Genomic DNA, 57,671 nt, shown 5'->3' on the forward strand with positions numbered 1-57,671 from the left:
TTTTATGAGCAGCGCAGGGAGGAAGAAGAGCGCTTATCAAAACAGGCGATGGCAGACTTTGCAGCGCGTGAAAAAGAAAAAGCAGCCAACCCGGGAGCAGTTGCACAAACAGATGCCGTATTCCAACTCGGATCACTCATCAAAAATCCAGAGATTACAGAGATTCGTACCATTTTAGAAGAAGAGCGCTCGATTGTTATTGAAGGCTTTATTTTCGCAGCGGAAGTGAAGGAGCTTCGAAGTGGGCGTTCTATTTTAGAATTTAAAATGTCGGATTACACGGATTCGTTAGCAGTCAAAATGTTCTCCAATAGCGATGAAGATGTTGTGAAGATGAATCAAATTAGTAAAGGTATGTGGGTGCGGGCGCGCGGCTCGATTCAAATGGATACTTTTGCGCGTGATTTAGTGATGATGGTGCGTGATATTAATGAAGTCAAGCATGAGCCACGTAAAGACTTAGCACCTGAAGGCGAAAAACGGGTGGAACTCCATTTACACTCCCCAATGAGTCAGATGGATGCGATGACTCCCGTAGATAAATTGGTGGCACAAGCTGCGAAGTGGGGACATCCTGCAATCGCAATTACGGATCATGCCGTTGTACAAGCATTCCCGGAAGCCTATTCAGCAGGGAAGAAAAATGGCATTAAAGTGATTTACGGCGTAGAGGCAAACTTAGTAGATGATGGCAAGCCGATTGTCTATGACCCACAGGACCGCATGCTTGAAGATGAAACGTACATCGTATTTGACGTGGAGACAACTGGTTTCTCGAATGTGTATGACACGATTATTGAGCTTGCCGCTGTGAAAATTAAAAACGGTCAAGTTCTGGACACGTTTGAGCGCTTTTCAAATCCGCATCGGAAGCTTACAGCCAAAATTATTGAATTAACCCATATTACGGATGATATGCTCGTCAATGCACCAGAGCTAAGTGATGTCATTACGGAATTCCGAGACTTTATTGGCGATGGCGTAGTAGTTGCCCACAACGCAGCGTTCGACTTAGGCTTCTTATATGTTGCTTATAAAACGGCTGGCATTGATGTGCGTCATCCAGGGATTGATACAGTGGAATTATCACGATTAGTGAATCCTGGTCAAAAAACGCATAATTTAAAAACATTAACGAAAAAATACAATATCGAATTAACGCAACATCACCGTGCCATTTATGACACCGAGGCAACAGCCGAGCTATTCCTCCATTTAATGAAGCAGGCGGATGATTTAGGTATTAAAAACTTGAATGAAATGAATGATCATGTCGGCGGTGAGGATGGCTATAAACAATCGCGTCCAAGTCACTGTACGATTTTAGCGGTCGACAATGATGGATTGAAAAATTTATTTAAGCTCATTACGATTTCGCATACACAGACATTTTATCGTGTGCCGCGTATTCGTCGTTCGGATTTACAAAAGCTACGTCAGGGGTTAATTGTCGGTTCGGGCTGTTCAAATGGTGAGCTCTTTGAAACGATGATGAACAAAACACCAGAGGAAGCCGAACGTATGGCGCGCTTCTATGATTATTTAGAAGTGATGCCAAAGCCGGTGTACTCGCCGTTAGTTGATGGCGGAACGGTGCATGATGAATGGGCGCTAGAAGATATTATTCGCCGAATTGTTAAGCTCGGAAAGAAATTAAATTTACCAGTTGTTGCGACAGGTAATGTGCATTATTTACATGAAACCGATGCGAAGTTCCGTCAAATCTTAGTTGGTTCAATGGGTGGAGCCAATCCGTTGAATCGTCATAAATTACCGCAAGTACATTTCCGAACAACGGATGAAATGTTAAAAGAATTTGACTTTTTAGGACCTGACTTGGCGAAGGAAATTGTTGTAACAAACACCCAATTAATCGCTGACATGATTGGTGATGTAAAGCCAATTAAGGATGATTTATATACACCAAAAATCGAAGGCTCTGATGATGAGGTAACCAATTTAACCTATGAGATGGCCCATCGCATATATGGCGAAAACTTACCTGAAATTGTGCAAGCCCGTATCGATAAGGAATTAAAATCAATTTTAGGTCATGGGTTCGGAGTAATTTACTTAATTTCCGCGAAACTCGTAAAAAAATCATTAGCGGACGGTTACCTAGTAGGTTCGCGTGGTTCGGTTGGTTCTTCACTTGTTGCAACATTTATGGAGATTACAGAGGTCAATCCATTGCCACCGCATTATGTCTGTCCAGAATGTAAACACTCAGAGTTTATTGCAGATGGTTCGGTCGCTTCTGGTTATGACTTACCGAATAAAGAATGCCCACAATGTGGAGCGCAGTATAAAAAGGACGGGCATGATATTCCGTTCGAAACCTTCCTTGGATTTAAAGGAGATAAGGTACCCGATATTGATCTCAATTTCTCAGGTGAATATCAGCCACAAGCGCATAACTATACAAAAGTGCTGTTTGGTGAGGACTATGTTTTCCGCGCTGGAACGATTGGTACAGTTGCAGAAAAAACAGCCTATGGTTATGTGAAAGGCTATGCAAATGATAATAATATTACGTATCGGAACGCAGAAGTGGACCGACTTGTACAAGGTTGTACCGGTGTGAAACGGACAACGGGGCAGCACCCGGGTGGGATTATTGTCGTACCGGATTATATGGATATTTACGATTTCTCTCCAGTACAATTTCCAGCCGATGCGCAAGATGCCGAGTGGAAAACGACACATTTTGACTTCCACTCGATTCACGATAATATTTTAAAGCTTGATATTCTCGGGCACGATGATCCGACTGTGATCCGTATGCTGCAAGATTTATCGGGTATTGATCCGAAAACAATTCCAACGGATGACCCGACCGTAATGAAAATTTTTAGCTCCACGGAGTCTTTAGGGGTCACTGAAAAGCAAATTGGTGCAAAAACAGGGACACTCGGCATTCCGGAGTTTGGGACAAAATTTGTTCGTCAAATGCTAGAAGAAACGAAACCAACGACATTTAGTGAGCTTGTACAAATTTCAGGGCTTTCTCACGGTACGGATGTTTGGCTTGGAAACGCAGCGGACCTCATTAAAGATGGTACATGTGTCTTAAAAGAGGTAATTGGTTGTCGTGATGATATTATGGTTTATTTAATCTATCAGGATTTGGAGCCGAGTTTTGCGTTTAAAATTATGGAATCTGTGCGTAAAGGGAAAGGCCTAACCGATGACATGGAAGCGGAGATGCGGGCAAAAAAAGTGCCGGAATGGTATATCGATTCCTGCAAAAAGATTAAGTATATGTTCCCAAAGGCCCACGCCGCAGCCTATGTATTAATGGCGGTGCGTATTGCCTGGTTTAAAGTTCATCATCCAATCCTTTATTATGCTGCATACTTTACGGTGCGTGCGTCAGACTTTGATTTAATTTCGATGACGCAAGGTTCTGTCATGATTCGTAAAAAAATCGATGAAATTAATATGAAGGGCTTAGATGCAGCTCCGAAAGAGAAAAGCTTATTAACCGTTATGGAAATTGCGCTCGAAATGTGTGAGCGCGGCATGAGCTTTAAAAAGATTGATTTGTATAAATCACAAGCGAGTGAATTTATTATTGAAGGCAATTCGTTAATTCCGCCATTTGATTCGATTCCAGGGCTTGGAACGAACGTAGCGAAGCAAATTGTCGAGGCACGAAAAAATGGAGAGTTTTTATCGAAAGAAGATTTACAACAGCGTGGTCGTGTTTCGAAAACATTAATCGAGTATATGGATGAGCTTGGTTGCTTAGAAGGGATGCCCGATGCCAACCAATTATCATTGTTCTAAAACTTGTCAATGATGAAATGGACACTTTTATAGCCAATATTTGCATTCACAATATGTTTGTGCTATGCTAATCGTAACAATTTGTTGATAGTTCGCCAGCAAAAGAGTGGGGTTTCCCGCTCTTTTCTGTTGTTTACATGGCTATTAATGCAAATTTTTCAATGAAAACTCGCCTTTTAGCTGTAAGGCGAAAGCGTAAGGAGGATACGATGAACAAAGTTACGTCGATCATTGAAGAGCTAGTAACGCCGATCGTTGAGGAACTTGAATTAGAATTAGTTGATATCGAGTTCGTGAAAGAAGGACGCGACTGGTTCCTTCGTATTTATGTTGACACACCTGAAGGCGGCATTGATATTTTACAATGTGCGCAAGTAAGTGAACGTTTAAGCGAGAAATTGGATGAAAATGATCCGATTGAGCAAAATTATTATTTAGAGGTTTCTTCACCAGGAGCTGAACGTCCGTTAAAAAAACAGCAGGACTTCGAAAAGGCTATTGGGCAATATATTTATGTAAAAACGTATGAGCCTGTGAAAGATTTAAAAGAATTCTATGGGTATTTACGCGCATATACAGATGAATTATTAGAAATTGAAATCCGCATTAAAACACGTAAATTAACAGTACAAATCGAAAAAGAAAAAATTGCGCAAGCCCGTCTTGCTATCGATTTTTCAGACAAGCAAATTTAGGAGTGAAAACAAAATGAGTAGTGAATTACTAGATGCCCTAACTGCCCTTGAAGAGCAGAAAGGTATTTCAAGAGAGGTATTAATTGAGGCAATCGAGGCGGCTTTAGTAACGGCATACAAACGTAACTTTAATCAAGCGCAAAACGTACGTGTAGACCTTAATCTTGATACAGGTACTATGGTTGTTTATTCTCGCAAGGACGTCGTAGAAGATGTGGAAGATGAGCGCTTAGAAATCGCGTTAGAGGATGCACAATTCATCAACCCTGCTTACCAAATCGGCGATGTCGTAGAAGAAGAAGTAACACCTCGTAACTTCGGCCGAATTGCTGCACAAACAGCGAAGCAAGTCGTAACGCAACGTGTGCGCGAAGCAGAGCGAGGCTTAATCTATGAAGAATATGTTGACCGTGAAGACGATATCGTTACAGGTGTAATCGAACGTCAAGATGCGCGTAATATTTACGTATCCATTGGTAAAGTTGAAGCTGCATTACCAGTAAATGAGCAAATTCAAGGTGAAGTTTACAAGCCAACATCACGCATTCGTGTCTATATCACGAAAGTTGAGCGCACAACTCGTGGCCCACAAGTAATTGTATCTCGTACACATCCTGGTTTACTGCGTCGTCTATTCGAAATGGAAGTACCAGAAATTTATGATGGCACAGTAGAAATTAAATCGATTGCACGTGAAGCTGGCGACCGTTCTAAAATCTCTGTGTATGCACATAATGAAGAAGTAGATCCTGTAGGGTCATGCGTAGGTGCTAAAGGTGCTCGCGTTCAAACAATTGTAAACGAATTAAACGGCGAGAAAATCGACATCGTAGAATGGTCAGAAGATCCGGTTGTATTTGTAGCGAATGCCCTTAGCCCATCAAAAGTGTTAGACGTTCAAGTCAATGAAGAAGAAAAGTCAACAACTGTAGTAGTACCAGATTATCAACTATCTTTAGCAATCGGTAAACGCGGTCAAAACGCACGTCTTGCTGCGAAGCTAACTGGCTGGAAAATCGACATCAAGTCTGAAACAGATGCGCGTGAACTAGGAATCTATCCTTCTGAAACAAGCACATTCGTTCCACGCGAAGACAATGAAGATGTTGTATTTGATTTATATGGTGACGACGAAGAGTAAGCATCACACTTGAAATAGTTTTGCTAAGGAGGGTGAGCAAATGGTAGTCAATAAAAAAGTCCCTTTACGAAAATGTGTAGCAACAGGTGAAATGTTACCTAAAAAATCAATGATTCGTGTCGTTCGTTCTAAGGAAGGCGAAGTAAGCGTTGATGTAACAGGTAAAAAATCTGGTCGAGGTGCCTATGTATCTAAATCAGAGCAGGCTGTTGACTTAGCACGTAAAAAAAGTAGTTTGGATCGCCAACTAGAAGCGAAAGTGCCAGATGAAGTGTATGAGGAGCTATTAACGCTGATTCGTAGGGAGTCGATTTTATGACAAATCCTGCAGTGCTACAGCTCTTAGGTTTAGCGGCACGTGCACGTAAAGTAATCTCTGGAGAAGAGCTAGTCATTAAAGAAGTTCGAAATGGTAAGGCAAAGCTTGTGTTACTTGCTTCAGATGCTTCAGCAAATACTAGTAAAAAGATTCAAGATAAATGTACGTATTATCACGTTGAGTATTATGTTTTTGGGGATCGATATGATCTTGGACATGCTACAGGAAAAGAACACCGTGTAGCGATTGCTATTACAGATAGCGGATTTGCTAAAAAAATGTCTAGTCTACTCAACGAAAAATAATCGGGGGTGAGCAGATGAGCAAAGTAAGAGTTCATGAATATGCGAAAAAGGTAAATAAAACAAGTAAGGAAGTTATTGAGCAGTTAGCAAAATTTGATCAGCCTGTGAAAAATCATATGGCAGTGATTAATGAAGCGACACTATCAAAACTTGATTCTGTCTTTCAGCAAGCAGCAGAACCAGCAAAAGATTCTCCTGCCAAACAGTCATCTGCAAAGAATGTAAAGCCAGCACAAAAGCAAGGGCAGCACAACGCGCAGCATGAAAAAAAGCAGGAGCGTCAACAATCTGCTTCGATCAATCAGCAACCGAAGAAAACAAACAATGCCTCTGGGCAACCAAAATCGCAACAGGGCGAAAAACTAAGAAATGAAAAAGGTAACCAAAATCGAAATATGACTCAAAATAACAACAATAACCGCAAAGGCGGCAATAACCAAAATAACAATAATAACAAGGGCGGCTATCAACAACGTCGTAGACCAGGAATTAACGGTGGTAAACGTCGTACACATCGCCCAGCACCTCAGCCAATGGTCCAAAAAGAATTACCAGAAAAAATTACATTCTATGAAAGCTTAACAGTAGCTGAGCTTGCTAAAAAGCTATACCGTGAGCCTTCAGAAATTATTAAAAAATTGTTCATGCTTGGTGTAATGGCAACAATTAACCAAGAGCTTGATAAGGATGCAATCGAGCTAATTTGTGCAGACTATGGGGTAGATGTAGAAGAAGAAATCCGTATCGACAAAACAGACTTAGATACGTACTTCGATGACACAATCGTAGAGGTCGACGAAAATGCGTTAGAAGAGCGTCCGCCAGTTGTAACAATAATGGGGCACGTTGACCACGGTAAAACATCTTTACTTGACTCAATCCGTAAAACGAAAGTAACTGCGGGTGAAGCAGGTGGGATTACGCAGCATATTGGTGCATACCAAGTAGAAGCAAACGGCAAGAAAATTTCATTCTTAGATACACCTGGTCACGCAGCGTTCACAACAATGCGTGCGCGTGGTGCATCTGTAACGGATATTGCGATTATCGTTGTAGCTGCTGATGACGGTGTGATGCCACAAACAGTAGAAGCAATTAACCACGCGAAAGCCGCTGAAGTGCCAATTATCGTAGCAATCAACAAAATGGATAAACCATCAGCGAACCCAGACCGTGTCCAACAAGAATTAACGGAGCATGGTTTAGTGCCAGAAGCTTGGGGTGGCGATACAATCTTCGTACCAATTTCTGCATTAAAGAGTGAAGGAATCGACGAATTATTAGAAATGGTTCTTTTAACTGCTGAAGTTGGCGAATTAAAAGCAAACCCAACTCGTTCTGCAATCGGTTCTGTAATCGAAGCACAGCTTGATAAGGGCCGTGGTGCTGTAGCGACATTATTAGTTCAAGATGGTACATTACGTGTTGGAGATCCAATCGTAGTAGGTCATGCATTCGGTCGTGTACGTGCAATGGTAAACGACATGGGCCGTCGTATTAAAGCAGCTGGTCCATCTACACCAGTTGAAATTACAGGCTTAAACGAAGTACCACAAGCGGGTGACCGTTTCGTAGTCTTCGCGGATGAGAAAACAGCTCGTCAAGTGGGTGAATCTCGTTCAATGACTGCTATCCAAGCACAACGCTCAGAAAAACAACGTGTCACATTAGATAACTTATTTGAACAAATGAGCCAAGGTGACATGAAAGAATTAAACTTAATCGTTAAAGCAGACGTACAAGGTACTGTAGAAGCGATGGCATCTTCATTAATGAAAATTGATGTAGAAGGCGTAAACGTAAAAATCATCCACACGGGTGCAGGTGCGATTACAGAGTCTGATATTTCATTAGCAGCTGCTTCAAACGCAATTGTAATCGGCTTCAACGTACGTCCAGATACAAACGCAAAACGTGCGGCAGAAGAAGAAGGCGTAGACATTCGCTTACACCGTATCATTTACAAAGTAATCGAAGAAATCGAATCTGCGATGAAAGGTATGCTAGACCCTGAATACGAAGAAAAAATCGTTGGTCAAGCAGAAGTTCGTCAAACAATTAAAGTATCAAAAGTGGGTACAATTGCAGGTTCATATGTCATCGAAGGTAAAATTGTACGTGATGCAGGCGTACGTATTATCCGCGAAAACGTTGTTATTTTTGAAGGCGAGTTAGATTCATTAAAACGCTTCAAAGATGACGCCAAAGAAGTTGCTAAAGGGTATGAGTGTGGTATTACAATCAAAAACTACAACGACATTAAGGAAGGCGACATTATCGAAGCCTTCGTAATGGAAGAAATCGTTCGTAAATAATGATTGTATACGCAGAAATTGAATTCATCATTCAGACTGCCCACTCATTAAAGGAAAAACGTGCCGTGCTTCAGCGTATGCTGACACGCACAAAACAAAAATTCAATGTTTCCATTGCGGAAATTGACCATCAAAATGTATGGCAGCGCACGCGTTTAGCACTTGTAGCCGTCGCTTCTTCCAAAGAGGCGGCTGAACGTGAGCTCATGCATGCGGTTCACTTTTTACAGTCAAACCCACAATGGGAGCAGTTAGATTTTTACCGAGAATATTTATAAAGTCCATAAATATGGCAAGTTAGTAGTAAAATGAGGTGACTTATATGTCTCTACGTTCAAATCGTGTTGCTGAGCAAATGAAAAAAGAAATTACTGAAATCATTGCGCGCAAAATTAAAGATCCACGTGTAGGTTTTGTTACAGTAACAGAAGTTGCGGTAACCGGAGATCTACAGCAAGCAACCGTATATATTACATCACTAGGTAATGAACGTGAACGTGCGGAATCGTTACAAGCTTTAGAAAAAGCATCAGGCTTCATTCGTTCTGAAGTAGGTTCTCGCATTCGCTTACGTCGCACGCCAGAACTAGCTTTCGAATTCGATACAGCAATCGAATACGGCAACAAAATCGACGCATTACTACGTGGTCTACACGAAGACAAATAATGTACAAAAAAGTCTGCGCGGCATTTTATGCTTTGCAGGCTTTTTTTGCAAAAAAAAGAGCATTGAAGTGCTTGTTAAGTGGGAAGAGCTAACGCAAAAGTATAGGCTTGAGCACTTTCGCATAAAGGGGCTAGGCACTTTAATCGAGATACTACGTCAAAGGAGCAAATGAATGAACGGTATTCTTCCATTATGGAAAGAGCGTGGCATGACAAGCCATGACTGCGTATTTAAATTACGAAAAATTTTACGAACAAAAAAGGTAGGTCACACAGGTACACTAGACCCTGGTGTAGAAGGGGTTTTACCGATTTGCATTGGCCAAGCAACACGTATCGCCGAATATTTAACCGATGCAGGTAAAACGTATGAAGCGGTTATCTCGATTGGTCGTACCACAACAACAGAAGATGCGGAGGGCGAAACTGTAGCCCAAAACGCGGATTTTAAGTCATTTACACGCGCTGAAATTTTAGCGGCATTAGCATCGTTAACGGGGGAAATCGAGCAAACGCCACCGATGTTTTCAGCAGTCAAAGTAAATGGTAAAAAGCTCTATGAATATGCGCGCGCGGGTCAAACCGTTGAACGTCCTACACGCAAAATTACGATATATGAGCTCGAGCTCTTAGAGGATGCTGAAAAATTCGAGGGGGAAGAAGTAACATTTTCGATTCGGATTAAATGTTCAAAGGGCACATATATTCGTACATTAGCCGTACAAATTGGAGAGGCGCTCGGCTTTCCTGCGCATATGCATGAATTGGTACGTACGGCCTCAGGGACATTTACCAAGGAGAATTGCTTTACATTAGCCGAAATTGGCGAAATGATGGAAGCTGGTAAGCAGGGTCAATTTTTAATACCAGTAGAGTATGCGCTTTCGAATTATCCATATGTTGAAATTACTACGGATATTGAAAAGCAAATTTTCAATGGACAAGTACTCCCTATGCATACATTATTAAAAGAGCATGATAAAATGGTCTATGGAGTAGAGGGACGAGCATTTGCGGTCTATATCGCACATCCGACAAAAGAAGGGCAAATGAAGCCGGATAAAATGTTTCCCGAACTAGATTAGGAGGCCTATTAGTTATGGACGTAATTCATTTAAAATATCCACATCAATTAGCACAAGAATCGAATAAACAAGCCTATTCACTAGCAGTTGGCTTTTTTGATGGTGTACATAAAGGGCATCAAGCGGTCATTAACGCAGCAAAAGCAACAGCGGAGGAGCTTGGGATTAAAAGTGCAGTGATGACATTCGATCCGCATCCATCCATTGTGTTAGGTGGACGTAACGAAAAGGTATTTTATATTACACCACTTGCGCAAAAGCTCAATACGTTTGAAAAATTGAATGTGGATACAGTATTTGTCGTGAACTTTACATCTGATTTTGCCAAGTTAACACCAGAGCAATTTGTGCAGTATTTTATAGTTGATTTAAATGTGCAGCACGTGACAGCAGGCTTTGATTATTCATTTGGTGCATTCGGTAAAGGGAATATGGACATGATGCAGCAATTAGGAAAAGGTCAATTTGGTGTGACCATTGTCGAAAAACAGCAAGATATCGAAGAAAAAATTAGTTCAACACGCATTCGTAGAGCATTGCAAGATGGCGATATGGAGCTAGTGCGTACATTGCTAGGGCGCGCGTTTGAAGTTCCTGGCATTGTGGTGCATGGGGATAAGCGCGGACGTACGATGGGCTTCCCAACGGCAAATGTGCAAGCGATGGCAGGCTGCTTTATTCCGGCAACGGGCGTGTATGCTGTGAAAATATTAGTGCAAAACGAATGGTATAATGGCGTTTGTAATGTTGGCTACAAACCAACATTTAAAAATCCAGAAGAGAAACAACTATCAATTGAAGTGCATATTTTAAATTTTGACAAAAATATTTATGGTGAGGAAGTCGTTGTTGGCTGGTACAAGCGTATCCGTAGCGAGCGTAAATTTAGTGGTATCGATGCATTAATCGATCAAATCGAGCTCGACAAACAGCAAGCCATTCACTATTTTGAAGAACTTTAATCGATTCGGTTTCAGGGCAATGATGTGTTGATTGTTTTGAGTTTACTAAAAATAACAGCGCCATTTGTCAAAAGTTAAATAGTTGATTTGTAGTAACTTTATATGGTACTATTCTAAAGTACGAAATGTACGAACCATAGCTCGGCTTTCCGCAACTCCAGCGATTGCTGTGCTAACGGGGATATTTTATTTGAGGAGGTCATTTCAAATGGCAATTACACAACAACGTAAAAACGAAATCATCGCTGAGTACCGCACTCACGAAAGCGACACTGGTTCTCCAGAAGTACAAATCGCTGTATTAACTGCAGAAATCAACGCTTTAAACACACACTTAGCTACTCACAAAAAAGATTTCCACTCTCAACGTGGTCTTTTAAAAATGGTAGGTAAACGTCGTCACTTATTAAAATACTTACGTGAAAATGACGTTGCACGTTACCGTGATTTAATCAACAAACTTGGATTACGTCGCTAATCTAACAATAAAAAGCGGGATTTTTCCCGCTTTTTATTATGCTTAGATATTGTTTTAAGGGTTATATTAATACATATAATTTAGTTTTAAATTATATTGTTGTGTGAAGTGAAAATATCTGTTATAACGGGGGACAAAGACTTCGTTATCTTTGATCATGCTTTTTATCGAAGGCACCGAACATAAAATAGAAAATTAATCGAGAATTTTATAGAAAAAATTTAGCATAGATATAGCTTTTTTGATACACTAACTATGGTACATAAAAAGATGCGTAGAGTGTTTCAATAAGAAAGGGGTTCATTGAATGAACGAAAAAAAAGTCTTTTCGTATGAATGGGCTGGTCGACCTTTAGTAGTAGAGGTAGGACAGTTAGCAAAACAAGCAAATGGTGCTGCAATGGTTCGCTATGGTGAGACAGCAGTATTAGCAACGGCAACAATGTCAAAACAAGCTAAGGCAACAGATTTCTTCCCGTTAACAGTTAACTATGAAGAACGTTTATATGCAGCAGGGAAAATTCCAGGAGGTTTCATTAAACGCGAAGGTCGTCCATCAGAGACAGCAGTATTAACATCTCGTTTAATTGACCGCCCAATTCGTCCAATGTTCCCAGATGGCTTCCGTAACGAAGTTCAATCGATTTTAATGGTGATGTCAAATGATCAAGATTGCCCAGCAGATGTGACAGCAATGTTTGGTTCGTCATTATCATTAGCGATTTCAGATATTCCATTTGACGGCCCAATCGCGGGTGTGCATATTGGCTATATCGATGGCGAATTCGTAGTAAACCCAACATTAGAGCAATCAGCCAAATCAACAATTCACCTAACAGTAGCGGGGAACAAGGATGCAATCAACATGGTAGAGGCAGGGGCTCTAGAAGTTCCTGAAGAAATTATGTTAGAAGCCATCATGTTTGGTCATGAAGAAATTAAAAAATTAATCGCATTCCAAGAAGAAATCGTAGCAGCAGTTGGTAAAGAGAAAATTGAAGTCGTTCTTTACGAATTAGATGCAAAATTAACAGCAGCTATTAAAGCAGCTTGTGAAGCAGATATGAACGCGGCTATTCAAACAGTGGATAAGCAAGAGCGTCAAGATAATATTACCGCTGTAAAAACACGTATCATTGAATCTTATGAAGCTGAGGAAGCGGATGAAGATACAATGAAGCAAGTACATGCCATCTTAGACAAAATGGTTAAAGATGAAGTACGTCGTTTAATTACAGAAGACAAAATCCGTCCAGATGGTCGTAAACAAGACGAAATCCGTCCGTTATCATCTGAAACAGACCTTTTACCACGTGCACATGGTTCAGCAATGTTCACACGTGGACAAACACAAGCACTTTCAATTACAACATTAGGTGCATTAGGTGATGTTCAAATTATTGATGGACTTGGTGTAGAGGAATCGAAGCGCTTCATGCACCACTATAACTTCCCTGCATTCTCTGTAGGTGAAACAGGTCGTTATGGTAGCCCTGGTCGTCGTGAAATTGGTCACGGTGCGTTAGGTGAACGTGCGATTTTAGCTGTATTACCATCAGAAGAAGAATTCCCATACGCGATTCGTTGTGTAGCGGAAGTATTAGAATCAAATGGTTCTACTTCTCAAGCGTCTATCTGTGCATCAGTCATGTCTCTAATGGCTGCGGGTGTTCCGATTAAAGCCCCAGTTGCAGGGATCGCAATGGGTCTTGTAAAAAAAGGCGACAACTATACTGTATTAACAGATATTCAAGGGATGGAAGATCACCTTGGCGACATGGACTTTAAAGTAGCTGGTACGGCAAAAGGTGTAACAGCGCTTCAAATGGACATTAAAATCGATGGTCTTTCTCGCGATATTTTAGAAGAAGCATTAACACAAGCAAAAATCGGTCGTATGCAAATTTTAGAGCATATGATGACGACTATTTCTGAACCACGTACGTCATTATCAACATACGCACCAAAAATTGTTTCAATCAAAATCAATCCAGATAAAATCCGAGACGTGATCGGGCCTGGTGGTAAGCAAATTAACAAAATCATCGATGAAACAGGCGTTAAGATTGATACAGAGCAAGACGGTACGATCTTCATTGCATCAGCAGATGAAGCAATGATTAATCGCGCGAAAGAAATTATCGAATCGATCGTACGTGAAGCAAAAGTAGGCGAGTACTATATGTCTACAGTAAAACGTATCGAAAAGTTCGGCGCATTCTGTGAAATCTTCCCTGGAAAAGACGGCTTACTACACATTTCAGAAATTCAAGAAGAACGTACGAAAGCGGTAGAAGACGTATTAAAACTTGGTGATCAATTACTTGTAAAATGTATTGAAATCGATAACCAAGGTCGTGTCAACTTATCACGCAAAATCGTAATCAAAGAAGAAAAAGAGCGCGCAGAACAAAACTAATAATCGACAAAGATCATTATTAGCTTTCTGTACCGAATGCAAAGCGATAGGTATAAGCGTAATTGATTTAATATAAAAAGGGAGGTTGTACACTTATGTACAGCCTCTTTTTTAAATAAAGGAGAAGAGTCCATGGTACAAATTATTACAGCTAAAAATGGTGTGCGCATCGTGGCAGAACAGATGTCACATGTGCGCTCATTATCAGTCGGCATATGGGTCAATGCTGGCTCACGCTATGAAACGATTGAAGAAAATGGCATCACGCATTTCATCGAGCATATGCTATTTAAAGGCACAAAAAATCGTACAGCACGTCAAATTGCGGAGGAGTTTGACCGTATAGGTGGCGAAATTAATGCCTTTACATCAAAGGAAAACACCTGCTATTATGCGAAGGTTTTAGACCATCATGGCGAAATGGCGGTCACGATTTTAGCAGATATGTTTTTCAATTCCCTGTTTACCAAAGAAGATATTGAACGTGAACGCCAAGTTGTGCTGGAAGAAATCTATATGAGTGAGGATGATCCCGCGGATGATGTGCATGAAAAGCTGTGGGCAGTCATGTATCCAAACGATGCGCTCGGTCGCCCAATTTTAGGAACACCGGAAACGTTAGCAACTTTTGATGAAGCAATGATTCGCAGCTATATGGCCAAGCATTATAATCCGCAAAATGTGGTCATCTCCATTGCCGGAAATATCGGTGAGGGCTTACTTGAGCAGATTGAGCAGCTGTTTGGTCAATATGAAGCAAGCGAGCAGGCAATTGTTTCAAAGCCATCATTCCCACCATTTACAGCAGGGGAAATAGAAAAAACGCGTGATACAGAGCAAGCGCATATCGCAATTTCGTTCCCGGCAATTAGTGTGAAGGATCCGAAAATGTATAGTTTTATTGCGCTTAATAATATTATTGGCGGCAATATGAGTTCTCGTTTATTCCAAGATGTGCGAGAAGAGCGCGGCCTAGCGTATTCTGTATTCAGCTATCAATCAAGCTATGAAGATGTTGGGGCGTTTACAATTTATGCATCGGCCTCTAAGCAAAATCTAGATGCATTGAAGCAGCAAATTGACCAAACTTTATTTGATGTCGTGATTGGTGGCGTAACAGAAGAAGAGCTTGAAAATGCAAAGGAACAGCTAAAGGGGAGCTTTGTATTAGGCTTAGAAGGTACGGAAGATCATATGAATCGTAATGGGGTGAATGAATTAATACACCAAAATCATCGCACGGTGGATGAAGTATTAACGAAAATTGAGGCCATTTCGATGGAAACGATTGATGAACTAATTACACAAGTGCTTTTAACAGAACCGGCAATTGCGATTATTGGACCGGAAAATGAATGAATAAAAAAACGGTGCTGTCTAAAAAGTCGAAACTTTTTAGACAGTTGCCTCCTCATCTATTAATTATCCGCTTGAGGCGGTGCTTCTGCGGTGGTCAGAATAAATTCTCACCATCCTCGACGCAAAGGGAATGTCCCAGAAATACTTCTCGGACACTCCCTTTTTTATAAATATTCAGCTTGCCCGTAAAGTTCAATCGATGCTTTATACTGTTTATAATAAAGGACCAAACAACTAATTGGCGTAATGAGTGCACCTACATAAACCAAACCCCAATAGGAAAAGATAAAGCATAGAAATGTATGGACAATAAAAATGAACAGTATATAAAAGAATAGATCCGAACCGGAAATGCTGTTGTGATTCGTAGGCTGTTTAAAATGTGCCTTTAATGCACCACCTGTTGTCGCGATGGTAAAAGCAAATATACCAAGCGCGTAGCATAATGCGAATACGGTCATATCTTTATAAAAATAATGATAGCTGATGACAAGGATAACAGGAATCAGCATGCTACTATATAAAAGAATGGTATATAAATAAGCACTTTTCACATACTGTGTGAATGAAATTGGAAATGTGCGAATCAACTTGCTAAATCGCGCATCTATAATATGGGCAATGCACATTGTGGGAATGTAAACCGACAGAATCATCACTAATGAAACGATGTTAATATTGATTACTTCACTTAAATTTAAAAGACTTAATAAAATGGCGAATACGATTAAAAATAAAATGGATTTACTCGAGTAACGAAAGTGAAAGCGTAATAAGGTCGTCATTTATATAAAAGCCCCCTTTTTTCTAGTGTAATCATTGTAAAATAGCTTAAGCTAGCAATGACAAGCATCAAAGCTAAAAAATGAAGACCATAAGCATTAGCAAAAGGAGTTACAGTGTAAAAAGGTAAAATTAAGTGCATGTTTAAAATAACAAAGTAAAAGGCAAGTATTGGTATCCAATTTTGTCTTGCTAACCAAGTATAAAGTGTAATGACAAATAGACAACAGCCGAAAAGAAAGCTCATTTCATGGATTGTAGGAAATAATAGCTCTCTATGAATAAGCGCTGCTAGTAAAGCAGATGCAATTAAGGCATAGCTTACATAGCAAAGGCTAATCCAGCTTAAAAAGGCTAAGTCAGCATGAATGATTGTTTTTCGTGGTAGCGGTGCAATCGTTAATAGTGTTAAATATTTTTTTTGGGACATAAAATATTGAGAGAACAATAAGGGACATGTATACATTACCATCATCAACGTAAAATAAAATGGTTCATCAGTAAAGGCGCCAATGAATAATATGAAAATAGAGCCAAGTGGTACAAACAACACCCAAGCCGATAGTTCCCTCAAAAAATAGCGCGTCAAAAACAACGTCATCCCTTACGCCCCCTCACAAAGAACAGCATCAATTCATCAATGCTCGGTTTTGATAGCTCAATCACTGGACTGACAAATTCACGCTTCACCAAATACTCCACGCCAAATACATAATCGCGCTTGCCGATGATCGCGTGATTTGGAATAACCTTTGCTTCCTCAGATGTGCCTTTCCAAATACCGTAGCCAAATTGTAATTCATCTTTATTTTCATGAAATAAAATTTCTCCTTCATGAATAAAGACAATCGTATCCGCAATTTTTTCTAAATCACTCGTAATATGCGAAGAAATTAAAATCGCGCGCTCCTCCTGCTCCATAAATGTTTGCAAAAGCTCCAGCACCTCATCACGCACAATCGGATCAAGCCCACTTGTCGGTTCATCTAAGAGTAACACTTTTGGCTCATAGGAAAGGGCAACAATGATGCCGAGCTTGGCCTTCATTCCTTTTGACATCTTTTTGATGGCATCATATTTCGGAACATCAAATCGCTCTAATAATTGATAAAAACGATCCGTATTCCAATTGGGATATAATTCGCCATAAAGTGCGTTAATGTCTTTTGCTGTCAAATGCTGTGGAATATGTAGCTCATCAAATACGACACCAATCTGAGCTTTCGTATCAGGGTCGTTTTCTGTCACATTTTTGCCTAAAATAAAAATCTCCCCATCATCTGGTTTTATTAAATTCAACAATAATTTCATTGTTGTCGATTTTCCTGCGCCATTTTGCCCGATAAAACCAGCAATTGTGCCTGCTTCAACATGAAACGATAAATTTTTCAGTTGGAATTTCTTCAGGCGTTTCCACACATTATTCACTTCAATTACATTCATGGCGATTCCTCCAATAGTAAGTCTAGTAGCTCATGCAGCTCATTTTTGTCCATGCTTGCTAATCTTGCAATAGACACTGCTTTTGTTAAATGGACTTCGATTTGACGAATAAGCTCTTCTCGTAAAAAATCTTGATTGCGCTCCGAGACATAGCTGCCTTTGCCGGCAATTGTTTCAATAAAGCCATCACGCTCTAAATCGGCATAGGCACGTTTCGTCGTCATGACGCTTATTTTTAATTCCTTAGCAAGCGCACGGATGGAGGGCAGTGCGTCGCCCGTGACAAGCACACCTGCTAAAATCGCTTGTTTTAATTGGTCGGTAATTTGCTCATAAATGGGCTGGTCGCTATTATTACTTAATTTTATTATCATCAAATCACCCCCCCTGTGTTCAAACTGTATATATACAGTGTATACAGATAGGGAGGGATTGTCTAGGTGAAATTCTGAAAATTCAACCTTCACGCTTATAGGCGAAGGCGCATATAGTATTGGTAGCTCATATAAAGGAGGAGAAGGATGCTGTTATCAGAGCTTGCAGAAAAAGAATTAATTGAAATGGAAAATGGTGTGCGTTATGGCTTTTTGGCGGAAACAGAATGTATATTTGATGCGAAAACAGGAAAAATCATCGGCTTTGAAATGCCCGCACAAATGGTGAAAATACCATTTCAAAAAAAGAAAGGCGGAATGGTGAAATATATTCCGTGGGAGGAAATCCGACTTATAGGGGAAGATCGTATCTTATTTCATAAAACAACATCAACATTAAAGCAGATTGAACGATGAACGAGCGCTGGCTTGTAATAGGAACCGATGAACGTATGAAGTATTTAGCAAAGCAGCTAACAAATGATTCGCGTACGGTATATTACAAAAATCGAGATGCATGGGACGCAGAGCTCAATAAAACCGCTTTAGAATTTCATCCGACACATATTGTGCTACCCATTCAATCGCTTCAGTTAAAGGTCGAGCAGCTTGCAGGCATTAGTCAGGCGCAGATTTTTGTGGGGAGATTGACAGATGAATGGCATGACATATTAAAAAATAAAGAGCTCTATTATTACTTGCAAGATGAAACATTTATTTGGAAAAATGCAGCACTCACTGCGGAAGGTTTATTAGCCTATCTTTATACAAAAAATATCAGTGTGCAGCATAAAAGGATACTCATCACTGGCTTTGGTCGAGTAGGTAAGATGCTCGCATTATTTTTAAATCGTTTGCATGCGCAGGTTATGATAGCTGTTCGTTCGAAGACACAGCAAGCAGAGGCTATTGCCTATGGTTATGAAGGCATTGAACTGAACGAAAAGATGCCTAAAACCGATTTGATGATTAATACAATTCCGACAAAGTGGTTGAATGATACCTATCAACCTTTATTGAGCTGTCCGATTTATGATGTCGCATCTGCACCAGGTTGTTTAGATGAGCTGAAGTTATCTCAATATGAGCTGCTACCAGCATTGCCCGGGAAATTTTTTCCGCAGGCTGCAGCAAGTGTCATGTGTGAGACGGTTTTACGGTTAAGAAAGGAGCACATCAATGCTTGAAGGAAAACGAATCGGATTAGGTATCACAGCATCACATTGTACGTATGAGGATGTTGTACCGAAAATTACAGATTTACGCAATGCGGGAGCAACGGTTGTACCGATTATTACACCGTCCGTGCTACATGCCGCAACACGTTTTGGAACAGGAGAAGAGTGGATTGAAAAAATCGAGGCGCTCGCCGGTGAAAAGGTGGTCAGCTCGATTGCCGAAGCAGAGCCATTCGGGCCGAAAAATCCACTTGATTGTATGGTTATTGCGCCATTAACAGGGAATTCCCTTAGTAAATTTGCCAATGCTTCAACAGATAGTGCGGTATTAATGGCGGCCAAGGCAACACTTCGCAATGGCTCACCCGTTGTCCTCGGTATTTCTACAAATGATGCACTTGGGTTAAACGGTATGAATTTAATGAAATTAATGAATGCCAAAAACATTTTCTTCATTCCATTCGGTCAAGATGATCCAATAAAAAAACCTACGTCCTGTATAGCAGATTTCACAAAAATGCTCGATACTGTCGCATATGCGCTCGCTCATAAAAAACAAATCCAACCTATATTTATACAATATTTTAAATAATCAAATAACCTTACACAATTCAAATAATTTATGTTACAATATCCAACATTATATACATACCGATTAATTATAGGAGAGATGAGATATGAAAAAAAAATTAAATGTGGCAGTAGTTGGTGCAACAGGAGCAGTAGGAACAAAAATAATGGAAAAGTTAGTAGAGCGCAACTTCCCAATCGAATCAATCAAATTTTTAGCTTCGGCTCGTTCTGCTGGAAATCCAATCGAATTTAATGGTGAGCAATATAAAATTGAAGAAGCAACACCAGAAAGCTTTGAAGGTGTAGATGTTGCATTATTCTCTGCTGGGGGCTCTGTATCAGAGGCATTAGCGCCAGAAGCAGCAAAACGTGGGGCAATTGTTATCGATAACACAAGTCACTTCCGTATGGACCCAGAAGTGCCGCTTGTAGTACCAGAAGTAAACCGCCATGCTCTCAAAACAATTCCTAAAGGGATTATTGCAAATCCGAACTGTTCAACAATCCAAATGGTTGCAGCCCTTCAACCAATTCGTGAAAAATTTGGTTTAACAAAAGTCATCGTATCGACATACCAGGCTGTTTCAGGTTCAGGAATTGCAGCAATTGAAGAATTACGTGAGCAAAGCGGACAATGGGAAGCTGGTAAAAATGTAAAGGCCAGCGTATTACCAGTAAAATCAGATGAAAAACATTATCCAATCGCACGTAATGTGATTCCACAAATTGATAAATTCACAGATAACGGCTTTACGTATGAAGAAATGAAAATGATCAATGAAACGAAAAAGATTATGGAAGCACCTGACATGAATGTAGCTGCTACATGTGTACGTGTGCCAGTAGTTTCAGGTCACTCAGAATCTGTATACATCGAGCTAGAGCAAGAAGCAACGGTACAAGAGATCTTTGCTGTGTTAAAAGATGCACCAGGCATTACATTGCAAGATGATATTACACAACAGCTCTACCCAATGCCGATTTTTGCAGAAAACGAAGAAGCAACATTTGTTGGACGTATTCGTCAAGATTTAGATAATAAAAAAGGCTTCCACTTATGGATTGTGTCAGATAACTTGCTAAAAGGTGCTGCACTAAATTCTATTCAAATTGCAGAAGCGATGTTAGAGGATAACTTACTATAAGAGGGGGATTTACTCATGGATTTTGGACGAATTGGTACAGCGATGATTACGCCATTTAAAAAAGATGGCACGATCAATTATCCTGAACTTGAGCGTATTATTAATCATTTAATTGATAATGGGACAGATTGCATTATTGCATGTGGTACAACGTCAGAAAACCCGACCATGTCAACCGAAGAAAAAATTGAAATTGTCCGCTTCACTGTTGAAAAAGTAGCAGGTCGTGTGCCGGTGATTGCCGGTACAGGAGATAATGAAACAGCTTATTCAATTATGATGACCCACAAAGCAGAAGAAAACGGTGCAGATGGGATTATGCTTGTAACACCGTATTATAATAAACCAAATCAGCGCGGTATGTATGCCCACTTTGAAACGATTGCGAAAGTTACGCAACTGCCTGTTATGTTATACAATGTACCTGGTCGAACAGGTGCCAATATTTTGGCTGAAACAACGATTGCATTAAGTCGAGATGTGGATAATATTACATGCATTAAAGAAGCGAGCGGTAATTTAGACCAAATGGGAGATATTATCGAAAACGTCGAGCCAGATTTTCACGTCTACTCAGGCGATGATGGCTTAACATTACCGTTACTTGCGATTGGTGGTCGTGGTATTATTTCGGTAGCATCTCATATCGTCGGAAAAGATATGCAGCAAATGATTCGTGCCTTTGAAGAAGGTCGTCATCAAGAGGCCGCGCAAATTCACAGAGCGTTATTACCACTTGTACGTGCGCTATTTGCACAGCCAAATCCATCGCCAATTAAATACGCGATGACAAAACTAGGCTTTGATACATTAGATGTACGTATGCCAATGATGGAAATGCTACCAGAGGAAAAGGCGGCATTCGATCAAATTTGGAATACTTATCAAGCAAAAGCCGAGAAGTTCCGCGCATTACAAAATAACTAATAGAAACAACCACCACTCTAAAATTGAGCTGGTGGTTGTTTTGCATTTTGATTGGATTATCTATTCCCATTAGAAATATCATTTTTTTATTTGTACTAACGCCATTTCCACCGTATAATGAAATCTAAGTGGTTGCTGTTCGGAACATTTTTAGGAGGAAACAAAGTGACAAAGACAAAAAACGAGTTAATCCGTGTCATCCCGCTTGGCGGCGTTGGTGAGATCGGAAAATCAATGTATGTAATTGAAATCGACGAAGAGCTTTTCGTAGTAGACAGTGGGTTAATGTTCCCAGAGGACGAAATGCTAGGAATCGATATCGTTATTCCAGATATTACGTATTTAGAAGAAAATAAAGAACGTGTAAAGGGGATTTTCTTAACGCACGGACATGAGGATGCAATTGGTTCGATCGCCTATGTATTAAAGAAAGTAAAGGCACCTGTATACGGTTCGAAATTATCAATCGCACTCGCAAAAGAACATTTAAAGGAATTACCAGCACCTTACCAAGTGAAGTTCTTCGAGGTAACGAGCAATAGTCGTATGAACTTCAACTCAACGTATGTGACATTTTTCCACACAACACATAGTATTCCAGATTCACTAGGGATTGTGTTCCATACATCTGAAGGGGCAATTGTTCATACGGGTGAATTTAAATTTGACCAAGCGGCGAAAGGCAAGTTCAAGCCGGATTTAGCAAAAATGGCGATGCTAGGTGAAGAAGGCGTATTTATGCTACTTTCGGAGTCAATTGAAGCAGATCGCCCAGGCTATACGACGAGTGAAGCAGTTATCGCAGAAGAATTACAAAAAACATTCCATACAGCACCGGGCCGTATTATTGTAGCACTTTATGCATCAAACTTTATTCGTATTCAACAAGTATTCACACAAGCAGCCGATTCATACCGTAAAGTAGCGGTAGTTGGAAAGTCATTAGAAAAAATAGTTGATATTGGTGTAAATTTAGGTTACCTAGAGATTGATGAAGATACGATTATTCCAGTGAACGAAATTAGTAAATATGAAGATGATGAAATTATAATTATGGCAACAGGTAATAAAGGTGAACCACTTGATGCGCTTGACAAAATCGTGCGCAAACACCACCGTGATGTCAAAATTAAAAATACAGATACTGTATTAATTACATTCACACCATCTCCATCGATGGAAGTACAAATGTATAATACGATGAACCAATTAGCAAAAGCAGGAGCGCATGTCTTAACATCAAACAAAAAAGTACATGTGTCGGGTCATGGTAGTGCAGAAGATTTAAAATTAATGTTAAACTTCATGAAGCCAAAGTATTTTGTGCCGATTCAAGGCGAATACCGCATGTTAATTGCGCACTCCAAATTAGCACAAGAAGTAGGGCTACAAAAGTCGCAAATCTTCATCGCAGATAAGGGCGATATTATCGAATACAAAAATGGCAAAATGCGCATGACGGGTCGTGTACAAGCCGGTAATGTCTTAATCGATGGAATCGGTATTGGGGATGTTGGCAACATCGTATTACGTGATCGTAAATTATTATCACAGGATGGTATTTTCATTGTTGTCGTAACGTTAAACCGTGCACAAAAGAAAATTGCGTCAGGTCCAGAAATTTTATCGCGCGGCTTCGTCTATGTACGTGAGTCAGAGCAGCTAATGGAAGAGGCATCAGATATTGCGCGCCAGGTAATTGAAAAATACGTGGGCAAAGAAACGTTCGAATGGACAAACATTAAGCAAGAAATTCGCGACACATTAAATCAATATTTATTCCAAAAAACAAAGCGTCGTCCAATGATTATTCCGATTATTATGGAATACTAGGAATCGCAAAAATTGAAAAGGGTTTTCTTACAGCCGTGTGAGAAAGCCCTTTTTGTAACTATGAAAGCAGTAAAGAAGTAGGTGAACAAACCAATGGCACGACAAGCAAAAGCGGGGAAAGCGAAAGCAAAATCAAAAAATAAGCCAACATTAAAGGCAAAGGGTAAAAAAGAGCTACATCCGCTCGCATATGAAATTATCGGGCTCGTGTTAATCGCGCTCGCTATCATTGAGTTTTTAGAATTCGGACTAGTCGGGAGATGGCTGCATTCGATTGCGATGTTTTTCTTTGGCAATCTGCATTTTATTATTCCGCTATTAGCTTTTATTATTTCGGGTATGCTAATGGTCAAACGTCGTGGCGTTGCCTTTACAACACGAATCATTTATGGTGTGTTATTTGTCGGGATGAGTTTAACCATTTTTAGTCATAGCATGTTATTTGAGCAATTGCATAATACGAATGCTTTATTATCGAATTCCGTATTAAAAGAAACATGGCGTATTTTAATTAGTACAGATGGCATCATCAATCGCAGCAATGCACTAGGTGGCGGTATGATTGGTGGACTATTATTTAGTATTTTACATGTGTTGTTTGATGCAGGTGGTGCCAAAATTGCCGCCTTTGTTCTACTGGCAATTGGTGTGATTTTAATTACAGGGAAAGCATTTGTCCCGATTTTAGTAGAAAAAGCCCCTGCTGTAAAAGGGAAGGTGAAATTACCAAAGCGCCGAGCTAAAGAGCCACCACAGGAATCGAAAAAAAGAGCGCGTCGCCCGCAACAAGAGGTAGAAGAAGAAACGTTCGAGCCAGATTATGAAGAACTTGTGATTACAGCAGCAAATCACGAACCAGCCTATGTTTCGCCTGCTACTGAGGAAAATCAGTCACCACCCGTCATGGAGCAAGAGGAGGTTGAGATACCAGCACTTGTACAGGATCCTGCCCCAACTCAGCAAGCCTATAAATTACCGTCGATTCAATTATTGAATGCCCCACCACAGCATGACCAAAGTGGGGAGTATTCTATTATTCAAACGAATGCCAAAAAGCTGGAGCAAACGTTCGCAAGCTTTGGTGTAAAAGCCAAAGTGACACAGGCGCATTTAGGACCGGCTGTTACGAAATACGAGGTCATGCCAGATACGGGCGTGAAGGTAAGTAAAATTGTTGGCCTGCAAGATGATTTAGCATTGGCGCTTGCTGCAAAGGATATTCGAATTGAAGCACCCATCCCAGGGAAGTCGGCAGTGGGGATTGAAGTGCCAAATGGAGAAATTGCGATGGTCACATTACGTGAAGTCATCGAAGCGAATGAACAGGTTAAGCCTAATTCGAAACTTTTTGTTAGTCTCGGACGTGATGTAACAGGGCAAGCCATTTCAGCGGAATTAAACCGAATGCCACACTTACTCGTTGCAGGTTCGACCGGAAGTGGGAAAAGTGTCTGTATTAATGGCATCATTGTGTCATTGTTAATGCGTAGTACACCGAGTGAAGTGCGCCTCATGATGATTGACCCTAAAATGGTAGAGCTGAGTGTCTATAACGGAATTCCTCATTTATTAGCGCCTGTTGTGACGGATGCGAGAAAAGCAGCACAGGCTTTACAAAAGGTAGTAGCCGAAATGGAGCGCCGCTATGATTTGTTTTCAACTTCTGGCACGCGTAATATTGAAGGCTATAATGAATATATTTTGCGCCATAATATAGAAACAGGTGAGGAACAACCGAAGCTACCGTTTATCGTTGTGATTGTGGATGAGTTAGCGGATTTAATGATGGTTGCTTCACATGAGGTGGAAGATGCGATTACACGTTTAGCGCAAATGGCACGTGCTGCAGGGATTCATTTGATTATTGCGACACAGCGTCCATCGGTAGACGTCATTACCGGCATTATTAAAGCAAATATTCCGTCCCGTATTGCCTTTGCTGTATCATCTGCTGTTGATTCGCGTACCATTTTAGATATGGGTGGTGCCGAGCGCTTGTTAGGGCGTGGCGATATGCTTTATTTACCAGCTGGTGCATCCAAACCCGTTCGCGTACAAGGTGCGTTTGTAAGTGATCAAGAAGTGGAAAAGGTCATTGACAGTGTAGTAGAACAACAAAAGGCACAATACGAGGAGGCCATGATTCCAACTGATGAACCAGTAGCAAATGAATTAGATGATACAGATGAGCTTTATGAGGAAGCAGTGCAGCTTGTATTAGAGATGCAAACCGCATCTGTGTCATTATTACAGCGTCGATTCCGTATAGGCTATTCTCGGGCTGCGCGAATCGTGGATCAAATGGAAGCACGTGGCGTAGTCGGACCTTCTGAAGGAAGTAAACCAAGACAAGTGTTAGGAAATCGTTATAATTGAGTAATAAATTAAATAAAAATAGTTTTCTGAAATTGATTATTTCTATGTGTTTTCCAATAATTTAGCTCAATATTTCCTTTAACATGACACAATTCTAGAAATATGTTTTCTTTTTGGGTGTAAAGTGTTATATTATTTACGAATTAGTAGGAATGTTGTACATCAGATGTCTGATCTCTATGTTATGGTGGTGATATTAAGTGTCCATTAAAGCTGATCATCGTCATTTATACTTACAAGTGATTGATCGTTTGAAATCGGATATTGATAAAGGGGTTTATCGTGAGAACGAAAAATTACCGTCAGAGTTCGAGCTTTCAAAAACGCTTGGTGTAAGTCGTGCAACGCTTCGTGAAGCACTTCGACTATTGGAAGAAGAAAACATCATCGTAAGACGCCATGGTGTCGGCACATTTGTAAATCCAAAACCATTATTTACTTCTGGTATTGAGCATTTATCAAGTATATCTTCTATGATTGAAAATGCGGGCATGCAACCTGGTGCGATTTTCATTAGCTCCAAGGAAGAAAAGGCAACAGAAGATGATGTGGAACGCTTCCAAACTGACATTGATGACAATGTTATCACGATTGAACGTGTAAGAACGGCAGATAATGAGCCGGTCGTTTACTGTGTAGACAGAGTACCAGCGAATCTTTTGCCCAAAGAATTTTTAAACAATCAAAATGTTTCAATTTTTTCGGCTTTAGAGCAAACAGGCAATATTCGTGTTGCGTATGCAGTCACTTATATTGATCCAGTGGGCTTCCATGACGAAGTTTCTCCAATTTTGAAATGTGGTCCAGAAACGGCTCTACTTGTTTTGAAACAGCTACACTACGATGAAAATGATCGTGTAGTGCTTTACTCGAAAAATTATTTCAGAGCTGATAAATTCAGCTTCCATGTAGTACGTAAACGGGTGTAGAACAATTTTTTTAGATATTCCTGCTAATATCATCAATTAATTACCTTTGAGGGGGACTCATTTATGAAAAAGCGTAAATTTGGTTTATTAATTTCTTCAGTAGTTGCAACTGGTGCAATCTTAGCTGCTTGTGGTAGCGACGAAGGCAAAGATAAAGAAACAGAAACAAGCACTGGTGCTGGTAACGAAGGCGATACTTTCTCAATTGCCATGGTAACAGATGTTGGTGGCGTTGACGACAAATCATTCAACCAATCAGCTTGGGAAGGCGTTCAAAAATTCGGTACTGACAACGGCTTATCTAAAGGTGATGGCGGCTTCGATTACTTACAATCTCAATCAGACGCTGACTACAACACAAACTTAAACAACTTAATCCGTCGTGACTTCGACTTAGTATTCGGTGTTGGTTTCATGATGGCAGATGCAATGGGTGAAGTTGCTGGCGAAAATCCAGATGCACAATTAGCATTAATTGACTCAGCAGATGTAACAGCTCCAAACTTAGTAAACATCCTTTTCAAAGAGCAAGAGGGTGCATTCTTAGCGGGTGTTGTTGCTGCTGAAATGTCTCAAACAGGTAAAATTGGTTTCGTAGGTGGCGTGGATATCCCAGTTATTAACCGCTTCCATGCTGGTTTCGTTGAAGGTGCAAAAGCAGTAAATCCTGATATTGAAATCCAAGTAAACTACACAGGCGCATTCGATGACGCTTCTAAAGGTAAAATCGCTGCGAACTCTATGTACTCTTCAGGCGTAGATATTATTTTCCACGCTGCTGGTGGTACGGGTAACGGTGTATTCTCAGAAGCAAAAGAGCGTAAAGCAAAAGATCCTAATGCAAACGTATGGGTAATTGGTGTAGATGCTGACCAATATGCGGAAGGTCAAGTGGATGATGCAACAAACATCACATTAACTTCTATGTTAAAAGGCGTAAACAACGCAGTAGTTGACGTAGCGACAAAAGCAAAAGAAGGTAACTTCCCAGGTGGCGAAACAATCGTTTACGGCTTAGCTGAAGATGGTGTTGGTTTAGCAGATTCTCGTGGTGCGATTCCACAAGAAGTATTAGATAAAGTAGAAGAATACAAAGAAAAAATTGCTTCAGGCGAAATTACAGTTTCAGAAGAAAAACCTAAAAAATAATTCTTTTGATTATTGAAGGGAATCATCATAGGTGGCAAGCGTCGCCTATGATGATTTTGTGATTTAATGGGTGATTCTTAAAATTCTGAAAAAAGTGCTATTTGGATAGGGCATGCTGTTTATAAGATTGATAGACGAAAATGTAAGCGTTCTATTTTAAAGGGAATGTTCAATTTTACTCGAATAATACTAAATTAATAGATAAAAGGTTTTTCAGATGTGGACTTTCTTAGGAGATTCTATTTTTCCCCACTACAAAGACCTTTCATGTGTTAATTTTAAACTAATACTAATTTATAATTTTAAATAGCCTAAAGGAGTGAATTGAGTGGAACATGTGATTGAGATGCTTGGAATCCGTAAAGAATTCGGGAACTTCGTAGCAAATAACAATATCACCCTCCAATTAAAAAAAGGCGAAATTCATGCACTACTTGGTGAAAACGGTGCAGGTAAGTCGACTTTAATGAACGTACTTTTCGGTCTCTATCAACCAGAGGGTGGAGAAATAAAGGTGCGCGGGAAAGTAGAAAAAATTACAGACCCAAATAAAGCAAATGATTTAGGAATCGGGATGGTTCACCAACATTTTATGTTAGTGGAAAACTTCACGGTGACAGAAAACATCATTTTAGGTAGTGAACCAACAAAATTTGGTTCAATCAACATTAAGGATGCCGCAAAGAAAATTGCAGATTTATCGAAAAAGTACAATTTAGACGTCGATCCATACGCAAAAATTGAAGATATTTCGGTTGGGATGCAGCAGCGTGTAGAAATTTTAAAAACGTTATACCGCGGTGCAGAAATTTTAATTTTCGATGAGCCTACAGCATCATTAACACCACAAGAAATTACAGAATTAATGTCGATTTTAAGACTTCTAATTAAAGAAGGAAAATCGATTATCATTATTACACACAAATTAAAAGAAATTATGGAAGTTTCTGACCGTGTAACCATTATTCGTAAAGGGGAAGGGATTGGTACAGTCGTGACGGCTGAAACAAGCCCAGAACAGCTTGCGGAATTAATGGTCGGACGCCAAGTGGAGTTTAAAACTGAAAAAACAGAGGCGCACCCAACAGAAGAAATTTTATCGATTGAAAACCTAGTCGTGACGGATTACCGTAATATTGAAAAGGTAAAAGGTTTAAATTTATCGGTACGTCGTGGTGAAATCGTAGGGATTGCAGGGATCGATGGCAATGGTCAATCCGAGTTAATCGAAGCGATTACCGGTCTTCGCAAAATTAAGAGCGGTAAAGTCGTATTAAGCGGAAAAGATATTACAGGCTTAAAGCCACGTGAAATTACGGAAACGGGCTTAGGACATATCCCACAAGACCGTCATAAGCATGGGCTAGTACTTGATTTCCCGATTGGCCATAATATTGCACTCCAAACGTATTATAAGGAGCCGATTTCAAAAGGCTTTATAATGGATTATAAAAAGGTCAATGAAAAAGCGCGTCAAGTGATGGAAGAGTTTGATGTTCGAACAGGTCAAGGTGAAATGACTCCTGCACGCGCATTATCCGGTGGTAACCAACAAAAAGCGATTATTGGTCGTGAAGTGGACCGTGACCCAGACCTATTAATTGCAGCACTTCCAACACGCGGACTTGATGTAGGGGCGATTGAGTTCATTCATTCACGCTTAATCGAGCAACGCGATAAAGGAAAAGCAGTTTTATTAATTTCATTCGAATTGGATGAGGTTATGAACGTTTCAGACCGTATTGCTGTTATTTATGATGGCTCAATTATTGATACAGTTGATCCAAAAGAAACAACTGAACAAGAGCTAGGTTTATTAATGGCCGGCGAAGAGCGTAAGAAGAAGGAGGGGAACGAATAATGTCTAATCGCGCAATCAATATACTCGTTCCTGTTATTTCCGTTATTTTAGGTTTACTAGTTGGTGGCATCGTTATGATTGTCAGTGGCTATAATGCTGTAGACGGATACATTGCGCTATGGAACGGGATTTTTGGGGATGCGTATTCAATCGGGAATACGATTCGTCAAATTACACCCTATATTTTATCCGGTCTTGCAGTAGCGTTTGCATTCCGTACAGGCTTATTTAATATCGGGGTTGAAGGACAATTATTAATGGGGTGGGTTGCCGCAGCATACGTTGGTTATGCAATTGAGGGCTTACCACGTATCATTCACTTACCGTTAGCTTTACTTGCAGCGGCAGCAGCGGGTGCTTTCTGGGCATTTATTGTTGGTTATTTAAAGGCCAAGCTTCATGTCCATGAAGTAATTGCTTCCATCATGTTAAACTATACAGCACTCTATTTAACAAATGCAGTCATTAAGTCATTATCCGACGGTGGCTTCAAAACACCAACAGTTTTAGAGTCAGCAACATTACGTAATCAATGGCTACGTGAGTTAACAGACAACTCAAGCTTGCACTTAGGGATTATTGTGGCGATTTTAATGGTATTTATTATGTGGTTCATACTTGAAAAAACGACACGCGGTTATGAGCTAAAGGCAGTAGGTTTCAATAAAAATGCTGCTGAATATGCAGGGATGAATGTTAAGAGAAACATCATTTTAGCGATGACGATTTCGGGTGTTTTCGCCGGTCTTGCTGGTGCCATGGAAGCGCTTGGTACTTACCAAAACGCCTCTATTAAAGCCGTTCAATCAGGTATCGGTTTTGATGGGATTGCAGTAGCCTTACTTGGTGCTAATAACCCGATTGGTGTATTCTTTGGGGCATCGTTATTTGGTTCTTTAAAATACGGCGCTTTAAATATGCCAAACGCAGCTGGCATTCCAGAAGAAATCGTCTCTATTATTATTGCGGTAATTATTATATTCGTAGCTTCTGGCTATATTTTACGCGTTGGTTTAGAGAAATTTGGAAAGAAAAAGGAGGGCAAGTAACATGAGCTTTTTAGAAGTGTTATACTTTATCGTCCCTTCTGCTCTACTTTATGCAACACCACTTATTTTAACAGGTACTGGCGCATTATTTTCTGAGCGTGCTGGGATCATCGGTCTTGGTGTTGAAGGTTTAATGATTGTTGGTGCGTTTACAGGGATTTATGTAAACTTAGAGTATTATGATCAATTCGGTCGTGGGGTCATTTGGGTAGCCTTATTAGCAGCGCTTGTTGCAGGTGCGATTTTCTCATTAATCATCGCAGTTGCAGCGGTTACATTCCGCGCAGACCAAACGGTTACAGGGGTAGCAGTCAACCTGTTAGCAGCAGCCATTACAGTATTCCTAGTAAAATTAATTTATGATAAAGGTCAAACGGACATGATTCAAGCGCCAATTCGTCGTTTTGAAGTGCCGTATTTATCAGATATTCCGTTCTTCGGTAAACTATTATTTCATGATGTGTATGCAACAACGATTATTGCGTTCATCGTAGCAATTGGTGCTTGGTACATTTTATTCAAAACGCCATTTGGTTTACGTATTCGCGCAGTTGGGGAACATCCAATGGCAGCAGATACAATGGGTGTAAACGTAGCGAAAATGCGTTATATCGCGGTTATGATTTCGGGTGCATTAGCAGCAGTTGGGGGTGCGTCATTAGCAATGACTGTATCTAATGACTTCTCTGCTTCAACAATTGCCGGTCAAGGGTTCATTGCAATCGCGGCGATGATTTTCGGTAAATGGCATCCACTTGGTACATTAGGTGCCGCGCTATTCTTCGGTTTAGCACAAACACTAAGTATCGCAGGCGGGAATATTCCATATATTCAGGACATCCCACCGGTCATTCTACAAGTGTTACCATATGTATTAACGATTTTTGCATTAGCAGGCTTCATTGGTAAGGCGGTAGCACCAAAAGCATCCGGTCTACCATATATTAAAGGGAAGCGCTAAAAATGAATTTCAAGCCTCTGTACACATTCGATGTGCGGAGGCTTTTAGTTTTCTATAGTTATGAGAAAAGGACTAAGAATGCGTGTAATTTTAAAAATATTTTGAATTAAAATCAATACATATCCCACCTTTTTTTTAGTATGAATTTTTAAAAAACCTAATTTCCTTTAGTGTTGAGCCAAACTAGCAGGTCGCTTCTCAAGATGGAGAATATTTATTACGCAAAGCGCCATACTAAAACAAAAAACAGATGGATTTCATGGTTTTCTTGCCGATTTCGACCACTTTTGGATAATAATTTTGCAAAAAACGATTGAACACATGTATAGTAGAAGAAGAATGATTTCATTAGGTAGTCAGGAGGAGTTTTTTTGTTTTTAACGACAGAAATTGCGAAAGGTGTTTCGCTTCATATACGACAAACGGCTCAATTTAAAACGGTCAATTTTTCAATTAAATGGAGAGCCCCACTTTCTGAAAAAGCCGCATCGGAGCGTACGGTGCTTTCAAATGTTTTACAGCATAGTAATGAAAAGTTTCCGACATCAGCAAGTTATCGAAGCTATTTAGATGAGCTATTTGGCACAGTATTATACTTTGACACAACAAAGCGTGGCGCGGAGCATACGCTTTTATTCAATGTGGAAACCGTAAATGATCAATATCTATCGCACGGAAATGTATTGCAAGAGGTCATTGAATTAATGCATGAAGCTATTTTTAAACCAAATTTTGAACAGGGTCAATTTAAAGAAGCTATTGTAGAGCGCGAAAAAAATATGGTTGTGCAGCGTATTCAATCAGTATTTGATGACAAATCACGCTATGCGCAAAAGCGTTTAACGGAAATTTTACGACCTCATTCACCGGCTTCTATTTCAGCGAACGGTACGATTGGTGATGTCAAAGCCATTACACCTGCCTCATTAACAAAAACATATGAAGACATGCTTAAAAACGACATTATCGACATTTATGTAGTAGGGGATATCGATGTAGAAGAAATGACAGCCAAGATTAAAGAAGCCCTACCATTTACAGATCGTGGAAACATTGATTTACCAAAAGTACCTGCATTTAACGATCAAGTACAACAATATACAAAAGAAACGCAAGAAATGAAGCAAGGAAAGCTGCATATCGGTTATTCCACACCTGTGTACTTTGGCGATGAAGATTTTGCGAAGATGCAAATTTTCAACGGAATTTTCGGTGGCTATGCCCATTCGAAAATATTTATGAATGTGCGTGAAAAAGAAAGTTTAGCGTATTATGCCTCAAGCTCGTATTCTTCACATTATGGTTTGGTATTTGTTATATCAGGTATTGAACCGACAAATGAAGAAAAAGCACGCTTAGTCATTGCAGAACAATTAACATCGATTCAAAATGGAGAAATTACCGATTTAGAGCTAGCGCAAACAAAAGCAATGCTCATCAATCAATTAAAGGAAGCCTTGGATTCTTCACGCGGACAAATTGAAATTTTCGATCAATACAAAGCACTACCCGAGCCATTTGCATTAGACACATGGGTGACGCGCTGGTCGAATGTCACAAAGCAAGATGTACAACAAATGGCACAGCAAATTGAATTACAAGCAACGTATTTCTTATGCGGTAAGGAGGACTAAGCACGTGCAAACGATTGAATTTAAACAACTAGATGAAACACTTTATTATAAAAAATTACCGAATGGCTTAGATGTGTACATTTTGCCGAAAAAAGGCTTTTCTAAAACATTTGTGACGTTTACAACAAAGTATGGCTCAATTGACCGTACATTTGTGCCAATTGGTGAAACGGAAGCGATTACCGTTCCAGACGGGATTGCGCATTTTTTAGAGCATAAAATGTTCGAAAAAGAAGATGGTGACGTGTTCCAAAAGTTTAGTGAGGTTGGTGCACAGGCCAATGCCTTTACATCTTTTACACGTACAGCCTATTTGTTCTCTTCGACGGATCATATTTATAAAAGCACGGAAACCTTATTAAATTTCGTGCAGGAACCGTATTTCACAGAAGAAACGGTTAACAAGGAAAAGGGGATTATCGGTCAGGAAATTACAATGTACGACGATTCTCCTGATTGGCGCTTATACTTTGGTGCAATTGAAAATATGTACCACAATCATCCGGTAAAAATCGACATCGCTGGAACGATTGACACGATTGATGGCATTACAGCGGAGCATTTATATACGTGCTACAATACGTTTTACCACCCATCTAATATGCTGCTATTTGTCATTGGCGCAGTAGATCCAGCAGAAATGATGACATTTATCCAAAACAATCAAAACGAAAAAACATTCCCAGAAGCGACACCATTAACGCGCCTATTTGATGAAGAACCATCAAATGTAGCGATAAAAGAACGTGTACTTCATATGGATGTCCAAAAACCAAAAGTTTATGTAGGATTAAAGGCAAAAGAAGTGAATTTAAGTGGCGAGGCGATGCTTAAACATGAGCTCTCAGTACAAATTGCATTAGAATGCTTATTTGGTCGTGCTTCACAGTTTTATACCCATATGTATGATAACGGCTTAATCGATGAATCTTACGGCTATGATTTCTCACTCGAAAACGGTTATGGTTTTGCATTAATTGGTTCAGATTCTGAGCAACCTGAACAGCTTGTGGAAGGAATTAAAGCAAAATTAGCGCAAGCCGAAAATGCAAGTGTATTTACAGCGGAAGACGTAGAACGTATTAAACGTAAAAAAATTGGCTTCTTCCTACGTGCATTAAACTCAATAGAATTTATCGCTAATCAATTTACACGTTATAAATTTAATGAGATGAACCTATTCGACGTGGTACCTGTATTAGAAACGATTACAGTTGAAGATATTGCACAAGCATTCCAATCTATACAAGGTGAAGAGCAACAAACGGTATTCCAAATTTTACCGATAAGTGAGCGCAAAGCATAATGAAAAAATTTGCATTAGTTTGTGGCGCGTCCGGAGCAATAGGTGAGGAAATTTGCCGCCAACTTGCTCAGGATGGCTGGTCACTCTATTTGCATTACAATGCCAATAAAGAAAAGGTACATCAACTTTATGTGCAATTAGCAGAAAGTTATCCTCAGCAGGAGTTTATGCCCGTGCAAGCTGATTTTAGCACTGACACAGGGGCCGAGCAGTTAGCAGCGCAAATTTTTTCAGTGAAGGCTATTATTTTCGCGAACGGTCATGCCTATTATGGACTTCTTGAAGATACATCAAGTGCGGATATGAACAAACTATGGTGTGTGCATGTACAAAACCCTATGCGCACAACGGCTCTCTTAGCAAGCAAATTGCGGGTACATGAAGTAAGCTATGTGCTTGTTGTAGGGTCCATTTGGGGCGATGCTGGCGCGGCGGGTGAAGTGGTCTATTCGGCAGTCAAAGGGGCGCAACATAGTTTTGTCAAAGCCTATGCACAAGAGGTTGCTTATAATGGCATTCGCGTTAATGCCATTGCACCTGGCTTTATTGATACGGTGATGAATGCCAAGCTCGATACCGCCGAGCGTGAAGAATTGGTAAGTCAAATACCGCTCCAAACGTTTGGTGAAACGAGTGATATTGCCAATATGGTAGCATTTTATGTGAGCGGCAAGGCTGATTATGTAACAGGGCAAATTATTCGAGTTAATGGTGGTTGGTACATATAATACTTACTTCTCGTCCATACTAAGTGAACGAGAGGAGGGGAAGTGTATGAGCATATTGCAAAATTGGGAGCAATGGACGAGCTTTTTAGGGCAGCAGGTAACAGATGCAAAGGAAAGTGGCATGCCGAACAAAATTATTGAGAAGACAGCTGTTCAAATTGGGGAATATTTAGCGAAAAATGTCGATCCGCAAAATGAACAAGAGCGTGTCTTATCCGATTTATGGTCTGTCGCTGAAAAAGACGAAAAGCAAGCGTTAGCGAGCTGCGTCATGAAACTTGTTCAACAAAAAACGACACATTAATTGAATAATCAAAAGAGATGTCACTCACATATTAACAGTGAGCGGCATCTTTTTTAGTAAATAAACGAACGCATTTTCGTATTCATTTTTGTGAAAAATCATTTTGCCATTATAATTTTTAGAAATAGCTCATTTTTCATTAGAAATTTCAAGAAAACGAACAAAAACAAGGTTTTCTAACTTTTCAATAGGTAGAAAATCCGCTATGATGGAACTTATAAGAAATAATTACGTTTCTATTATGAGGGGACAGATTAAAATGGGCGAATGGTATTTCGAGTATGAAATTCAAGTGAATCGACCAGGCTTGTTAGGAGATATTGCATCGTTATTAGGAATGCTACGCGTCAATATCGTATCTATTAATGGTGTAGATGAAGAACATCGTGGGATGCTATTATCGACGGACAATGAAGAGTCGATCCAGCGTTTCATATCCATCGTTTCGACAATGGAAAACATCAATGTCACTCGATTTCGTCAACCAAAGCTACGCGATCGTTTAGCAATTCGCCATGGCCATTATATTCCACGTGATGCCGATGAAAAAAATACATTCCGCTTTGTTCGAGATGAGCTCGGCATACTAGTTGATTTTATGGCTGAATTATTTAAGAAAGAAGGTCATAAGTTAATAGGGATTCGTGGGATGCCTCGTGTAGGAAAGACGGAATCCATCGTAGCAGCAAGTGTCTGTGCCAATAAACGCTGGCTGTTTATTTCTTCCACAATGATCAAACAAACCGTTCGTAGCTCACTAATGGGAGACGAATTTAATGGTAATAATATTTTTATCTTAGATGGTGCGGTTACGCGTCGCTCGAATGATGAACGTCACCAACAATTAGTACGTGAAATTATGGGAATGCCAACCATTAAAGTAATTGAACATCCGGATCTTTTTGTCCAGCATTCATCTTATAAATTAGAGGATTTCGATTATATTATTGAGTTGCGCAATCATCCAGACGAAGAAATTACGTACGAAAGTATTCAAAAAAATGATTTATTTTCCAATACGAGTGATTTTGGTGGCTTCGGGGGATTTAATGTTTAGTTCATCGCTAATTTTAACGGCGCTGGTTGTTAAAATAATTTGTTGAATATATTAAAAGTAGGTGTTTTTTTTGACGGAACTAGGAGCTCGCTTAAAAGAGGCGAGATTAGCGAAGGGATATAGCTTAGATGATTTGCAGGAAATTACGAAAATTCAAAAGCGCTATTTAATCGGAATTGAAGAAGGTAACTATTCGATTATGCCGGGTTCTTTTTACGTTCGTGCATTTATTAAGCAATATGCAGAGGCAGTAGGATTAGATGCAGAGCAAATTCTTACTGAGTACCGCAGTGATATTCCAGCAGTACAAAAGGAAGAAGTAGCACAATCCTTTACACAAAGTCCAAGTAGACATAAGATGAAGGCTTCCACGAATAATAAGATGATGGAGGCTATGCCAAAACTGATTGTTGCCTTATTTGCGATTGTTATTTTAGTGGTCATCACAACGCTGTATATGCAAAAGGCAAACAATGTTCCGGATATCGGAGGAGAAGATGACAATAAGCCAATCGAGTATGTAAAAAACCCGAATTCTCCACAAACCAAACCAGAAGTAACAGAAGAGGATGACACAGAAGAAGATGCGCAGCCACAAGAGCCTGTGCAAACAGAGCCAGAAGTTGTGCAAGTCATCAGCCCAGGTGTTGCAGAAGGTGAAAATACAATCTATGAGGTAACGGGTACAGACACATTAAAGGTTCGAATTGAAGTATCAGGCTTAACATGGGTAGGTATTCGTAACGAGCAGCGTCAAGAGCAGGTGGAAGCGAAATCCTATAATGCAGGTGATGTGATTGAACATGATTCAACTGCGAATAATTATGCGCGAATCCGTTTAGGAAACTCAAAAGTGGCTAAAGTATATGTAAATGACGAAGAAGTGCCGTATGTACAAGATCGTACGACACAAAACATTATTTTAAAGTTAGTGAAAGAACAACAAGGACAGTAGTCATCTATTAGGATGGCTCTTTTCTTTCAGATGAAAGGTGTTAATAAATGAACATTCCAAATAAGATTACAGTGTCACGAATTTTACTGATCCCGGTATTTGTCATTGTAATGATGTTTGACTTTGGTTGGGGAAATATGACGCTATTTGGCGCAGAAATGCAAGTGAACTATTTTGTAGGGGCACTGATCTTTATTATTGCGTCAGCTACAGACTGGGTAGACGGCTATTATGCGCGTAAATACAATTTAGTCACAAATCTAGGAAAGTTCTTAGACCCACTGGCCGATAAATTATTAGTATCCGCTGCGTTTATTTTACTAGTAGAAATTGGTTTAGCGCCAGCGTGGCTTGTGATTATTATTATTTCTCGTGAGTTTGCAGTAACGGGCCTACGCTTAATTTTAGCAGGGCAAGGGGAAGTTGTGGCAGCCAACCAATTAGGTAAAATTAAAACATGGGCGCAAATTGTTGCAATCTCAGCGTTAATTTTACACAATACGATTTTTACATTAATCGGTATTCCGTTTGATGATATTATGCTGTATGTCGCATTATTCTTCACATTATGGTCTGGATGGGATTACTTCTATCTAAATCGTCGCGTGTTATTAGATTCAAAATAAAGCAAGCTAACTTAAAACAACTCGTACTAGAAATAGTGCGGGTTTTCTTAAATTTAAGGGGGAAATCCAATGAATGCAGAAATTATTGCGGTAGGCTCGGAATTATTATTAGGACAAATCGCCAATACCAATGCCAAATTTATATCAAGCCAGCTTTCGGAGCTTGGTGTTAATGTTTTTTATCATACAGTTGTTGGAGATAATCGAGCGCGTTTAGTGGAAGCAATTCAAATTGCAGAGCAGCGCGCGGATTTAATTATCTTTTCGGGCGGCTTAGGTCCAACAAAAGACGATCTAACGAAAGAAACCATTGCCCAGCACTTACAACGTGAGCTTGTTATGGACGAAGTGGCGCTTCATGCAATTGAACAGTTCTTTAACAAGCAAAAGCGTGTGATGACGGATAATAACCGTAAGCAGGCACTCGTTATACAGGGCTGTGACGTATTAACGAATCATCATGGGATGGCACCGGGCATGCTGTTAAAACAAGGAAAGCAACATTATATGCTTTTGCCAGGTCCACCAAGGGAGCTAGAGCCGATGTTTCAATTTGAAGCAAAGCCAAAGCTTGCGGCACTACTTCATGATGGTGGGGTCATTGCTTCCCATGTGCTTCGATTTTATGGCATTGGAGAAGCAGAGCTAGAGGTGCATGTGCAGTCGATATTAGATACCCAAACAAATCCAACCGTTGCCCCACTTGCCGCTGATGGCGAGGTGACGCTACGTATTACAGCGAAAGCGGACAACGAACATCAAGCGTATCTGTTAATCGAAGAAAAAAAACGCGAAATTTTGGATATCGTAGGGGACTATCATTATGGTGATAATGACGATTCTCTTGCATCAAAACTTGTCGAAATGCTGCTTCAAAATAAATTAACAATTGCCGCCGCAGAAAGCTTAACGGCTGGGCTATTTCAATCCGAGCTTGCAGAAGTTTCGGGCGTTTCTTCTGTATTAGAAGGTGGCGTCATCACATACTCAGAGCAAGCAAAAATTAAGCAATTAGGCATATCTCCGCAGTTAATCGAACGTTACAGTGTTGTAAGCAGTGAATGTGCAGCCGAGATGGCATTAAAGGTACGACAAAAATTTGGCACCGATATTGGTATTGGCTTAACAGGAGTAGCAGGTCCTGGTAGTCATTACGGCCAGCCAGCTGGTACGGTTTGGATTGGTCTTGCAATTGGTGATCAGCCCCCTGCTACGCATCGTCTACAATTATCGGGTGCGCGAAATACAAATCGCTTACGTGCGGTGAAATTTACATGTAGCTATTTGATGCGTGAATTGAATAAGCTTGGTTATACTAAATAAAAACACTAGCAAATAGTAATTTTCATCGTATAAAATAAGGTGAAATAGAGAGTTTCAAATAAAACCGAAAATACGTTCGCTTTTTTCTTGAATGTTATCTCATTAACAAGTATAATAGAGACATAAAACAATAAAGCTTTTTCTTAAGGAGGAAATCTTTTGAGCGATCGTAAAGCAGCGTTAGATATGGCACTAAAGCAAATTGAAAAACAATTCGGTAAAGGTTCTGTCATGAAGTTAGGTGAAAACACAGACCGTAAAATTGAGACATCTTCATCAGGCTCAATCGCTATTGATGCGGCATTAGGCGTTGGCGGTTATCCACGTGGACGAATTGTGGAAGTCTACGGCCCAGAGTCTTCAGGTAAAACAACTGTTACATTACATGCTATCGCAGAAATTCAAGCAAATGGTGGTACAGCAGCATTTATCGATGCAGAGCACGCATTAGACCCAGTCTATGCACAAAAGCTTGGTGTCAATATTGACGATTTACTATTAGCCCAGCCAGATACTGGTGAACAAGCACTTGAAATCGCTGAAGCATTAGTACGTTCTGGTGCGATTGATATTATCGTTATTGACTCTGTAGCAGCATTAGTACCAAAAGCAGAGATTGAGGGCGAAATGGGTGACTCACATATGGGTCTACAAGCGCGTTTAATGTCTCAAGCCTTACGTAAATTATCAGGTGTTATTAACAAATCGAATACACTTGCCATCTTCATCAACCAAGTACGTGAAAAAATCGGTGTCATGTTCGGGAATCCAGAAACAACTACAGGTGGACGGGCTTTAAAATTCTATTCATCCATCCGTTTAGAAGTACGTCGTGGTGAAGCGATTAAGCAAGGGACAGAAATCGTTGGTAACAAAACAAAAATTAAAGTCGTAAAAAATAAAGTAGCACCACCATTCCGCACAGCAGAAGTGGATATTATGTACGGTGAAGGGATTTCAAAAGAAGGGGAAATCGTGGACATCGGTGCAGAATTAGAAATTATTCAAAAGAGCGGTTCTTGGTATTCTTACAACAATGAGCGAATCGGTCAAGGTCGCGAAAATGTAAAAGCCTTCTTAAAAGAAAACCCAGCTATTCGTGAAGAGGTCGCTGAGAAAATCCGACAAAACTTCGGCATCGGTGGCGATATTGGCTATACAATCGGCTCACATGATACACCTGAAGAAGAGGAACTCGACGAATTAGAATTATTCGAAGACGACAAAAAATAAGCCAATCAGAACATGTCATGCGCAAATAGCATGACATGTTTTTGTTTGGAGATATACTGATGAGGAATCCGAGTCAATGGTGGAATGGTTCGGTATTCGCAAAAATAATTTGAAAAGCGCAAATACCTCCAATGAATTCGTAAATAAACATAAAAATTCGTAAATACCCCTCAAGTAACCGCAAATAAACACAAAAAGTCGCAAATACCGCCCCTAGCGAAAGCCTATATCCGCTCAGTGATTACCCCCATCTATTGAAAAGTGCGAATCCCCATATTTACTGGACTACAGGTAATATGATTCAAAAAGGCGCAGAGTAATGGCTATTCTTGACATAGCTAAATTGGAACTATACAATTAAACATGTATAATTTCTAAATTTTGAAATGAAATAGGCAGTATGTTTGAGTTCGAACATATTAAGCCGACTAGAAGAACATCAGACATATAGTATAGGCATAGGAGGGGATTTTAAGATGGAAATGATTATCCCTGCTTTGCTAGGATTCGCTGTCGGTGTCGCTGTTATCTATTTCTACATGAAAAACGTGAATGAATCAAAGGTGACTGGTGCAAAGCATGTTGCCGAACAAATCGTTGATGAGGCGAAGCGTGAAGCAGATGCACTGAAAAAGGAAGCACTACTTGAAGCAAAAGATGAAACTCACAAATTTCGAACTGAAGCGGAAAACGACATTCGTGATCGTCGTAACGAACTTCAGAAACAAGAGAACCGTTTATTGCAAAGAGAAGAAAATCTTGACCGCAAAGATGATGCTCTGAACAAAAGAGAGACAGGTCTAGAGCGTAAGGAAGAAGCTCTAGCAAACAGACAACAGCATATTGAACAGATGGAAAGCAAAGTGGAAGAATTAGTTGCTAGTCAAAAAACAGAGCTAGAGCGTATTGCAGCACTTACTCGTGAGGAAGCGAAGGAAATTATCCTGAAGGAAGTTGAAAACGAACTGACGACGGATATCGCTGTTATGACGAAGGAATCTGAAACACGCGCAAAAGAAGAGTCAGACAAAAAAGCACGCGAAATTTTATCGCTTGCACTACAACGCTTTGCAGCTGACCATGTTGCCGAAACAACAGTGTCCGTTGTAAACTTACCGAATGATGAGATGAAAGGTCGCATCATTGGTCGTGAAGGTCGTAATATTCGAACACTAGAAACACTCACAGGGATTGATTTAATCATCGATGATACACCTGAAGCAGTTATTCTATCTGGTTTCGACCCAATTCGCCGTGAAACAGCACGTCTTGCACTTGAAAAATTAGTACAAGATGGCCGTATCCACCCGGCACGCATTGAAGAAATGGTTGAGAAATCTCGCCGTGAAGTGGATGAGCAAATCCGTGAAACCGGTGAACAAACAACATTCGAGGTAGGTATTCATAACCTACACCCAGATTTAATGAAAATTCTTGGACGCATGAAATATCGTACAAGCTATGGTCAAAACGTGTTAAAGCACTCCGTTGAGGTTGCTCATTTAGCTGGCTTACTTGCAGCTGAGCTAGGCGAGGATGTAACATTAGCGCGTCGTGCAGGCTTACTGCATGATATTGGGAAAGCGATTGACCATGAAGTCGAAGGAAGTCATGTTGAAATTGGTGTAGAATTAGCTACGAAGTATAAGGAACACCCAGTTGTTATTAACTCGATTGCCTCTCACCATGGGGATACAGAAGCAACTTCAGTCATTGCGGTACTTGTTGCAGCAGCAGATGCCTTATCCGCAGCTCGCCCTGGTGCTCGTAGTGAAACATTGGAAAACTATATTCGTCGTCTAGAAAAGCTGGAGGAAATTTCTGAAAGCTATGAAGGTGTCGAAAAATCATTCGCGATTCAAGCAGGTCGTGAAGTACGCATTATCGTACAGCCAGAAAAAATTGATGATCTTGCATCACACCGCTTAGCCCGTGATATTCGTAAGCGTATCGAGGAAGAGCTAGATTATCCTGGTCACATAAAAGTGACAGTAATTCGTGAAACACGCGCGGTGGAATACGCCAAATAATATCGAAAATTAGGTCTTAATCTGAGGAGAGTTTTTATACTTTCTCTCTAGATTAAGGCTTTTTTATGCTTTAGGTAAGTAGAAAACATCATATAACGAAGTAACTTATAGCAGCAATCCCACTGCGAATTAAGAGACGAATTAATATAGACAAAACGAAGAATACTAGGCATATATTAACCAAATCATGACTATACTAATAAAAAGATAGTTAGTGACATTATATTAATTTGCTCAAGCTCAATACACAGTCTAAACATACTCCAATCCCGCTAATCCCACTCTATTACTCACAGTTCGTTTTAACTAATCTACTTCATTTTAATATCCATAAGGTATGTGAAAAAATAGGGAGAGGTAGGGGAATTCATGAAATTATCAACGCAGGCTAAGCATTATGCATTTTCGCGAATTGTGAAGGTATCACCGGTTGTCGGTAGTAAATTATTGTATTGGAAAACGTTTAAGCATCGTTTGAATTTGGAAAGTCCACAAACATTCACTGAAAAATTAATGTGGCTGAAATTATTTGAGGATGTCGAGTTTAAAAGGAGATTTACAGACAAGGTGAAGATGCGTGAATATATGATCACGCTGGGCTATAGTCATCTATTGGTTCCGTTAATTGGAATATTTGATGAGGTAGAGGATATCATTTTTGAACAATTGCCGAGAAAGTTCGTTTTGAAATGCACGCATGGGGCTAAATTTACGATTGTTTGTGAAAACAAAAGAGAGCTGGATTATCGACAAACAAGGCTGCAATTAGCAGAAATGGTGGCGACCGATTATTCCTTGAAGTATGCGGAGCCTCATTATGCAAGGATTCAGCCGAGAATTATTATTGAGCATTTTATCGAACCTTCAATGAGTAATGTTTCGGATAAATATAAAATTCATTGCTTCCAAGGGGTGCCGAAGATGATTGAAGTAACGGTGAAGGGCTCTACGCCAGAGCAGCACAGGCTCATGCTAACACCAGATTGGCAGAATACAAATTATATGAAGGAAAAGTTGGCGTATGGTGAAATAAAAGAAAAGCCAGAGCAGCTTGAAGAGCTAATGGCCATTGCTAAAAAGCTATGTAAGCCATTTACGTATGTACGAGTCGATTTAACCGTTGTAGATGAGAAAATTTATTTTAACAACTTAATATTTTCTCCGGATGCATGCTTAATGACCGACATTCACGAAGAGGCGAATCAAATATTGGGGAAATGGCTAGCGCTGGACATCGGAAAAGCCAAGCAGCCGATTGCCTACGCACGCCCCAAATAATTACCACCCTAACTTGCAAGGAGGATGTTGCATGATACCTATTGTTTCGATTATTGTTACTACGCATGCGGTTGAATCCGCGATCCAAGACTGTCTACAAAGTCTGCAACAGCAAACATTAAAAGCAATCGAAGTACTTATTATGAATGATGGTTCTTCTGAGGAAACAGCTCGTATTTGTGAGGCATTCGCCAACGAGGACAGTCGTTTTTCTATAATGAATGCGCAAAGTCTTACATTAAGTGAAGCGCGTAATTACGGCATGCATATAGCTACAGGAAATTATATTGCATTTGTCGATGGCCATGATTTTGTGGAATGCACGATGTATGAAAAGCTTGTAAAATGTGCAAAGCAAAAACAGGCAGATCTCGTCCTTTGTGGCTATACAAAATATTGGAAGAAATCGAAGTATAAAAGACAGTATAAGGTCAACGCAGCAATATTAACGAAGTCCAATCCCGTCGACTATTTTTTAGCCAAGCATAACGAGGCCTATGTCATGCCGTGGAATAAATTATTTTTACGTTCGATCATTTTAGAGCATCAATTATACTTTGATAATCCTACTTTTTTTGAACATGTAGGTTTTATGGCTCGTTACTTATCCTTTGCAAAAGTAATAGCCATTGTCAATGAAGCACAGTACAACCAAGTACAATATGCTGACATGCTGACAAAAAGCTATCATCCATCCATTGCACAATCACAGGAGCAAATGTATATACAAATGAAGCAATTTTTCGATAAGCGACAATATCGCAATGTCATCGAGGCATTGAATTTACGCATGTATATTCATCGCTATCATTATGTATTATTAACGACTGCTAACACAAGACATCTGAAGTCGCTGGAGCGCCAGATTATTCGGGAGGGCAAAAATTTTTCTCAGCTGTCCTGGAAACATCGGTTGATGAAGCCACTCGTGAAGCTGAGGCTCTATCCGACATTTTTCAGGCTAGTGCATAAAGTAAAGGCAGAATAATCGATTTATCAACATAGTTACTGTACATCTAAATTTTAGAATCGTATATGGGGGCGTGTCGGTTGATTTTAGTTGTTGGTGGTGCGGGTTATATTGGGAGTCAGGTTGTAAAGCTATTAGTAAATACAGAGCAGGTTATTGTATACGATAATTTATCGACAGGGCATCGTGAGGCTGTAGCTGAACATGCCATTTTTGTCCAAGGGGATATCAGGGATGAGGTGAAGTTAACACAATTATTTTCACTTTTTCCAATTGATGCTGTTTTCCATTTTGCTTCGGCTTGTTCAGCAGAGGAGTCCGTCCCAAATCCTGCGCATTATTATGAAAATAATGTAGGGGCTACACTGCATTTACTCAAGGTGATGCGTGCCTATAAAGTGAATAAAATGATTTATTCTTCTACGGCTGCAATCTATCAGCCGATTGCACAAGGGCTGCTTCATGAAGAAAGCACCATTAGTCCAGTCAATCCGTATGGACGCTCTATGCGAATGGTGGAGCAAATTTTAGAAGATTATGCGGCAGCTTATGATTTTCAGTGTACGGTTTTACGCTATTTTAATGTTGCAGGAGTGGATGCCTTTGCGCAAAATGGAGATAGTCATGCACCTGAAACGCATTTAATCCCTCTTGTTTTGAGGCATTTATCTGGTGAGACAGAGACGGTCCAAATTTATGGCGATGATTATGACACAGCAGATGGCACCTATATTCGAGACTATCTCTGTGTTGCAGATTTGGCCAAAGCACATATTTTAGCGTTTGAAGCTTTAATGATGGAGCAAAAGCCTTTTACGATTTATAATGTAGGCAATGAGCGCGGCTATTCTGTAAAAGAAATTATTCAACTATGTGAACAGGTGACGCAAAAAAAGGCGACGATTGAAATAGCCAAAAGACGTAATGGTGAACCAGCGCAACTTATAGCATCGGCGAAAAAAATAAGACAAGCACTAGGTTGGGAAGCCGAGAAGGATCTACACATAATGGTTGAACATGCCTGGAATTGGCATCTGCTTCAGAAATATTGACTGGAATAGGGTGTTTTGGAGGTAGCGTAAATAAATTTTAAAAACCCCAAATACCTACGTAAACTGCTGCATGCGTATAAAATGTAGTAGTTTTTATTTTGTCAAAGCAGCTTAAGTGCTTATTCAATAATTGCTTGCATATCCGAAACAGTGGTAAAATGGAATAATGGACTAGAAGAAAGTGTGGTTTTAAAAAATGAAAGTTTTATTTATTGGGGATATTGTCGGTTCGATTGGACGCGATGCCGTTGCAACCTATTTACCTCGTTTAAAAAAGAAATACAATTTAGATGTAGTCATTGCCAATGGTGAAAATGCAGCAGCTGGACGCGGTATTACACGTAGCATTTACAATGATTTATTACAAATGGGTGTGGATGTTATCACAATGGGCAACCATACGTGGGATAACAAGGATATTTTTGATTTTATCGATGACGCGGATTATTTAGTGCGTCCAGCCAATTTTTCAAAGGATGCGCCTGGTCGTGGTGTGACACAGGTGACGAAAAATGGTGTGACAATTTCAGTCATTAATCTACATGGACGTGTATTTTTACCACCACATGACGATCCATTTGAGATGGGCTTAGCGCTTGTCGAAGAAGCACGTAAAACGTCACCACTTGTATTCGTCGATTTTCACGCAGAAGCGACAAGTGAGAAAATCGCGTTAAGCTGGCATTTAGAGGGGAAAGCGTCGGTTGTTGTCGGTACCCATACACATGTGCAAACAGCAGATAACCGTATTTACCCAGGTGGTACAGCGTATATTACCGATGTGGGCATGACGGGTCCTTATGATGAAGTTTTAGGCATGGGCAAAGACAATGTCATTTATAAATTTTTAACGAATATGCCGGCGCGCTATGAAGTGCCAAAAAAGGGACGTGAAGTGTTAAGTGCCTTCTTCGTTGAAATTGATGACAAAACAGGGAAAGCTCTACGTCAAGAACGCGTTTTAATTAATGAAGACAATCCGTTTCAGGCATAAGATGATTTAACGAAACACCTATTATTGGATAGAAGGGGGCATTACCTTTTCACATCCAATGATAGGTGTTTTTATTGTCAATACAAGCAGCGTACCTCCACTATACCCTTTGTACGTGGCTATGCACGAATCAATATATAGCACTGACACCCTCTATATGCTCAATAAAAATAGTAGGCATAATATTAGGCTTAAAAAGAATAAGTAATACTAGAGGTGGGAATTATGATTGATATGCATAGCCATGTATTATGGAACGCAGATGATGGGCCAAGGTCTATGGGAGAAGCTATGAAGTTAATGGAACAGGCGGTGAAAGAGGGGATTTCGGCACTCATTGCGACATCACATAGCAATCACCCACACTATGATGTGGGCTATCAGGTCGTATTGAATCAAATTGATAGGTTGCAAAACGAACTCCTAAATAATGAGATACCACTCACAGTTTATACCGGTCATGAAGTCCGGTTATCCGAAAAATTGATACCACTCTATCTAGCAAATCAAATTCATACATTGGCAAACTCACAATATTTACTAGTAGAATTACCTTCCTATACGATTCCGAATTATATAGATTACATTATTCACGCACTATTAATGGAGGGCATTACGCCTATTATTGCACATCCTGAGCGCAATAAAGCCATTGCCGAAAACCCCAATCGATTAGTGCAGCTTATTCAGCAAGGGGCTTTGTCACAAATTACGGCGGGCAGTCTAACCGGCCATTTTGGTCGTGCAGTGCAAAAATTTTCGTTGGATTTAGTGAGGGCGAATCTCGTACATGTGTACGGATCAGATGCTCATAATTTAACAACGCGCCCATTTTTATTTGATCAGGGGCTTTGTTATTTAGAAAAAAGAAAAGAGTTAGAGGCAGTAGATATTTTTCTTGAAAATAATGCGCGAATTTTGCAAAATCAGCCCTTCATCATAAAAGAGCCCGAAGAAATAGCTACAGCGAAGTGGTGGAAAATCTATTAACAGGCTATTGTAGGTTTTACTACTCCATCAATAGCTAATGCACGTAACAAATAAGAGAGGGACGACAGGGATGAAAAAGTGGAAGTGGACATTGGGCGTTGCTTTTGTACTAAGTATAGCGAGCCTTATTATCGTGATAAATGTTTATGGCGATATTAAAAGTACAGCAAATGAAATGTATACCCCTATAAATGATAAAGTATCCGAAATTCGGCAACAACCAGTGGATATTACACAGGACAAAGAGCCATTTTCTGTGCTTATTTTAGGCGTAGATGAACGCGCTACAGATAAAGGACGCTCTGATACGATGATTGTATTAACGGTTAATCCAACACTTCAAACAACGAAAATGCTCAGTATACCGCGTGATACGTATACTGAGATTATGGGGATGGACTTCAAAGACAAAATAAATCACGCATATGCATTTGGTGGCGTCGAAATGTCGATGAAAACCGTAGAAAATTTATTGTCCATCCCGATTGATTATGTTGCAAAGGTCAATATGGAAAGCTTTGTAGATATTGTCGACATCGTAGGAGGGATTACTGTTGATAACACACTCGATTTTCAATTTGATGGGGAGCATTATCCAACGGGGGAATTGGAATTAGATGGCGAAAAGGCACTAAAATATGTGCGTATGCGTTATGAGGACCCTTTAGGTGATTTTGGTCGACAAAACCGACAAAAGCAAGTCATTCAAGGCGTTTTAAAGGAAAGTATGTCACTGAATACCGTATGGAATTATAAATCTATTTTTAAGACCTTGGAAGATAATGTTCAAATCAATATTACTTTAGATGACATCTTAAGCATACGTAAAAACTATGGTGATAGTTTTAAAATAATTGAGCAGCTATATCTAAATCATGGGGAAGGTACGATGATTAAAGGGATTTATTACTATGTGCCGAACGAAAGTGAATTACAGGCGATTCAAGCTAATCTAAAAAAGCATATGGAAATGTGAGAATGGAATGAGAATAGAACTTTGTCGATTACAAGGTGCTATTCTCCTTTTTTGGCTAAAATGTATAGATTCCCTTTTGCCGGAATAAGCTAATTCTTGTAAACATCCAGGGGAAATAACAGAAAAATGGGCTAGACTTACTTGAAAAAATAGAATCAGAGGAGGAACGACAACGAATATATTGGTAACAGGAGGTGCAGGATACATTGGTACACATACATGTATCGCGCTAATTGAAGCAGGACATACAGTGGTTGTCGCGGATAATCTCTGTAATAGTAAACGAGAGTCTATTGAAAAATTCAAAAAGATTATGAATACACATATTCCTTTTTATGAAATCGATGTTTCGAATAGAAAAGCTGTAGAGACGATTTTCGAAAATCATCAGCTTGATGGCGTCATTCATTTTGCTGGGTTGAAGGCTGTCGGTGAATCCGTAGAAAAACCGTCTTTGTATTATGAAAATAATGTTGTGAGTACACTTGTATTGGTTAACTGTTGTTTAAAGTTTGGAGTCAATCGATTTGTCTTTAGTTCATCGGCTACAGTATACGGAGACAATAAGGTGCCGTTTGTAGAGACAATGGATTTATTACCCACGACGAATCCATATGGTGAAACAAAGGCAATATGTGAACGGATTTTGACGGACATTGCCAAAGCAAATCCATCATTTTCAGTGTCATTACTGCGTTATTTTAATCCAATTGGCGCGCATGAAAGTGGATTGATTGGTGAGGCACCAAATGGCATTCCGAATAATTTAATGCCCTATATCACACAAGTTGCGAAGGGCATGCGAGACTATTTAAGCATCTTCGGCAATGACTATCCAACGATTGATGGCACCGGTGTACGGGATTATATTCATGTAATGGATTTAGCTGAGGGGCATGTTGCTGCTATTCACGCTATGTTACAAGGGGTCCATATTTATAATCTCGGTACTGGACAAGGAACGAGCGTCTTGCAATTAGTAAAGGCATTTGAAGAAGCGAATGGCGTGACAATTCGTTATGAAATAGTAGAGCGTAGGCCGGGAGATCTAGCTTGCTGCTATGCAGATGTAGAAAAAGCAAGACAGGAACTAGGCTGGATAGCAAAGCGCGATGTTGTGACGATGTGTAAAGATGCATGGCGGTTTGAAAAGAATACCCTTCATCAGGGCGTTTAAAGACATTTTTTCAATTCGAGGAATAGAACGCTGTAATAGGCTCATATAATATAAATCACAGTTTATAATACTTTATATTATTATTTTTGGGGGAGGATAGTTTGTGAACTACACAGCAAGGTATACAATATTTTTCATAATAGATTCATTGATTGTATTATCCGCTATTTTTATTAGTTACTTTTTATTGTATCCGACAATTCATATTTATTCTGATTCCTTAATCATCTTGAGTTCATTTACATTATTAATTAGTCATCATGTCATGGCCTATTTTTTCCAGCTTTATAATCGCATTTGGAGTTTAGCTTCAGTGAGGGAATTATTGACGATAGCTTATGCGGTCACGACTTCTGTTGTTGCAGCGAGTATTATGCAACTACTAATAAAAAGCGACATTTATTTTCGTGTAATGGTGATTACGTGGCTCTTGCATATTGTACTGATCGGTGGTTCGCGCTTTTTACTTAGAATTTTACATGAACGTACTTCTGTTACGCCCCATGACCATTTAAAGCGTGTACTGATTATCGGCGCGGGGGAGGCAGGAACTATGCTTATTCGTAGTATTAAGAAAAATCCATCTGAATATCAAGTGGTAGCCGTTGTCGATGATGATCGAAACAAAAAACATTTAAAAATAATGGATGTCAATGTGTATGGAACGACAAAAGAGATTCCACGCATTGTACAGGAGAAAAAAATTGATGAAATTATTTTAGCCATCCCTTCTTTAAGTAAAAAAGAAATTCGAGAGGTTTATTCCCGTTGTATAGAGACGAAGGCAACGATAAAAATTATGCCAAAAATTGAGGATGTCATGACAGGTAAAGTTTCGGTGAATGATATGCAAGATATCAAAATCGAAGACCTGCTCGGACGTGAAGAAATCAAACTTGATATGTTGGCACTCTCCAATAATCTTACAAATAAAATAATCCTCGTAACAGGTGCTGGCGGTTCTATAGGCTCTGAAATTTGCCGTCAAGTAGCACATTTCCAACCACAAAAACTAATCTTACTTGGTCACGGAGAAAATTCCATTTACACAATCCATATGGAATTATCAGAAAAAATAGACTTCAAAGGGATAGAATTCATTCCAATTATTGCGGATGTACAAGATAGAGATCGAATTTTTGAAGTGGTCGGACAGATTCAGCCAGATGTCATTTACCATGCAGCTGCTCATAAGCATGTACCGATGATGGAGTGTAACCCACGTGAAGCGGTAAAAAATAATATCTTTGGGACAAAAAATGTAGCGGAAGCCGCACATACATTTGGTGTATCCAATTTTGTCATGATTTCAACTGATAAAGCAGTGAATCCGCCAAACATTATGGGTGCAACAAAGCGAATTGCTGAAATGATTATTCAAAATTTAGCAACCTATAGCGAAACAAATTTTGCTGCAGTTCGTTTTGGGAATGTACTTGGCTCACGTGGAAGTGTCATCCCGAGATTTAAGGCTCAAATTGCTTCAGGTGGACCCGTCACCGTCACACATCCGGAAATGACTCGTTATTTTATGACGATTCCAGAAGCATCTCGGCTCGTGTTGCAGGCCGGGGCACTTGCACGGGGGGGCGAGGTATTTGTGCTTGATATGGGGGAGCCATTGAAAATTGTAGATTTAGCGAAAAATCTCATCCGCTTATCGGGATTTACTGAAGATGAAATTGGTATTGAATTTTCAGGTATTCGCCCAGGCGAAAAGATGTATGAGGAATTACTAAATGCAGCGGAGATTCAAGAAGAGCATGTCTATCCTAAAATTCACGTTGGTAAAGCAAATTATATGGATGAGTATTTACTAATATCCATACTAAGTGAATTTGAAGAGTGCAATATAGAGGAATTAAAACAAATGCTAATCGATATCGCGAATGGTAGATGGACATTAAAAAAGGACGAAATCAAATTACTTGATAAGGCATTATGATTTTCCTTTTAATTTCCAAATAATAAATTGATAAATGGAATTAAGGAGCTGTAATTCCCTTGTATAAGAGTATAAAAAGACTAATCGATATCATAATTTCTTTCATTGCATTAATTCTATTATCACCATTATTTTTACTATTGATTATTATCATAAAATTAGATTCGAAAGGTCCTATATTATTTAAGCAAAAAAGAATCGGTATTCATAAAAGTCATTTTACAATTTTAAAATTCCGAACAATGAGAATTGATACTCCAAAGAATACACCAACCCATTTATTAAAAGACCCTGAACAGTACTTAACTAAAATAGGGGGATTCTTAAGGAAAACAAGTCTAGATGAATTACCTCAAATTTGGAATATATTTGTTGGGCAAATAAGTCTGATTGGACCAAGACCAGCACTTTGGAATCAGTACGATTTAATTACAGAACGTGACAAGTACGGTGCCAATGATGTCCTGCCAGGGCTAACAGGGTGGGCTCAAATTAACGGCCGAGATGAGCTGACGATTGAAGAAAAGGCTAGACTTGATGGCGATTACGTAAAGAAAATCAGTTTTTGGATGGATGTAAAGTGTTTCTTTGGAACGATTATTATCATTTTTACTAAAGCTGGAGTCGTTGAAGGAGGCACTGGAGCGATTAACTCAAAAGAAAGTTAAACAATAGTTGAGCAATTAGTGGAGGTTATTTTTAATATGAAACTACTCGTTATTTGCCAGTATTACAATCCAGAACCTTTTCGTATATCAGATATTTGTGAAGCATTAGTAGAAAAAGGTCATCATGTGACAGTTTTAACAGGCCTCCCCAATTATCCAGAGGGGAAAGTACTGGATAATTATCGTTATGGAAAAAATAGAAAAGAAGTAATTAATGGTGTAAATGTAATACGCAGTTTTGAAATTGGGCGAGGGAACAGTAAAGTAACCCTCTTATTAAATTATATTAGCTTTGCATTATCAGCATCATTAAAGGCACTATTCATGAGGGAAAAGTTTGATGCAGTATTTGTAAATCAACTTTCACCAGTATTTATGGGAGTTCCTGCAATAGTCTATAAAAAGAAGCATAAGAAAAAGATGTTGCTGTATTGCCTCGACATTTGGCCAGCTAGTTTAACTGCAGGTGGTATAAAGGAAGGTTCGCTGATTTATAAATTTTTTCATCATCTATCAAGGTGGATTTATACCTCGGCAGATAATGTAGCCGTTAGCTCGGGGATGTTTATAGACTATCTTGGTGAAACGATCGGGGTGAAAACGGAGTCGATTCTTCACCTACCGCAATATGCAGAACAACTATTCACTGAAAAAGTGGAGGTAGACAGACGCGAGCATTTTAATTTTGTATTTGCTGGAAATATAGGAGAAATGCAAAGTGTTCAAACGATTGTACATGCAGCTTATGAATTGCGGAATCATACGAATATTAAATTTCACATAGTAGGAGATGGCTCTAAATTAGCTGAAAATAAACTTCTGAGTAAAAATTTAGGGCTTCAAAATATTACTTTTCATGGCAGAAAACCATTGAGTGAGATGCCGAAATATTATAGCTTGGCAGATGCGATGTTAATTACATTAAAAAATGATTCTACCATTTCATCAACATTACCTGGTAAAGTCCAGTCTTATATGGCAGCTGGAAAACCAATCATTGGCGCAATTAATGGTGAAGTAAATCAAATAATTAAAGAAGCACAATGTGGCTTGTGCTGTGAGGCAGAAAATGATAGCGAGTTGGCAAATCTAATCGTGCAATTTTGTGAAAGTAGTGAAAAGGATCAAATGGCGTTCAATTCATATGACTTCTATTGTAAAAATTATAGTAAAGAGCGATTTTTAAATGTGCTAGAAGATACTCTTATTAAAATGGAGGCCTAAAATGTTTCAAAATAAAACATTAATGATTACAGGTGGCACAGGTTCTTTTGGAAATGCCGTGATGGAAAGATTTCTAGATACAGACATTAAAGAAATTCGTATTTTTTCCCGCGATGAAAAGAAACAAGATGATATGCGAAAAAAATATAATAACGATAAACTAAAATTTTATCTTGGTGATGTGCGCAATATAGATAGTTTAAAAAATGCTATGCACAATGTCGATTATGTTTTTCATGCAGCGGCCTTAAAGCAAGTGCCATCATGTGAGTTCTTCCCACTTGAAGCAGTAAAAACAAACATTTTAGGAACTGAAAATGTATTAAATGCTGCAATTGAAAGTGGCGTAAAAAAAGTAATTTGTCTTTCAACCGATAAAGCAGCCTATCCAATCAATGCTATGGGAATTTCAAAGGCGATGATGGAGAAGGTATTTGTTGCAAAATCAAAAACAGTTTCTCCAGAAAAAACACTAATTTGTGGAACAAGATACGGCAATGTAATGGCCTCGCGGGGTTCGGTCATTCCGTTATTTATCGAACAGATAAAAAATGGATTGCCTTTGACAATAACAGACCCTCACATGACAAGATTTCTGATGAGTTTAGAAGAGGCAGTAGAGCTAGTGTTATTTGCTTTTGAACATGGCCAAGCAGGTGATATTATGATCCAAAAATCGCCAGCAAGTACAATTGGCGACCTAGCTCAAGCATTGAAAGAGCTATTTAATGTAGAAAATGAAATAAAAATTATTGGAACACGACATGGCGAAAAACGCTATGAAACGCTACTTACTAAAGAAGAATATGCAGTCGCAGAGAATTTAGCTGGATTTTACAAAGTTCCTGCTGATCAACGAGAACTCAATTACAATAAATATTTTGAAAATGGGGACTTAAAGTTAACAACCGTGAAAGAATACAATTCAGATAATACACAGCAATTAAATATAGAAGAAATCAAAGAAACCCTACTCCAGTTAGAGTACATTCAAGCGGAATTAAAAGAATGGAATAAAAATATTCATATTATGAACTAAAGGTGGAGTGGATAGATGAACATTCTTGTAACAGGTGCAAAAGGATTTATCGGTAAAAATCTAATTGCAGAACTTAAAAACTGCGGCATCAATCAAATCTTTGAATATTCAAGAGATAGCGATCCGAAAATTCTCGAAACCTATGTAGAAGAATGTGACTTTGTATTTCATTTAGCAGGGGTAAACAGACCTCAACATGAACATGAATTTATGGAAGGAAACTATGAATTCACTTTACAGTTAATCGAATTACTAAAGAAGAGCCATAAGACCCCCCCTATTGTAACAACTTCATCTATCCAAGCGGAATTAGATAATCCGTATGGAAACAGTAAAAAGGCAATGGAAGATTTGGTATTTCAATATCAAGAGGAAACAGGGGCAAACGTTTATGTTTATCGACTCCCAAATGTGTTTGGTAAATGGAGTAAGCCCAACTATAACAGTGTAGTTGCCACTTTTTGTTATAACATTGCAAGAGATTTAGATATTCAAGTACACAATCCGGATGCCGAGTTGAATCTCTGTTATATCGATGATGTTTTAGAAGAAATGTTACAAGCATTAGGCGGGGTTCCAACAGTACAAGGGAATTACTGTGTTATACCGACTATGTACACTATTCAACTTGGAGCATTGGCTAATCTAATAATAAGCTTCAAGGATAGTCGAACGAATTTAAGCATTGTGAATATGGATGATCCGCTCACAAAAAAGTTGTATAGTACGTATTTAAGTTTTTTACCGGTAGATCAATTTTCTTATGATTTAAAGATGAATCTTGACAACCGTGGTTCATTTACTGAATTTATTCGAACACCTAATAGAGGTCAAGTTTCAGTTAATGTGTCTAAGCCAGGCGTTACAAAAGGCAATCATTGGCACCATACGAAAAATGAAAAGTTTTTAGTGGTGAGCGGTGAAGGGTTAATACGATTTAGGAAGTTAGATGCTGATGACATTATTGAATACAGAGTGAGTGGAGAAAAGCTGCAGGTCGTTGATATTCCCACTGGCTATACACATTCCATTGTGAATGTAGGAGAAACAGATCTTGTGACAGTAATGTGGGTCAATGAATGCTTCGACCCAGTAAAGCCAGACACGTACTATTTGGAGGTATAAATCTTGAAGAAACTAAAAGTGATGACAGTAGTAGGGACTAGACCAGAAATTATTCGTTTGTCTGCCGTAATCAATAAGTTAGAACAGTCTAATGTAATTGAGCATACACTTGTCCATACCGGGCAAAATTATGATTATGAATTAAATGAAGTGTTCTTTCAAGATTTCGATTTAAAAAAGCCAGATTTTTTCTTAAATGCGGCTACTGGGACTGCAACTGAAACAATAGGCAATATTTTAAGCAAAATAGATCCCGTATTAGAAGAAGTACAGCCAGACGCATTTTTAGTATTAGGTGACACGAATAGCTGTTTATGCGCAATTGCTGCGAAACGAAAGCAAATCCCAATTTTTCATATGGAGGCCGGAAATCGCTGCTTCGATCAGCGTGTACCAGAAGAATCGAATCGCAAAATTGTCGATCATATTTCAGATGTGAACTTAACTTATAGTGATATCGCAAGAGAGTATCTGCTACGGGAAGGTTTCCCAGCGGATCGAATTATTAAAACAGGAAGTCCAATGTTTGAAGTACTTCATTCGAAAAAAGCGGATATTGAAATATCCGATGTCCTCCAAAGACTAGCGCTTGAGGATGGGAAGTATTTTGTTGTTTCTGCACACCGTGAAGAAAATATCAATTCAAATCGAAATTTTCTTCATTTAGTTGAAAGCTTGAATGCTATTGCAGAAAAATACCAACTCCCGGTCATTGTAAGTACACATCCTCGTACACTGAAAATGCTAGAAGCAAAAGGAATCGTATTTAACCCGCTAGTAAAAATCATGAAGCCTTTAGGATTTAACGACTATGTAAAACTGCAGCTAAAATCAAAAGCGGTCCTAAGTGATAGCGGCACAATAAGTGAGGAGTCCTCGATTCTTGGATTCAAAGCCCTTAATATCCGCCAAGCGCATGAACG

At 39.5% G+C, this 57,671-nt stretch carries 52 protein-coding genes (2 of these 52 cut by a window edge); 48 read left to right on the plus strand and 4 right to left on the minus strand.

Translation table 11 applies throughout. The annotated features are described in order from the left end of the window. The 13 genes from MKX47_RS04915 to MKX47_RS04975 form a co-directional block, all read left to right on the plus strand. Positions 1-3,789 carry the 3' portion of a PolC-type DNA polymerase III gene (locus MKX47_RS04915; protein ID WP_445683571.1) on the plus strand. Its footprint begins 546 nt before the window's first position, so only the last 3,789 of its 4,335 coding nucleotides appear in the window; its start codon lies beyond the left edge, outside the window; its stop codon occupies positions 3,787-3,789. A 209-nt stretch (positions 3,790-3,998) separates the two neighbouring features. Next, positions 3,999-4,484 carry a ribosome maturation factor RimP gene (rimP, locus tag MKX47_RS04920; RefSeq protein ID WP_340771768.1) on the plus strand — a complete coding sequence of 162 codons (486 nt, stop codon included), beginning with the start codon at positions 3,999-4,001 and terminating at the stop codon, positions 4,482-4,484. A gap of 13 nt (positions 4,485-4,497) precedes the next feature. Next, positions 4,498-5,625 carry a transcription termination factor NusA gene (gene nusA / locus MKX47_RS04925; RefSeq protein WP_340771770.1) on the plus strand — a complete coding sequence of 376 codons (1,128 nt, stop codon included), beginning with the start codon at positions 4,498-4,500 and terminating at the stop codon, positions 5,623-5,625. Between the two features lie 40 nt (positions 5,626-5,665). After that, on the plus strand, positions 5,666-5,944 hold the full coding sequence (rnpM, locus tag MKX47_RS04930; protein WP_340771773.1) for an RNase P modulator RnpM: 279 nt from the start codon (positions 5,666-5,668) through the stop codon (positions 5,942-5,944). Next, positions 5,941-6,249: a YlxQ family RNA-binding protein gene (locus MKX47_RS04935; RefSeq protein WP_241368022.1), complete on the plus strand. Its 309-nt coding sequence runs from the start codon at positions 5,941-5,943 to the stop codon at positions 6,247-6,249. Before rnpM ends, MKX47_RS04935 begins: the two co-directional genes overlap by 4 nt. Positions 6,250-6,263: 14 nt before the next feature. Then, on the plus strand, positions 6,264-8,564 hold the full coding sequence (infB, locus tag MKX47_RS04940; protein WP_340771778.1) for a translation initiation factor IF-2: 2,301 nt from the start codon (positions 6,264-6,266) through the stop codon (positions 8,562-8,564). After that, positions 8,564-8,842, plus strand: coding sequence for a DUF503 domain-containing protein (locus tag MKX47_RS04945; protein WP_340771780.1), 279 nt, complete (start codon positions 8,564-8,566; stop codon positions 8,840-8,842). The genes infB and MKX47_RS04945 overlap by 1 nt, the downstream gene beginning before the upstream one ends. Positions 8,843-8,886: 44 nt before the next feature. Further along, positions 8,887-9,231: a 30S ribosome-binding factor RbfA gene (gene rbfA, locus MKX47_RS04950; RefSeq protein WP_340771782.1), complete on the plus strand. Its 345-nt coding sequence runs from the start codon at positions 8,887-8,889 to the stop codon at positions 9,229-9,231. 172 nt (positions 9,232-9,403) lie between these two features. Next, positions 9,404-10,315, plus strand: coding sequence for a tRNA pseudouridine(55) synthase TruB (gene truB, locus MKX47_RS04955; RefSeq protein WP_340771785.1), 912 nt, complete (start codon positions 9,404-9,406; stop codon positions 10,313-10,315). Between the two features lie 14 nt (positions 10,316-10,329). After that, complete coding sequence (ribF, locus tag MKX47_RS04960) at positions 10,330-11,277, plus strand: riboflavin biosynthesis protein RibF (protein ID WP_340771789.1); 948 nt, start codon at positions 10,330-10,332, stop codon at positions 11,275-11,277. A gap of 208 nt (positions 11,278-11,485) precedes the next feature. Further along, positions 11,486-11,755 (plus strand): 30S ribosomal protein S15, encoded by a 270-nt coding sequence (gene rpsO / locus MKX47_RS04965; RefSeq protein WP_340771790.1) that lies wholly within the window; start codon positions 11,486-11,488, stop codon positions 11,753-11,755. A gap of 307 nt (positions 11,756-12,062) precedes the next feature. Then, entirely contained in the window at positions 12,063-14,174 is a 2,112-nt protein-coding gene (gene pnp, locus MKX47_RS04970) for a polyribonucleotide nucleotidyltransferase (RefSeq protein ID WP_340771793.1), read from the plus strand. 132 nt (positions 14,175-14,306) lie between these two features. Continuing rightward, positions 14,307-15,533 carry a M16 family metallopeptidase gene (locus MKX47_RS04975; RefSeq protein WP_340771794.1) on the plus strand — a complete coding sequence of 409 codons (1,227 nt, stop codon included), beginning with the start codon at positions 14,307-14,309 and terminating at the stop codon, positions 15,531-15,533. A 164-nt stretch (positions 15,534-15,697) separates the two neighbouring features. Here MKX47_RS04975 and MKX47_RS04980 read toward each other — a convergent pair whose 3' ends face one another. Genes MKX47_RS04980 through MKX47_RS04995 form a run of 4 tightly spaced genes read right to left on the minus strand, consistent with a single transcriptional unit; the run spans position 15,698 to position 18,133 of the window. Further along, positions 15,698-16,318 carry a hypothetical protein gene (locus MKX47_RS04980; RefSeq protein WP_340771796.1) on the minus strand — a complete coding sequence of 207 codons (621 nt, stop codon included), beginning with the start codon at positions 16,316-16,318 and terminating at the stop codon, positions 15,698-15,700. Continuing rightward, entirely contained in the window at positions 16,315-16,917 is a 603-nt protein-coding gene (locus MKX47_RS04985; protein WP_340771798.1) for a hypothetical protein, read from the minus strand. Before MKX47_RS04985 ends, MKX47_RS04980 begins: the two co-directional genes overlap by 4 nt. Then, positions 16,914-17,759, minus strand: a complete 846-nt coding sequence (locus MKX47_RS04990) for an ABC transporter ATP-binding protein (RefSeq protein ID WP_340771800.1) — start codon at positions 17,757-17,759, stop codon at positions 16,914-16,916. Before MKX47_RS04990 ends, MKX47_RS04985 begins: the two co-directional genes overlap by 4 nt. Beyond that, positions 17,756-18,133, minus strand: coding sequence for a GntR family transcriptional regulator (locus tag MKX47_RS04995; RefSeq protein WP_340771802.1), 378 nt, complete (start codon positions 18,131-18,133; stop codon positions 17,756-17,758). Before MKX47_RS04995 ends, MKX47_RS04990 begins: the two co-directional genes overlap by 4 nt. 147 nt (positions 18,134-18,280) lie before the next feature. Here MKX47_RS04995 and MKX47_RS05000 point away from each other — a divergent pair, with 147 nt between their 5' ends. The 35 genes from MKX47_RS05000 to wecB form a co-directional block, all read left to right on the plus strand. Continuing rightward, positions 18,281-18,550 (plus strand): YlmC/YmxH family sporulation protein, encoded by a 270-nt coding sequence (locus MKX47_RS05000; protein ID WP_340771804.1) that lies wholly within the window; start codon positions 18,281-18,283, stop codon positions 18,548-18,550. After that, a complete protein-coding gene (locus MKX47_RS05005) occupies positions 18,547-19,320 on the plus strand; it encodes an NAD(P)-dependent oxidoreductase (RefSeq protein ID WP_340771806.1) in 774 nt (257 codons plus the stop codon). Before MKX47_RS05000 ends, MKX47_RS05005 begins: the two co-directional genes overlap by 4 nt. Continuing rightward, positions 19,313-19,903: a dipicolinate synthase subunit B gene (locus MKX47_RS05010; protein WP_340771809.1), complete on the plus strand. Its 591-nt coding sequence runs from the start codon at positions 19,313-19,315 to the stop codon at positions 19,901-19,903. Before MKX47_RS05005 ends, MKX47_RS05010 begins: the two co-directional genes overlap by 8 nt. 85 nt (positions 19,904-19,988) lie before the next feature. Next, positions 19,989-21,029: an aspartate-semialdehyde dehydrogenase gene (locus MKX47_RS05015; protein WP_340771811.1), complete on the plus strand. Its 1,041-nt coding sequence runs from the start codon at positions 19,989-19,991 to the stop codon at positions 21,027-21,029. A 15-nt stretch (positions 21,030-21,044) separates the two neighbouring features. Further along, positions 21,045-21,956, plus strand: coding sequence for a 4-hydroxy-tetrahydrodipicolinate synthase (gene dapA / locus MKX47_RS05020; protein WP_340771814.1), 912 nt, complete (start codon positions 21,045-21,047; stop codon positions 21,954-21,956). A gap of 165 nt (positions 21,957-22,121) precedes the next feature. After that, entirely contained in the window at positions 22,122-23,789 is a 1,668-nt protein-coding gene (locus tag MKX47_RS05025) for a ribonuclease J (protein WP_340771816.1), read from the plus strand. Positions 23,790-23,882: 93 nt separating this feature from the next. Then, the gene (locus tag MKX47_RS05030) at positions 23,883-26,165 is read left to right on the plus strand and encodes an FtsK/SpoIIIE family DNA translocase (protein WP_340771819.1); all 2,283 of its coding nucleotides are present in this window, start codon (positions 23,883-23,885) and stop codon (positions 26,163-26,165) included. Between the two features lie 200 nt (positions 26,166-26,365). Then, complete coding sequence (locus tag MKX47_RS05035; RefSeq protein ID WP_340771822.1) at positions 26,366-27,094, plus strand: GntR family transcriptional regulator; 729 nt, start codon at positions 26,366-26,368, stop codon at positions 27,092-27,094. 63 nt (positions 27,095-27,157) lie between these two features. Next, the gene (locus tag MKX47_RS05040) at positions 27,158-28,243 is read left to right on the plus strand and encodes a BMP family lipoprotein (RefSeq protein WP_340771824.1); all 1,086 of its coding nucleotides are present in this window, start codon (positions 27,158-27,160) and stop codon (positions 28,241-28,243) included. Positions 28,244-28,571: 328 nt separating this feature from the next. Continuing rightward, entirely contained in the window at positions 28,572-30,104 is a 1,533-nt protein-coding gene (locus MKX47_RS05045) for an ABC transporter ATP-binding protein (protein ID WP_340771826.1), read from the plus strand. Further along, a complete protein-coding gene (locus tag MKX47_RS05050; RefSeq protein WP_340771828.1) occupies positions 30,104-31,153 on the plus strand; it encodes an ABC transporter permease in 1,050 nt (349 codons plus the stop codon). The genes MKX47_RS05045 and MKX47_RS05050 overlap by 1 nt, the downstream gene beginning before the upstream one ends. 1 nt (position 31,154) lies before the next feature. Then, positions 31,155-32,114 (plus strand): ABC transporter permease, encoded by a 960-nt coding sequence (locus tag MKX47_RS05055; protein ID WP_340771831.1) that lies wholly within the window; start codon positions 31,155-31,157, stop codon positions 32,112-32,114. Positions 32,115-32,485: 371 nt separating this feature from the next. After that, a complete protein-coding gene (yfmF, locus tag MKX47_RS05060) occupies positions 32,486-33,748 on the plus strand; it encodes an EF-P 5-aminopentanol modification-associated protein YfmF (RefSeq protein ID WP_340771832.1) in 1,263 nt (420 codons plus the stop codon). Positions 33,749-33,752: 4 nt separating this feature from the next. Further along, complete coding sequence (gene yfmH / locus MKX47_RS05065) at positions 33,753-35,054, plus strand: EF-P 5-aminopentanol modification-associated protein YfmH (protein WP_340771834.1); 1,302 nt, start codon at positions 33,753-33,755, stop codon at positions 35,052-35,054. After that, entirely contained in the window at positions 35,054-35,782 is a 729-nt protein-coding gene (gene ymfI, locus MKX47_RS05070) for an elongation factor P 5-aminopentanone reductase (RefSeq protein WP_340771836.1), read from the plus strand. The genes yfmH and ymfI overlap by 1 nt, the downstream gene beginning before the upstream one ends. Positions 35,783-35,828: 46 nt before the next feature. Then, on the plus strand, positions 35,829-36,086 hold the full coding sequence (locus MKX47_RS05075) for a DUF3243 domain-containing protein (protein ID WP_340771839.1): 258 nt from the start codon (positions 35,829-35,831) through the stop codon (positions 36,084-36,086). Positions 36,087-36,345: 259 nt separating this feature from the next. Further along, on the plus strand, positions 36,346-37,143 hold the full coding sequence (locus tag MKX47_RS05080; RefSeq protein ID WP_340771841.1) for a DUF3388 domain-containing protein: 798 nt from the start codon (positions 36,346-36,348) through the stop codon (positions 37,141-37,143). 61 nt (positions 37,144-37,204) lie between these two features. Then, positions 37,205-38,098 (plus strand): helix-turn-helix domain-containing protein, encoded by an 894-nt coding sequence (locus MKX47_RS05085; RefSeq protein ID WP_340771843.1) that lies wholly within the window; start codon positions 37,205-37,207, stop codon positions 38,096-38,098. A gap of 47 nt (positions 38,099-38,145) precedes the next feature. Continuing rightward, complete coding sequence (pgsA, locus tag MKX47_RS05090) at positions 38,146-38,724, plus strand: CDP-diacylglycerol--glycerol-3-phosphate 3-phosphatidyltransferase (protein WP_340771846.1); 579 nt, start codon at positions 38,146-38,148, stop codon at positions 38,722-38,724. A gap of 69 nt (positions 38,725-38,793) precedes the next feature. Next, positions 38,794-40,047, plus strand: coding sequence for a competence/damage-inducible protein A (locus MKX47_RS05095; protein ID WP_340771848.1), 1,254 nt, complete (start codon positions 38,794-38,796; stop codon positions 40,045-40,047). A gap of 159 nt (positions 40,048-40,206) precedes the next feature. Continuing rightward, positions 40,207-41,280, plus strand: a complete 1,074-nt coding sequence (gene recA / locus MKX47_RS05100) for a recombinase RecA (protein WP_340771850.1) — start codon at positions 40,207-40,209, stop codon at positions 41,278-41,280. Between the two features lie 476 nt (positions 41,281-41,756). Continuing rightward, the gene (rny, locus tag MKX47_RS05105) at positions 41,757-43,310 is read left to right on the plus strand and encodes a ribonuclease Y (protein ID WP_340771852.1); all 1,554 of its coding nucleotides are present in this window, start codon (positions 41,757-41,759) and stop codon (positions 43,308-43,310) included. Positions 43,311-43,679: 369 nt separating this feature from the next. Further along, positions 43,680-44,588, plus strand: a complete 909-nt coding sequence (locus MKX47_RS05110) for an ATP-grasp fold amidoligase family protein (protein WP_340771854.1) — start codon at positions 43,680-43,682, stop codon at positions 44,586-44,588. Positions 44,589-44,619: 31 nt separating this feature from the next. Continuing rightward, entirely contained in the window at positions 44,620-45,576 is a 957-nt protein-coding gene (locus MKX47_RS05115) for a glycosyltransferase family 2 protein (RefSeq protein WP_340771858.1), read from the plus strand. A 62-nt stretch (positions 45,577-45,638) separates the two neighbouring features. Continuing rightward, a complete protein-coding gene (gene galE, locus MKX47_RS05120) occupies positions 45,639-46,610 on the plus strand; it encodes a UDP-glucose 4-epimerase GalE (protein WP_340771861.1) in 972 nt (323 codons plus the stop codon). Between the two features lie 196 nt (positions 46,611-46,806). After that, positions 46,807-47,604 (plus strand): TIGR00282 family metallophosphoesterase, encoded by a 798-nt coding sequence (locus tag MKX47_RS05125; RefSeq protein ID WP_340771865.1) that lies wholly within the window; start codon positions 46,807-46,809, stop codon positions 47,602-47,604. Positions 47,605-47,829: 225 nt separating this feature from the next. After that, positions 47,830-48,594: a tyrosine-protein phosphatase gene (locus MKX47_RS05130; RefSeq protein ID WP_340771868.1), complete on the plus strand. Its 765-nt coding sequence runs from the start codon at positions 47,830-47,832 to the stop codon at positions 48,592-48,594. Between the two features lie 70 nt (positions 48,595-48,664). Then, complete coding sequence (locus MKX47_RS05135) at positions 48,665-49,570, plus strand: LCP family glycopolymer transferase (protein WP_340771872.1); 906 nt, start codon at positions 48,665-48,667, stop codon at positions 49,568-49,570. A 178-nt stretch (positions 49,571-49,748) separates the two neighbouring features. Further along, positions 49,749-50,747: a UDP-glucose 4-epimerase GalE gene (gene galE / locus MKX47_RS05140; RefSeq protein ID WP_340777721.1), complete on the plus strand. Its 999-nt coding sequence runs from the start codon at positions 49,749-49,751 to the stop codon at positions 50,745-50,747. A gap of 103 nt (positions 50,748-50,850) precedes the next feature. Next, a complete protein-coding gene (locus MKX47_RS05145; protein ID WP_340771875.1) occupies positions 50,851-52,692 on the plus strand; it encodes a polysaccharide biosynthesis protein in 1,842 nt (613 codons plus the stop codon). 59 nt (positions 52,693-52,751) lie between these two features. Continuing rightward, on the plus strand, positions 52,752-53,360 hold the full coding sequence (locus tag MKX47_RS05150) for a sugar transferase (protein ID WP_340771877.1): 609 nt from the start codon (positions 52,752-52,754) through the stop codon (positions 53,358-53,360). A 36-nt stretch (positions 53,361-53,396) separates the two neighbouring features. Beyond that, positions 53,397-54,584: a glycosyltransferase family 4 protein gene (locus MKX47_RS05155; protein WP_340771879.1), complete on the plus strand. Its 1,188-nt coding sequence runs from the start codon at positions 53,397-53,399 to the stop codon at positions 54,582-54,584. A 1-nt stretch (position 54,585) separates the two neighbouring features. Further along, the gene (locus MKX47_RS05160; RefSeq protein WP_340771881.1) at positions 54,586-55,623 is read left to right on the plus strand and encodes a polysaccharide biosynthesis protein; all 1,038 of its coding nucleotides are present in this window, start codon (positions 54,586-54,588) and stop codon (positions 55,621-55,623) included. Between the two features lie 15 nt (positions 55,624-55,638). Next, positions 55,639-56,748 carry a capsular polysaccharide biosynthesis protein CapF gene (locus MKX47_RS05165; RefSeq protein WP_340771884.1) on the plus strand — a complete coding sequence of 370 codons (1,110 nt, stop codon included), beginning with the start codon at positions 55,639-55,641 and terminating at the stop codon, positions 56,746-56,748. Positions 56,749-56,751: 3 nt separating this feature from the next. Continuing rightward, positions 56,752-57,671, plus strand: partial view of a non-hydrolyzing UDP-N-acetylglucosamine 2-epimerase gene (wecB, locus tag MKX47_RS05170; RefSeq protein WP_340771886.1) — the 5' portion only. It continues 211 nt past the right edge of the window; 920 of the gene's 1,131 nt are visible here — the first part of the coding sequence; it begins with the start codon at positions 56,752-56,754; the stop codon falls past the right edge of the window.

The sequence above is a fragment of the Solibacillus sp. FSL R7-0668 genome (genome assembly GCF_038006205.1).
Lineage (GTDB): Bacteria > Bacillota > Bacilli > Bacillales_A > Planococcaceae > Solibacillus.

Excerpts from the sequence above, each read along its gene's own strand:
- rimP (WP_340771768.1), top strand. The coding sequence starts at position 3,999 with ATGAACAAAGTTACGTCGATCATTGAAGAGCTAGTAACGCCGATCGTT.
- nusA (WP_340771770.1), top strand. The coding sequence starts at position 4,498 with ATGAGTAGTGAATTACTAGATGCCCTAACTGCCCTTGAAGAGCAGAAA.
- rnpM (WP_340771773.1), top strand. The coding sequence starts at position 5,666 with ATGGTAGTCAATAAAAAAGTCCCTTTACGAAAATGTGTAGCAACAGGT.
- MKX47_RS04935 (WP_241368022.1), top strand. The coding sequence starts at position 5,941 with ATGACAAATCCTGCAGTGCTACAGCTCTTAGGTTTAGCGGCACGTGCA.
- infB (WP_340771778.1), top strand. The coding sequence starts at position 6,264 with ATGAGCAAAGTAAGAGTTCATGAATATGCGAAAAAGGTAAATAAAACA.
- MKX47_RS04945 (WP_340771780.1), top strand. The coding sequence starts at position 8,564 with ATGATTGTATACGCAGAAATTGAATTCATCATTCAGACTGCCCACTCA.
- rbfA (WP_340771782.1), top strand. The coding sequence starts at position 8,887 with ATGTCTCTACGTTCAAATCGTGTTGCTGAGCAAATGAAAAAAGAAATT.
- truB (WP_340771785.1), top strand. The coding sequence starts at position 9,404 with ATGAACGGTATTCTTCCATTATGGAAAGAGCGTGGCATGACAAGCCAT.
- ribF (WP_340771789.1), top strand. The coding sequence starts at position 10,330 with ATGGACGTAATTCATTTAAAATATCCACATCAATTAGCACAAGAATCG.
- rpsO (WP_340771790.1), top strand. The coding sequence starts at position 11,486 with ATGGCAATTACACAACAACGTAAAAACGAAATCATCGCTGAGTACCGC.
- pnp (WP_340771793.1), top strand. The coding sequence starts at position 12,063 with ATGAACGAAAAAAAAGTCTTTTCGTATGAATGGGCTGGTCGACCTTTA.
- MKX47_RS04975 (WP_340771794.1), top strand. The coding sequence starts at position 14,307 with ATGGTACAAATTATTACAGCTAAAAATGGTGTGCGCATCGTGGCAGAA.
- MKX47_RS04980 (WP_340771796.1), bottom strand. The coding sequence starts at position 16,318 with ATGACGACCTTATTACGCTTTCACTTTCGTTACTCGAGTAAATCCATT.
- MKX47_RS04985 (WP_340771798.1), bottom strand. The coding sequence starts at position 16,917 with ATGACGTTGTTTTTGACGCGCTATTTTTTGAGGGAACTATCGGCTTGG.
- MKX47_RS04990 (WP_340771800.1), bottom strand. The coding sequence starts at position 17,759 with ATGAATGTAATTGAAGTGAATAATGTGTGGAAACGCCTGAAGAAATTC.
- MKX47_RS04995 (WP_340771802.1), bottom strand. The coding sequence starts at position 18,133 with ATGATAATAAAATTAAGTAATAATAGCGACCAGCCCATTTATGAGCAA.
- MKX47_RS05000 (WP_340771804.1), top strand. The coding sequence starts at position 18,281 with ATGCTGTTATCAGAGCTTGCAGAAAAAGAATTAATTGAAATGGAAAAT.
- MKX47_RS05005 (WP_340771806.1), top strand. The coding sequence starts at position 18,547 with ATGAACGAGCGCTGGCTTGTAATAGGAACCGATGAACGTATGAAGTAT.
- MKX47_RS05010 (WP_340771809.1), top strand. The coding sequence starts at position 19,313 with ATGCTTGAAGGAAAACGAATCGGATTAGGTATCACAGCATCACATTGT.
- MKX47_RS05015 (WP_340771811.1), top strand. The coding sequence starts at position 19,989 with ATGAAAAAAAAATTAAATGTGGCAGTAGTTGGTGCAACAGGAGCAGTA.
- dapA (WP_340771814.1), top strand. The coding sequence starts at position 21,045 with ATGGATTTTGGACGAATTGGTACAGCGATGATTACGCCATTTAAAAAA.
- MKX47_RS05030 (WP_340771819.1), top strand. The coding sequence starts at position 23,883 with ATGGCACGACAAGCAAAAGCGGGGAAAGCGAAAGCAAAATCAAAAAAT.
- MKX47_RS05040 (WP_340771824.1), top strand. The coding sequence starts at position 27,158 with ATGAAAAAGCGTAAATTTGGTTTATTAATTTCTTCAGTAGTTGCAACT.
- MKX47_RS05050 (WP_340771828.1), top strand. The coding sequence starts at position 30,104 with ATGTCTAATCGCGCAATCAATATACTCGTTCCTGTTATTTCCGTTATT.
- MKX47_RS05055 (WP_340771831.1), top strand. The coding sequence starts at position 31,155 with ATGAGCTTTTTAGAAGTGTTATACTTTATCGTCCCTTCTGCTCTACTT.
- ymfI (WP_340771836.1), top strand. The coding sequence starts at position 35,054 with ATGAAAAAATTTGCATTAGTTTGTGGCGCGTCCGGAGCAATAGGTGAG.
- MKX47_RS05075 (WP_340771839.1), top strand. The coding sequence starts at position 35,829 with ATGAGCATATTGCAAAATTGGGAGCAATGGACGAGCTTTTTAGGGCAG.
- MKX47_RS05080 (WP_340771841.1), top strand. The coding sequence starts at position 36,346 with ATGGGCGAATGGTATTTCGAGTATGAAATTCAAGTGAATCGACCAGGC.
- pgsA (WP_340771846.1), top strand. The coding sequence starts at position 38,146 with ATGAACATTCCAAATAAGATTACAGTGTCACGAATTTTACTGATCCCG.
- MKX47_RS05095 (WP_340771848.1), top strand. The coding sequence starts at position 38,794 with ATGAATGCAGAAATTATTGCGGTAGGCTCGGAATTATTATTAGGACAA.
- rny (WP_340771852.1), top strand. The coding sequence starts at position 41,757 with ATGGAAATGATTATCCCTGCTTTGCTAGGATTCGCTGTCGGTGTCGCT.
- MKX47_RS05110 (WP_340771854.1), top strand. The coding sequence starts at position 43,680 with ATGAAATTATCAACGCAGGCTAAGCATTATGCATTTTCGCGAATTGTG.
- MKX47_RS05115 (WP_340771858.1), top strand. The coding sequence starts at position 44,620 with ATGATACCTATTGTTTCGATTATTGTTACTACGCATGCGGTTGAATCC.
- MKX47_RS05125 (WP_340771865.1), top strand. The coding sequence starts at position 46,807 with ATGAAAGTTTTATTTATTGGGGATATTGTCGGTTCGATTGGACGCGAT.
- MKX47_RS05130 (WP_340771868.1), top strand. The coding sequence starts at position 47,830 with ATGATTGATATGCATAGCCATGTATTATGGAACGCAGATGATGGGCCA.
- MKX47_RS05135 (WP_340771872.1), top strand. The coding sequence starts at position 48,665 with ATGAAAAAGTGGAAGTGGACATTGGGCGTTGCTTTTGTACTAAGTATA.
- MKX47_RS05155 (WP_340771879.1), top strand. The coding sequence starts at position 53,397 with ATGAAACTACTCGTTATTTGCCAGTATTACAATCCAGAACCTTTTCGT.
- MKX47_RS05160 (WP_340771881.1), top strand. The coding sequence starts at position 54,586 with ATGTTTCAAAATAAAACATTAATGATTACAGGTGGCACAGGTTCTTTT.
- MKX47_RS05165 (WP_340771884.1), top strand. The coding sequence starts at position 55,639 with ATGAACATTCTTGTAACAGGTGCAAAAGGATTTATCGGTAAAAATCTA.